The 47,354-nt window shown below is 39.4% G+C and carries 59 protein-coding genes, 1 rRNA gene, 1 pseudogene and 2 other annotated features; all 61 genes and pseudogenes read left to right on the forward strand.

From position 1 onward, the window contains the following. A 5S ribosomal RNA gene (gene rrf / locus ACQKNR_RS27030) occupies positions 1–92 on the forward strand; the annotation flags it as partial. A 209-nt stretch (positions 93–301) separates the two neighbouring features. Then, the gene (gene ctsR, locus ACQKNR_RS27035; RefSeq protein WP_001244566.1) at positions 302–763 is read left to right on the forward strand and encodes a transcriptional regulator CtsR; all 462 of its coding nucleotides are present in this window, start codon (positions 302–304) and stop codon (positions 761–763) included. 168 nt (positions 764–931) lie between these two features. Then, positions 932–1,480: a UvrB/UvrC motif-containing protein gene (locus ACQKNR_RS27040; RefSeq protein WP_427322206.1), complete on the forward strand. Its 549-nt coding sequence runs from the start codon at positions 932–934 to the stop codon at positions 1,478–1,480. A 4-nt stretch (positions 1,481–1,484) separates the two neighbouring features. Then, positions 1,485–2,549 carry a protein arginine kinase gene (locus ACQKNR_RS27045; RefSeq protein ID WP_427322208.1) on the forward strand — a complete coding sequence of 355 codons (1,065 nt, stop codon included), beginning with the start codon at positions 1,485–1,487 and terminating at the stop codon, positions 2,547–2,549. Positions 2,550–2,571: 22 nt separating this feature from the next. Beyond that, positions 2,572–5,007, forward strand: coding sequence for an ATP-dependent protease ATP-binding subunit ClpC (gene clpC, locus ACQKNR_RS27050; RefSeq protein WP_427322210.1), 2,436 nt, complete (start codon positions 2,572–2,574; stop codon positions 5,005–5,007). Positions 5,008–5,102: 95 nt separating this feature from the next. Then, entirely contained in the window at positions 5,103–6,479 is a 1,377-nt protein-coding gene (gene radA / locus ACQKNR_RS27055) for a DNA repair protein RadA (RefSeq protein WP_193414572.1), read from the forward strand. Positions 6,480–6,482: 3 nt separating this feature from the next. Continuing rightward, positions 6,483–7,556, forward strand: coding sequence for a DNA integrity scanning diadenylate cyclase DisA (gene disA, locus ACQKNR_RS27060; RefSeq protein ID WP_427322213.1), 1,074 nt, complete (start codon positions 6,483–6,485; stop codon positions 7,554–7,556). A 160-nt stretch (positions 7,557–7,716) separates the two neighbouring features. Then, positions 7,717–8,829 (forward strand): PIN/TRAM domain-containing protein, encoded by a 1,113-nt coding sequence (locus ACQKNR_RS27065; RefSeq protein ID WP_427322215.1) that lies wholly within the window; start codon positions 7,717–7,719, stop codon positions 8,827–8,829. Between the two features lie 16 nt (positions 8,830–8,845). Next, positions 8,846–9,526: a 2-C-methyl-D-erythritol 4-phosphate cytidylyltransferase gene (ispD, locus tag ACQKNR_RS27070; RefSeq protein ID WP_427322216.1), complete on the forward strand. Its 681-nt coding sequence runs from the start codon at positions 8,846–8,848 to the stop codon at positions 9,524–9,526. 115 nt (positions 9,527–9,641) lie between these two features. Then, entirely contained in the window at positions 9,642–10,118 is a 477-nt protein-coding gene (gene ispF, locus ACQKNR_RS27075) for a 2-C-methyl-D-erythritol 2,4-cyclodiphosphate synthase (protein ID WP_427322218.1), read from the forward strand. Between the two features lie 89 nt (positions 10,119–10,207). After that, the gene (gene gltX / locus ACQKNR_RS27080) at positions 10,208–11,665 is read left to right on the forward strand and encodes a glutamate--tRNA ligase (protein WP_427322220.1); all 1,458 of its coding nucleotides are present in this window, start codon (positions 10,208–10,210) and stop codon (positions 11,663–11,665) included. A 47-nt stretch (positions 11,666–11,712) separates the two neighbouring features. Then, positions 11,713–11,959 (forward strand) — a binding site (T-box leader). Positions 11,960–12,107: 148 nt separating this feature from the next. Next, positions 12,108–12,773 carry a serine O-acetyltransferase gene (gene cysE, locus ACQKNR_RS27085; protein ID WP_427322222.1) on the forward strand — a complete coding sequence of 222 codons (666 nt, stop codon included), beginning with the start codon at positions 12,108–12,110 and terminating at the stop codon, positions 12,771–12,773. Continuing rightward, on the forward strand, positions 12,754–14,151 hold the full coding sequence (gene cysS, locus ACQKNR_RS27090; protein ID WP_427322224.1) for a cysteine--tRNA ligase: 1,398 nt from the start codon (positions 12,754–12,756) through the stop codon (positions 14,149–14,151). The genes cysE and cysS overlap by 20 nt, the downstream gene beginning before the upstream one ends. Positions 14,152–14,153: 2 nt before the next feature. Beyond that, positions 14,154–14,561 carry a Mini-ribonuclease 3 gene (locus ACQKNR_RS27095; RefSeq protein WP_000564261.1) on the forward strand — a complete coding sequence of 136 codons (408 nt, stop codon included), beginning with the start codon at positions 14,154–14,156 and terminating at the stop codon, positions 14,559–14,561. Further along, complete coding sequence (rlmB, locus tag ACQKNR_RS27100) at positions 14,558–15,301, forward strand: 23S rRNA (guanosine(2251)-2'-O)-methyltransferase RlmB (RefSeq protein ID WP_098545529.1); 744 nt, start codon at positions 14,558–14,560, stop codon at positions 15,299–15,301. The genes ACQKNR_RS27095 and rlmB overlap by 4 nt, the downstream gene beginning before the upstream one ends. A 3-nt stretch (positions 15,302–15,304) precedes the next feature. Then, entirely contained in the window at positions 15,305–15,817 is a 513-nt protein-coding gene (locus tag ACQKNR_RS27105; RefSeq protein WP_427322227.1) for an NYN domain-containing protein, read from the forward strand. A 67-nt stretch (positions 15,818–15,884) separates the two neighbouring features. Beyond that, entirely contained in the window at positions 15,885–16,544 is a 660-nt protein-coding gene (locus ACQKNR_RS27110; protein ID WP_427322229.1) for an RNA polymerase factor sigma-70, read from the forward strand. Between the two features lie 130 nt (positions 16,545–16,674). After that, a complete protein-coding gene (gene rpmG / locus ACQKNR_RS27115) occupies positions 16,675–16,821 on the forward strand; it encodes a 50S ribosomal protein L33 (RefSeq protein ID WP_014481927.1) in 147 nt (48 codons plus the stop codon). Between the two features lie 32 nt (positions 16,822–16,853). Next, a complete protein-coding gene (gene secE, locus ACQKNR_RS27120) occupies positions 16,854–17,033 on the forward strand; it encodes a preprotein translocase subunit SecE (RefSeq protein ID WP_001241321.1) in 180 nt (59 codons plus the stop codon). Between the two features lie 131 nt (positions 17,034–17,164). Further along, positions 17,165–17,698: a transcription termination/antitermination protein NusG gene (nusG, locus tag ACQKNR_RS27125; protein WP_000415794.1), complete on the forward strand. Its 534-nt coding sequence runs from the start codon at positions 17,165–17,167 to the stop codon at positions 17,696–17,698. A 167-nt stretch (positions 17,699–17,865) separates the two neighbouring features. Then, positions 17,866–18,291, forward strand: coding sequence for a 50S ribosomal protein L11 (gene rplK, locus ACQKNR_RS27130; RefSeq protein ID WP_001085872.1), 426 nt, complete (start codon positions 17,866–17,868; stop codon positions 18,289–18,291). A 177-nt stretch (positions 18,292–18,468) separates the two neighbouring features. Next, the gene (gene rplA, locus ACQKNR_RS27135; RefSeq protein ID WP_193414580.1) at positions 18,469–19,161 is read left to right on the forward strand and encodes a 50S ribosomal protein L1; all 693 of its coding nucleotides are present in this window, start codon (positions 18,469–18,471) and stop codon (positions 19,159–19,161) included. 49 nt (positions 19,162–19,210) lie between these two features. Further along, positions 19,211–19,354 (forward strand) — a sequence feature (ribosomal protein L10 leader region). Positions 19,355–19,393: 39 nt separating this feature from the next. Then, complete coding sequence (gene rplJ / locus ACQKNR_RS27140) at positions 19,394–19,894, forward strand: 50S ribosomal protein L10 (protein WP_029439120.1); 501 nt, start codon at positions 19,394–19,396, stop codon at positions 19,892–19,894. A gap of 67 nt (positions 19,895–19,961) precedes the next feature. Next, positions 19,962–20,321 (forward strand): 50S ribosomal protein L7/L12, encoded by a 360-nt coding sequence (gene rplL, locus ACQKNR_RS27145; RefSeq protein WP_000159736.1) that lies wholly within the window; start codon positions 19,962–19,964, stop codon positions 20,319–20,321. A 76-nt stretch (positions 20,322–20,397) separates the two neighbouring features. Beyond that, entirely contained in the window at positions 20,398–20,997 is a 600-nt protein-coding gene (locus ACQKNR_RS27150) for a class I SAM-dependent methyltransferase (protein ID WP_113608439.1), read from the forward strand. A gap of 291 nt (positions 20,998–21,288) precedes the next feature. After that, positions 21,289–24,822 carry a DNA-directed RNA polymerase subunit beta gene (gene rpoB, locus ACQKNR_RS27155; RefSeq protein ID WP_000147555.1) on the forward strand — a complete coding sequence of 1,178 codons (3,534 nt, stop codon included), beginning with the start codon at positions 21,289–21,291 and terminating at the stop codon, positions 24,820–24,822. Between the two features lie 37 nt (positions 24,823–24,859). After that, entirely contained in the window at positions 24,860–28,471 is a 3,612-nt protein-coding gene (rpoC, locus tag ACQKNR_RS27160) for a DNA-directed RNA polymerase subunit beta' (protein WP_427322232.1), read from the forward strand. Between the two features lie 113 nt (positions 28,472–28,584). Continuing rightward, positions 28,585–28,833: a ribosomal L7Ae/L30e/S12e/Gadd45 family protein gene (locus tag ACQKNR_RS27165; protein WP_097949121.1), complete on the forward strand. Its 249-nt coding sequence runs from the start codon at positions 28,585–28,587 to the stop codon at positions 28,831–28,833. Between the two features lie 114 nt (positions 28,834–28,947). Then, positions 28,948–29,370, forward strand: a complete 423-nt coding sequence (rpsL, locus tag ACQKNR_RS27170) for a 30S ribosomal protein S12 (RefSeq protein WP_001142341.1) — start codon at positions 28,948–28,950, stop codon at positions 29,368–29,370. A gap of 29 nt (positions 29,371–29,399) precedes the next feature. Then, positions 29,400–29,870 carry a 30S ribosomal protein S7 gene (gene rpsG, locus ACQKNR_RS27175; RefSeq protein ID WP_001137491.1) on the forward strand — a complete coding sequence of 157 codons (471 nt, stop codon included), beginning with the start codon at positions 29,400–29,402 and terminating at the stop codon, positions 29,868–29,870. Positions 29,871–30,078: 208 nt separating this feature from the next. After that, on the forward strand, positions 30,079–32,157 hold the full coding sequence (fusA, locus tag ACQKNR_RS27180) for an elongation factor G (protein ID WP_427322235.1): 2,079 nt from the start codon (positions 30,079–30,081) through the stop codon (positions 32,155–32,157). Positions 32,158–32,274: 117 nt separating this feature from the next. After that, positions 32,275–33,462, forward strand: coding sequence for an elongation factor Tu (tuf, locus tag ACQKNR_RS27185; protein ID WP_001029614.1), 1,188 nt, complete (start codon positions 32,275–32,277; stop codon positions 33,460–33,462). Between the two features lie 399 nt (positions 33,463–33,861). After that, positions 33,862–34,170 (forward strand): 30S ribosomal protein S10, encoded by a 309-nt coding sequence (rpsJ, locus tag ACQKNR_RS27190; RefSeq protein ID WP_001040596.1) that lies wholly within the window; start codon positions 33,862–33,864, stop codon positions 34,168–34,170. A 34-nt stretch (positions 34,171–34,204) separates the two neighbouring features. Further along, a complete protein-coding gene (rplC, locus tag ACQKNR_RS27195; protein WP_000160207.1) occupies positions 34,205–34,837 on the forward strand; it encodes a 50S ribosomal protein L3 in 633 nt (210 codons plus the stop codon). Between the two features lie 25 nt (positions 34,838–34,862). Continuing rightward, a complete protein-coding gene (gene rplD / locus ACQKNR_RS27200; RefSeq protein WP_001127261.1) occupies positions 34,863–35,486 on the forward strand; it encodes a 50S ribosomal protein L4 in 624 nt (207 codons plus the stop codon). Continuing rightward, positions 35,486–35,776: a 50S ribosomal protein L23 gene (rplW, locus tag ACQKNR_RS27205; RefSeq protein ID WP_001205558.1), complete on the forward strand. Its 291-nt coding sequence runs from the start codon at positions 35,486–35,488 to the stop codon at positions 35,774–35,776. The genes rplD and rplW overlap by 1 nt, the downstream gene beginning before the upstream one ends. A 28-nt stretch (positions 35,777–35,804) precedes the next feature. Further along, positions 35,805–36,635, forward strand: coding sequence for a 50S ribosomal protein L2 (rplB, locus tag ACQKNR_RS27210; RefSeq protein WP_042981372.1), 831 nt, complete (start codon positions 35,805–35,807; stop codon positions 36,633–36,635). 60 nt (positions 36,636–36,695) lie between these two features. After that, positions 36,696–36,974 (forward strand): 30S ribosomal protein S19, encoded by a 279-nt coding sequence (gene rpsS, locus ACQKNR_RS27215; RefSeq protein ID WP_000124452.1) that lies wholly within the window; start codon positions 36,696–36,698, stop codon positions 36,972–36,974. 17 nt (positions 36,975–36,991) lie between these two features. Then, the gene (gene rplV / locus ACQKNR_RS27220; protein ID WP_001148024.1) at positions 36,992–37,333 is read left to right on the forward strand and encodes a 50S ribosomal protein L22; all 342 of its coding nucleotides are present in this window, start codon (positions 36,992–36,994) and stop codon (positions 37,331–37,333) included. Positions 37,334–37,336: 3 nt separating this feature from the next. Next, on the forward strand, positions 37,337–37,996 hold the full coding sequence (gene rpsC, locus ACQKNR_RS27225) for a 30S ribosomal protein S3 (RefSeq protein WP_000529958.1): 660 nt from the start codon (positions 37,337–37,339) through the stop codon (positions 37,994–37,996). Position 37,997: 1 nt separating this feature from the next. Beyond that, positions 37,998–38,432: a 50S ribosomal protein L16 gene (gene rplP / locus ACQKNR_RS27230; RefSeq protein ID WP_000928969.1), complete on the forward strand. Its 435-nt coding sequence runs from the start codon at positions 37,998–38,000 to the stop codon at positions 38,430–38,432. Then, a complete protein-coding gene (gene rpmC, locus ACQKNR_RS27235; protein ID WP_000855718.1) occupies positions 38,422–38,622 on the forward strand; it encodes a 50S ribosomal protein L29 in 201 nt (66 codons plus the stop codon). Before rplP ends, rpmC begins: the two co-directional genes overlap by 11 nt. Positions 38,623–38,642: 20 nt before the next feature. Further along, positions 38,643–38,906: a 30S ribosomal protein S17 gene (rpsQ, locus tag ACQKNR_RS27240; protein WP_000004106.1), complete on the forward strand. Its 264-nt coding sequence runs from the start codon at positions 38,643–38,645 to the stop codon at positions 38,904–38,906. A gap of 43 nt (positions 38,907–38,949) precedes the next feature. Beyond that, a complete protein-coding gene (gene rplN / locus ACQKNR_RS27245) occupies positions 38,950–39,318 on the forward strand; it encodes a 50S ribosomal protein L14 (protein ID WP_000615912.1) in 369 nt (122 codons plus the stop codon). Between the two features lie 38 nt (positions 39,319–39,356). Further along, positions 39,357–39,668 (forward strand): 50S ribosomal protein L24, encoded by a 312-nt coding sequence (gene rplX, locus ACQKNR_RS27250; RefSeq protein WP_000558200.1) that lies wholly within the window; start codon positions 39,357–39,359, stop codon positions 39,666–39,668. 26 nt (positions 39,669–39,694) lie between these two features. Then, a complete protein-coding gene (rplE, locus tag ACQKNR_RS27255; protein WP_001080829.1) occupies positions 39,695–40,234 on the forward strand; it encodes a 50S ribosomal protein L5 in 540 nt (179 codons plus the stop codon). A 33-nt stretch (positions 40,235–40,267) separates the two neighbouring features. After that, complete coding sequence (gene rpsN / locus ACQKNR_RS27260) at positions 40,268–40,453, forward strand: 30S ribosomal protein S14 (protein ID WP_001085700.1); 186 nt, start codon at positions 40,268–40,270, stop codon at positions 40,451–40,453. A 29-nt stretch (positions 40,454–40,482) separates the two neighbouring features. After that, positions 40,483–40,881 (forward strand): 30S ribosomal protein S8, encoded by a 399-nt coding sequence (rpsH, locus tag ACQKNR_RS27265; RefSeq protein ID WP_000245511.1) that lies wholly within the window; start codon positions 40,483–40,485, stop codon positions 40,879–40,881. A 32-nt stretch (positions 40,882–40,913) separates the two neighbouring features. Then, positions 40,914–41,453 carry a 50S ribosomal protein L6 gene (gene rplF / locus ACQKNR_RS27270; protein WP_000086556.1) on the forward strand — a complete coding sequence of 180 codons (540 nt, stop codon included), beginning with the start codon at positions 40,914–40,916 and terminating at the stop codon, positions 41,451–41,453. Positions 41,454–41,486: 33 nt separating this feature from the next. Beyond that, positions 41,487–41,849, forward strand: coding sequence for a 50S ribosomal protein L18 (gene rplR, locus ACQKNR_RS27275; RefSeq protein ID WP_033677166.1), 363 nt, complete (start codon positions 41,487–41,489; stop codon positions 41,847–41,849). 21 nt (positions 41,850–41,870) lie between these two features. Continuing rightward, entirely contained in the window at positions 41,871–42,371 is a 501-nt protein-coding gene (rpsE, locus tag ACQKNR_RS27280; protein ID WP_000554646.1) for a 30S ribosomal protein S5, read from the forward strand. Between the two features lie 13 nt (positions 42,372–42,384). Next, on the forward strand, positions 42,385–42,567 hold the full coding sequence (gene rpmD, locus ACQKNR_RS27285) for a 50S ribosomal protein L30 (RefSeq protein WP_001085231.1): 183 nt from the start codon (positions 42,385–42,387) through the stop codon (positions 42,565–42,567). Between the two features lie 33 nt (positions 42,568–42,600). Continuing rightward, positions 42,601–43,041, forward strand: a complete 441-nt coding sequence (rplO, locus tag ACQKNR_RS27290; protein ID WP_000766081.1) for a 50S ribosomal protein L15 — start codon at positions 42,601–42,603, stop codon at positions 43,039–43,041. After that, complete coding sequence (gene secY, locus ACQKNR_RS27295) at positions 43,041–44,342, forward strand: preprotein translocase subunit SecY (protein WP_000490117.1); 1,302 nt, start codon at positions 43,041–43,043, stop codon at positions 44,340–44,342. The genes rplO and secY overlap by 1 nt, the downstream gene beginning before the upstream one ends. A gap of 56 nt (positions 44,343–44,398) precedes the next feature. After that, positions 44,399–45,049 carry an adenylate kinase gene (locus tag ACQKNR_RS27300; RefSeq protein WP_001048996.1) on the forward strand — a complete coding sequence of 217 codons (651 nt, stop codon included), beginning with the start codon at positions 44,399–44,401 and terminating at the stop codon, positions 45,047–45,049. Continuing rightward, on the forward strand, positions 45,049–45,795 hold the full coding sequence (gene map, locus ACQKNR_RS27305) for a type I methionyl aminopeptidase (RefSeq protein ID WP_000582539.1): 747 nt from the start codon (positions 45,049–45,051) through the stop codon (positions 45,793–45,795). Before ACQKNR_RS27300 ends, map begins: the two co-directional genes overlap by 1 nt. 68 nt (positions 45,796–45,863) lie before the next feature. Then, positions 45,864–46,082, forward strand: a complete 219-nt coding sequence (gene infA, locus ACQKNR_RS27310) for a translation initiation factor IF-1 (RefSeq protein ID WP_001029884.1) — start codon at positions 45,864–45,866, stop codon at positions 46,080–46,082. A 35-nt stretch (positions 46,083–46,117) separates the two neighbouring features. Beyond that, entirely contained in the window at positions 46,118–46,231 is a 114-nt protein-coding gene (gene rpmJ, locus ACQKNR_RS27315) for a 50S ribosomal protein L36 (RefSeq protein ID WP_000868344.1), read from the forward strand. A gap of 21 nt (positions 46,232–46,252) precedes the next feature. Then, positions 46,253–46,618 (forward strand): 30S ribosomal protein S13, encoded by a 366-nt coding sequence (gene rpsM, locus ACQKNR_RS27320; RefSeq protein ID WP_000090789.1) that lies wholly within the window; start codon positions 46,253–46,255, stop codon positions 46,616–46,618. 24 nt (positions 46,619–46,642) lie between these two features. Then, positions 46,643–47,032, forward strand: a complete 390-nt coding sequence (rpsK, locus tag ACQKNR_RS27325; RefSeq protein ID WP_000101799.1) for a 30S ribosomal protein S11 — start codon at positions 46,643–46,645, stop codon at positions 47,030–47,032. Positions 47,033–47,213: 181 nt separating this feature from the next. Then, positions 47,214–47,354: pseudogene (locus ACQKNR_RS27330) on the forward strand (hypothetical protein); the annotation flags it as partial.

Raw genomic sequence — 47,354 nt, forward strand, 5'->3', positions numbered from 1 at the left:
ACACCCGTTCCCATACCGAACACGGAAGTTAAGCTCTCTAGCGCCGATGGTAGTTGGGACCTTGTCCCTGTGAGAGTAGGACGTCGCCAAGCAACTAAAACACGAGTCGAATGACTCGTGTTTTTTCGTGTTTTCTTTTATAATCCATAGTAATTAAAAAAATGTGTTTAAAGAATTATTATTTTGATTAAATACAGGGAAATGTGGCTAGGATAGTGAATAAGCAAAAGAGTTGCAAATTTTATTAATACGTATATAATTAAAGTCAAAGATAGTCAAAGTCAATAAAGGTGGCGGATAAATGAGAAATATATCTGATATCATTGAGCAATATCTAAAGCAAGTTATTGACTTAAGTAATAATAATGTGATTGAAATCAAGAGAAATGAGATTGCGGATCGGTTCGAGTGCGTACCATCTCAAATCAATTATGTAATCAATACCCGTTTTACGTTAGAAAGAGGATTTGTAGTAGAAAGTAAACGTGGTGGAGGAGGTTACATTCGCATTATAAAAGTCAAACTGCATGACGATATAGACATTATTGATCAAATGCTTCATATGATTGATCATAGCGTTGCGCAAGGGAATGCGGAAAGTATGATTATACGTTTATTAGAAGAGGGAATCATAACAAACCGTGAAGCGAAACTAATGTTAAGCGTACTAGATCGGTCTGTATTATCAATGGATGTTCCTTCCCGAGATGAACTTAGGGCTCGAATATTATGCGCAATGTTAAGAACACTGAAATATAAATAAATACAGCTTTTGTAAAAGAATGATAACTAAGATAATGCAGTTAAATATTGTAGAAGTTTTGAAAAAACATGTACTTTTATCTAAACTGATTAAGGAAAGTGAACAATCTAGTAATGTATGAAAAGTATCATGAGATAGATCGTTCCTGTTGTAAAGGTGGGGATAGTGATGACTTGTCAAAACTGTAATATAAGACCAGCAACTTTACATTATACAAAAGTAATCAACGAAAAGAAGGCGGAAGTTCATCTTTGTGAGCAATGTGCAGAACAAAGTGGCTATACGTCTTTCTTTCAATCATCGCAGTCTAACTTTTCATTCCATGATTTATTTGCTGGTTTATTACACGGTGAATCAACAATGTTTGAAGAAGGAAAAAATGAAATTTCGAATACAAATATATTAAGGTGTCCAGATTGTAAGATGACATACGAGCAATTTACAAAAGTGGGGCGCTTTGGGTGTACTTCTTGTTATGATACATTTAAGGAACATTTAAAGCCATTATTAAAACGTCTTCATGGAGGGCATACAGGTCATTGTGGAAAAATTCCGGAACGCATAGAAGGAAATATTCACTTAAAGAAAGAATTAGATGAACTAAAACTCATTCTGAAACAATATGTACAGAAAGAGGAATTTGAGAAAGCTGCCAAAGTAAGAGATAAGATTCGAGGTCTTGAAAATCAGCTTAGTGAGCATAGAGAGGGGGAATAGTTCTATGTCACTGGACAAAATTATGAATGAAGCGATTAGTCCATGGATGAAGGGGGATGGCCCTGATTCTGATATTGTTTTAAGCAGTCGAATTCGTTTGGCGCGTAATCTTAAACAATATCAATTTTCTACTATGCAAAATGAAGAAGAAGCCAAACAGATTCATGAATTATTTAAAAAGAAATTTATAAATAAAGCGGTAGATCCTTTTGGGAAGTTTGAACTATTAAAAATGAATGAACTAACTCCCCTTCAAAGAAGAGTTTTAGTTGAAAAGCATTTAATTAGTCCAAATCTAGCAGGAACAGAAAATGGAGCATGTCTACTTTCGGAAAGTGAACATATTAGTGTTATGCTTAATGAAGAGGATCATATTAGGATTCAGTGCCTATTTTCAGGATTGCAGTTATCGGAGGCGCTTCAAAGTGCCAATCAAATAGATAATTGGATTGAAGAAGAGGTTGAATATGCTTTTGATGAATCACTTGGATATATTACGAGTTGTCCTACTAACGTTGGCACAGGATTAAGGGCTTCAGTAATGATTCATTTACCGGGGCTGGTTTTAACGAAAAGAATTAACCGTATTATACAAGTAATTCAAAAATTAGGGTTAGTAGTAAGAGGAATATACGGTGAAGGTAGCGAAGCGTTAGGTAATATATTTCAAGTGTCAAATCAAATGACGCTAGGGAAATCTGAAGAAGATATTATTTCAGATTTAAAGAGTGTCATTCAACAAATCATACAGCAAGAAAAAATGGCTAGAGAATTAATTGTACAAAATTCAAGTATTGTGCTTGAAGATAAAGTTTATCGTTCTTACGGCATACTAGCAAACAGTCGTTTAATTCAATCTGCGGAAGCGGCAACTTGCTTATCAGATATACGACTTGGTATTGATCTAGGATATATAAAAGGTATATCGAGAAATATTTTGACTGAGCTAATGGTCCTTACGCAACCAGGTATTTTACAACAATATGCAGGAGGACCTTTAGGACCAGAAGAAAGAGATTATCGAAGAGCAACCTTAATCCGTGAGCGATTACGTATTGAAAAAAACTAAGCGCAAGTAGGAGGCGATTTCTATGATGTTTGGAAGATTTACAGAAAGAGCACAGAAAGTATTAGCTTTATCTCAAGAGGAAGCAATTCGTATTGGGCATAATAATATTGGAACAGAACACATTTTACTTGGGCTTGTACGCGAAGGTGAAGGAATTGCAGCAAAAGCGTTAATTGCTCTTGGATTAAGTCCAGAGAAAGTGCAAAAAGAAGTAGAAGCGTTAATTGGACGTGGAACAGAGGCTTCTCAAACTGTACATTATACACCTCGTGCTAAAAAGGTTATTGAATTATCTATGGATGAAGCGCGTAAGCTAGGCCATTCTTACGTTGGAACAGAACACATTTTACTTGGCTTAATCCGTGAAGGCGAAGGTGTAGCGGCACGTGTTTTAAATAATTTAGGTGTGAGTCTAAATAAAGCAAGACAACAAGTGTTACAACTTCTTGGAAGTAATGAAGCTAGTTCAGGTCACCAAGGCGGTTCGTCAACAAACGCAAATACACCGACACTTGACAGTTTAGCACGCGACTTAACAGTTGTTGCACGTGAAAATCGTTTAGATCCTGTTATTGGACGTAGCAAAGAAATCCAACGTGTAATTGAAGTGTTAAGCCGTAGAACAAAAAATAATCCGGTATTAATTGGAGAGCCTGGTGTAGGTAAAACGGCAATTGCAGAAGGATTAGCACAGCAAATCGTAAATAATGAAGTTCCTGAAACTTTAAGAGATAAGCGTGTTATGACACTAGATATGGGTACAGTGGTAGCTGGAACGAAATATCGTGGTGAATTTGAAGATCGTTTAAAGAAAGTGATGGATGAAATCCGTCAAGCTGGAAACATTATTTTATTTATTGATGAACTTCATACATTAATTGGTGCAGGTGGAGCAGAAGGTGCAATCGATGCGTCGAATATTTTAAAACCATCTTTAGCACGCGGAGAGCTACAATGTATTGGGGCGACAACTTTAGATGAGTATCGTAAATATATTGAAAAAGACGCAGCTTTAGAGAGACGTTTCCAACCAATTCATGTTGATGAGCCAAGTTTAGAAGAATCAACTCAAATTTTGAAAGGTTTACGTGATCGTTATGAGGCGCATCACCGTGTATCTATCACAGATGATGCAATTGATGCGGCTGTAAAACTTTCAGATCGTTATATTACCGATCGTTTCTTACCAGATAAAGCAATTGATTTAATTGATGAAGCTGCTTCAAAAGTTCGCTTACGTTCTTATACAACACCACCAAACTTAAAAGAACTTGAAGTAAAGCTTGAGGAGATTCGAAAAGAAAAAGATGCGGCTGTACAAAGTCAAGAATTTGAAAAGGCTGCGTCCTTACGTGATATGGAACAACGCTTACGTGAGAAATTAGAAGATACAAAACGTCAATGGAAAGAGCAACAAGGAAAAGAAAACTCAGAAGTTACAGTAGAAGATATTGCAAATGTCGTTTCTACATGGACACGTATCCCAGTTTCTAAACTTGCACAAACAGAGACTGATAAATTATTAAACTTAGAGTCCATTCTTCATGATCGTGTCATTGGTCAAGATGAGGCGGTAGTAGCTGTAGCGAAAGCTGTTCGTCGTGCAAGAGCTGGATTGAAAGATCCGAAACGCCCAATTGGTTCATTTATTTTCTTAGGACCAACAGGTGTAGGTAAAACAGAATTAGCAAGAGCTTTAGCGGAATCTATGTTCGGTGATGAGGATGCAATGATTCGCATTGATATGTCTGAGTATATGGAGAAGCACTCAACTTCTCGTTTAGTTGGTTCTCCTCCTGGATATGTTGGATATGAAGAAGGCGGACAATTAACAGAGAAGGTTCGTCGTAAGCCTTATTCAGTTGTCCTATTAGATGAAGTAGAGAAGGCTCATCCTGATGTGTTTAATATTTTACTACAAGTATTAGAAGATGGGCGTTTAACAGATTCTAAGGGACGTACAGTTGATTTCCGTAATACAATTGTTATTATGACATCTAATGTTGGTGCAGAGGCATTGAAACGTAATAAACATCTTGGATTTAACGTACAAGATGAAAGCCGTGATTATTCGGATATGAAAGGCAAGGTAATGGATGAACTGAAAAAAGCATTTCGTCCGGAATTCTTAAACCGTATTGATGAAATTATCGTATTCCATATGCTTGAGAAAAAACATATTCAAGAAATTGTAACTCTTATGGTGAATCAGTTAGTGAATCGCTTAAAGGAACAAGAAATTGAATTGCAATTAACAGAAGGAGCAATTGCAGCTATTGCTGATAAAGGATTTGATCGTGAATATGGCGCTCGTCCACTTCGTAGAGCAATTCAAAAGCATGTAGAAGATAGACTATCGGAAGAACTTTTAAAAGGTGCTATTGAGAAAGGACAAAAAGTTATCTTTGATGTAGAAGGAGAATCATTTGTCATTCATAGTGCTGAAAAGGTAAAATAAGTATAGACAAACTAAGAGGGCTATGAGATAGCCCTCTTTCTTGTACGAGAAGGATAAATGTTTATAGATGAAAGTGAAGTGAAATATAAAAAGATATGGCTAAAAAGAAAACAAAATTCACATGTCAAGAATGTGGTTATCAGTCACCAAAATATATGGGGAAATGTCCAGGGTGTGGTCAATGGAATACGCTTGTTGAAGAGATGGAGCCAGTTGTATCATCAAGACGCCTTAATTATGCAAATGCAATTCAAACAGAAGTAACAAAACCAAGACGTCTTACAGAAGTAGAAACAAAGTCTGAGGCGCGTATTGAAACAAAATTTCAGGAGTTTAACCGTGTCCTTGGTGGTGGGATTGTAGATGGATCTTTAGTACTTATTGGCGGGGACCCTGGGATTGGAAAATCAACTTTATTATTACAGATTTCATCGCAATTAGCAGATGCTTCATATGATGTCCTGTATATATCAGGTGAGGAGTCAGCGAAGCAGATTAAACTTCGTGCAGATCGTTTACATGTAAATGGTAGTAATCTATTTGTTGTATCAGAGACAGATTTACAGCGTATTGCAACGCATATTGAAGAGATGAATCCAGCTTTTGTTGTTATTGACTCTATTCAAACGATACATTTACCTGAGGTGACGTCAGCACCTGGAAGTGTGGCGCAAGTACGTGAATGTACAGCAGAATTAATGAAACTTGCAAAAACAAAAGGAATCCCTATTTTTATCGTCGGACACGTGACAAAAGAGGGAGCAATTGCAGGACCTCGTATGTTAGAACATATGGTCGATGCAGTTCTCTACTTTGAAGGAGATCGACACCATACATATCGTATTTTGCGAGCTGTTAAGAATCGTTTTGGTTCCACGAATGAAATGGGTATCTTTGAAATGAAAGAGCTCGGTCTCGCGGAAGTATTAAATCCTTCTGAAATTTTTCTTGAGGAAAGACCAGTTGGAGTCGCAGGCTCAACAGTAGTTGCTTCAATGGAAGGAACAAGACCAGTTTTAGTAGAAATACAAGCATTAATCTCCCCTACTAGTTTTGGAAATCCTCGAAGAATGGCGACGGGAATTGACCATAACCGTGTTTCGCTTATTATGGCAGTATTAGAAAAAAGAACGGGTTTACTATTGCAAAATCAAGACGCATATTTAAAAGTAGCTGGTGGTTTGAAATTAGACGAACCGGCAATTGATTTAGCTGTTGCCTTAAGTATAGCTTCAAGCTTTAGAGATAAATCTACGGCACCAACTGATGCAGTAATAGGAGAAGTAGGATTAACCGGAGAAATAAGAAGAGTATCAAGAATTGAACAACGTGTACAAGAAGCGGCTAAATTAGGATTTCAACGTGCTATTATTCCTAGAAAAAATTTAGGAGGATGGACAATTCCAGATGGGATTGAGGTTGTAGGTGTTTCTAATTTAGGAGAAGCGCTTCGTTTGACATTAGGAGGCTAGGCTATGGAAGAAAATAAGCAACGTGTCAAAAGTATGATTAATATTTTACAGCTCGTGGCCCCAGGAACACCACTGCGCGACGGGATAGATAATGTACTTCGCGCACAAACAGGGGGACTAATTGTTCTTGGGTATAATGAGCAGATTAAAAGTATTGTTGATGGTGGTTTTCACATTAACTGTGCATTCTCTCCTGCCAGTTTATATGAATTAGCAAAAATGGATGGGGCACTTATTTTAAATGAGACTGGAAGTAAAATTTTAATTGCGAACGCACAGTTAGTTCCAGAGGCATCTATTGATTCTATTGAAACAGGTATGCGTCACCGAACAGCAGAGCGTGTAGCAAAGCAGACGGGCAGCCTTGTTGTGGCCATTTCACAAAGACGTAACGTAATTACGCTATATCAAGGGAACTTACGTTATACACTAAAGGATATAGGTGTCATTTTAACAAAGGCAAACCAAGCGATTCAAACGTTAGAAAAGTATAAGGCTGTATGGAATGATGGCATTACGAATTTGGGCATTCTAGAATTTGAAGAGGTCGTTACAATGTCCGAGGTAGTTCACGTATTACATAGTGTTGAAATGGTGCTGCGTATTAAAAATGAAATATTGAGCTATATTCATGAGTTAGGAACAGAAGGTAGGTTAATCCGTTTACAACTTACAGAACTACTAGCTGATTTAGAGGCAGAGGCAGCGTTATTAATTAAAGATTATCACCAAGAGAAAACACAAGACCATCATCAAATCTTGAAAAAGTTGCAAGATCTTGCAAATACACAACTTTTAGAGGATAGCGATTTAGTTAAATTACTTGGCTATCCAGGACAAACGAGTTTAGAAGAAAGTGTGACACCTAGAGGATATCGAATCACAAGCAAAATTTCTCGTGTTCCGCCACTTATCATTGAAAATTTAATCAATCGATTTAAAACGTTGCAAGGTGTTTGTCGCGCAACTATTAATGAATTGGACGATGTGGAAGGAATTGGAGAAGTCAGGGCGAAGAAAATACGAGAAGGTTTAAAAAGAATTCAAGAGCATCTTTATATGAGTAGACACAATTAAGAATATTACATTGATTCCATAATATAACGACACTAGAACACTTTTGGTATATGATATGATATATTGGTAAATAAAACTATTTACAAAAAAACACGTCCGCTTTTGCATTCGGCGTTTTGATTAGCGAAACAATGGTTAATAATGAGTAGGAGGTGGTTGGATGTTAAAACGGATCGTACAGCTCTTCTTTTTAGTGATCGGGGGAGCGTTGGGGATTTACTTAATCCCAAAAGTTATTAATGTATTGAACATCGGTGCCGTTCCTTGGTTGGAAGGATCTTATGTTCGTGCGATTATTGGTGCAATTATTTTATTTTTAACAACATTTTGGCTTGTAGATTATATTGTTCAGCTTATTAAGCATATCGAAGAGGCACTTGTAAAAGCGCCTGTGGCAGATGTTTTATTCGGTACATTAGGATTGATCTCTGGTCTTATTGTTGCATATTTAATTTTAATACCAATTCGTGAATTTACAATTCCAGTTATTAGTACAGTGTTGCAAGTGTTCTTTACTCTTTTACTTGGATATTTAGGATTCCAAGTAGGATTTAAGAAGAGGAATGAATTGCTAGGATTATTTACATTACCACAACGTGGGAATAAGAAGAAAAATAATACTAGTGAGAACGAAGAGGCAGAAACAGAGGCAGAAGAATCTTTAGCACATTGGAAAATTCTCGATACGAGTGTAATTATCGATGGACGTATTGCGGATATTTGCCAAACAAAGTTTTTAGAAGGAACAATTGTGATCCCACAATTCGTATTAGAAGAACTTCAGCACATTGCCGATTCTTCTGATGCTTTAAAGCGTAATCGTGGCCGCAGAGGATTAGATATTTTAAATCGTATTCAAAAGGAAATGCCGATTCCGGTAGAAATTTATGAAGGCGACTTCGACGATATCCAAGAAGTGGACAGCAAACTTGTAAAGTTAGCAAAAATCACAGGTGGAACTGTAGTAACGAACGATTTCAACTTAAATAAAGTTTCTGAATTACAAGGGGTTACGGTGCTAAATATTAATGATTTAGCGAATGCAATTAAACCAGTTGTACTCCCTGGTGAAGAATTAAGTGTTTATGTTGTGAAAGATGGTAAAGAGCAAAATCAAGGTGTTGCATACTTAGATGATGGTACGATGATTGTCGTAGAAGATGGTAGAGAGTATGTAGGTTCACAACTCGATGTGCTTGTTACTAGTGTACTACAAACATCGGCTGGTCGAATGATTTTCGCAAAACGTAAACTATTAGAAAAAGCATTATAAGTAGAGGATTATTAATATGTATACATTAATTATTCCGGCAGCGGGTCAAGGAAAGCGAATGGGTGCTGGCAAAAATAAGTTGTTCTTACTTATAAATGAAGTACCGATTATTGTGCATACATTACGTGCTTTTGAAAAAGATAAAGCGTGCAAAAGTATTATTATGGCAATTAATGAAGAAGAACGCCCGTATTTTGAGGAGTTAATGCAAAAGTATCCGATTGAAAAGAAAGTGCAATTTATTCAGGGTGGAGCTGAAAGGCAAGATAGCGTATATAACGCACTTCAGCATGCGAGTGATGTTGAATATGTTCTTGTACATGACGGTGCGCGCCCGTTCGTAACGAATAAAGTGATTCAAGATGTATTAACTGTGGCAGAAAAATATGGTGCTTCTATTTGTGCAGTGCCAGTGAAGGATACCGTTAAGAAAGTAGAGCAGGGTGTTGTTGTCGAAACGGTAGAACGATCTCAGCTTAAGGCTGTACAAACACCGCAAGGATTCTCTGTTTCCCTTTTGTTAGAAGCTCATAGAAGTGCAAAACAGGGCTGTTTTCTTGGTACAGATGATGCAAGTCTCGTAGAACGCATTGGGAAGCAAGTAGGTGTAGTAGAGGGGAGTTACTATAATATTAAAGTGACAACTCCAGAGGATTTATTAATTGCTGAAAGTTTCCTTCATGTTCAGGAGCAATAGCCGTAATGGTATATAACAAAGAAAAGCTCGGCAACGGCCGGGCTTTTCTTTATAAGGATAGCGATATAATATAGAGTCATAAAGCTCAGTAGTTTAGCTCAAGGAGGAAGTAAAAATGTTTCGAATTGGACAAGGTTTTGATGTACATGAATTTGCGGAAGGTAGACCGTTAATTATCGGCGGAATTACAATTCCTCATGAGAAAGGATTGATTGGTCACTCGGATGCGGATGTATTGCTACATACAATTGCTGATGCATGTTTAGGGGCAATTGGAGCAGGAGATATTGGAAAGCATTTTCCTGATACAGATCCAGCCTTTAAAGATGCGGATTCAGCGGTGTTATTACAAAAGGTTTGGGAATTTGTGAGTGAACGAGGTTACGAGCTAGGCAACCTAGATTGTACAATTATTGCTCAAAAGCCAAAAATGGCACCACATATTGAAAGTATGCGTAAACGCATTAGTGAACTGTTAGAAACGTCTATCGATAACATTAATGTAAAGGCAACAACGACAGAAAAATTAGGATTTACAGGTAGAGAAGAAGGAATTGCTTCTCAGGCGGTTGTTTTATTACAGAAAAAATAGTGGTTTTTAATTCGTAAGATGGATAATCACATTTTTTTGGTGTACAATTATAGAATGTGTTGACATTAAGAATGGAAGGTGTACCAATTATGGAAAAGCAAGTGAGAGTGCGCTATGCGCCAAGTCCAACAGGACACTTACATATCGGAAATGCGCGTACGGCATTATTTAATTATTTATTTGCTCGTCATCAAGATGGCAAGTTTATTATTCGTATTGAAGATACTGATGTAAAACGTAATGTTGCTGGTGGAGAAGAAAGCCAATTAAAATACTTGAAATGGCTCGGTATGGACTGGGATGAAGGTGTTGATGTTGGTGGTGAATTTGGACCATATCGTCAAACAGAACGTTTAGATATTTATAAAAAATTATATGTAGATTTACTAGAGCGTGGTTTAGCTTACAAATGTTATATGACAGAAGAAGAGCTAGAAGCAGAGCGTGAAGGTCAAATCGCTCGTGGTGAAACACCTCGTTACGCAGGTAATCACCGTAATTTAACTGAAGAGCAAATGAAAGAATTTGAAGCTGAGGGACGTATCCCAAGTATTCGCTTCCGTGTACCGGCTGATCGAGATTACACATTTAAAGACATCGTAAAAGACGAAGTTGCATTCCATTCAAATGATTTCGGTGATTTCGTTATCGTGAAAAAAGATGGAATTCCAACTTATAACTTTGCGGTAGCTGTGGATGATCACTTAATGGAAATTACACACGTACTTCGTGGTGATGATCATATTTCAAACACGCCAAAACAAATGATGATCTATGAAGCTTTCGGTTGGGATATCCCGCAATTCGGTCATATGACCCTAATTGTTAACGAAAGTCGTAAAAAGTTAAGTAAACGTGATGAATCTATTATTCAATTTATTGAGCAATATAAAGAGCTTGGATATCTTCCAGAAGCAATCTTTAACTTTATTGCGCTACTAGGTTGGTCACCGGTAGGAGAAGAAGAAATCTTCTCTCAAGATGAGTTTATCAAAATGTTCGATGCAGCTCGTTTATCAAAATCACCTGCATTATTTGATTCTCAAAAACTAAAATGGATGAACAACCAGTATATGAAAAAGCAAGATTTAGATACGGTTGTAGAGCTAAGTTTACCGCATCTAGTGAAAGCTAAACGTGTGGGCGAAACTTTAAATGAACAAGAACAAGCTTGGATTCGTGATGTAATTGCTTTATATCATGAACAAATGAGTTTTGGAGCTGAAATTGTAGAGCTTTCTGAAATGTTCTTTAAAGACCATGTTGATTATGAAGAAGAAGGACAAGAAGTATTAAAAGGTGAACAAGTACCTGAAGTACTTCGTGCATTTGCTGGTCAAGTAGAAGCTCTAGAAGCGATGGATCCAGCAGCTGTTAAGGCAGCTATTAAAGCGGTTCAAAAGGAAACAGGACATAAAGGTAAAAACTTATTTATGCCAATCCGTGTTGCAACTACTGGACAAACACATGGTCCAGAGCTTCCGAATGCTATTGCACTTCTTGGAAAAGAAAAAGTTTTAAATCGTCTTCAAAAAGTAATTGGTTAACATTTTCTAGGTTTAGAAATATAATAGGTATACCTAAAACCTAATAAGGAAAAGCGACGAGAAGGAGAAGTAGAAAATCAGGCTTTTTACAGAGAGAACCACCTGTAGGCTGGAAGTGGTTTATAAGTGGATTTTTGAAATGCCCCTTCGAGTCTTCTGCTGAACAGCGAAATGTTTCGCGAGACGTCTTAGGGCGCAAAGTAAGCAGAAGCGGTGTACACCGTTATCATGGATGAGTTTGAGGTGTTTTTAAGCCTAAACAGAGTGGAACCGCGCTTATAAGGCGTCTCTGTCAATATGACAGAGGCGTCTTTTTTTATACCTTGTAAATAGGTATGAATATAAATTTTATCTCCTTGTATAAAGAATTAGGAGGTAAGTGGTGAGTTAGGGGAGTTAGTTCGCTCGAAAAAAAGCAGCCCATAAAGGGGAGGGGACATCGATGTTTAAGAGGCTTCGGGAAGATATTGAAGTCGTTTTTGAACAGGATCCAGCGGCACGAAGTTATTTCGAAGTCATTTTAACTTACTCTGGATTACATGCAGTTTGGGCCCATCGAATTGCACATGCTTTTTACAAAAAGAATTTTTTCTTTATTGCACGCTTTGTTTCACAAGTGAGTCGCTTTTTTACGGGCATTGAAATTCATCCGGGAGCAACTATTGGTCGGCGCTTCTTCATCGATCATGGAATGGGAGTTGTAATTGGAGAAACGTGTGAAATTGGTGATAATGTAACAATTTATCAAGGGGTTACATTAGGTGGTACAGGAAAAGAAAAAGGAAAGAGGCATCCTACAATTCAGGATAATGTATTAATTGCAACAGGTGCTAAAGTCCTTGGTTCTATTACTGTGGGGGAGAATTCTAAAATCGGTGCAGGGTCTGTCGTATTAAAAGAAGTTCCTGCACATTCTACAGTTGTAGGTATACCAGGCCGAGTCGTTATTCAAAATGGAGTAAAGATTGGTCAGGAATTAAATCATTCTGATCTTCCGGATCCGATTTTTGATAAATTAAAGGTTATGGAAGTGGAGCTTGATAGATTGAAGAAACAGCTGGAAGTAAAGGTAGAAAGGAAGGATAAAAATGACTATTCACATTTATAATACGTTAACACGTCAAAAGGAAGAGTTTATTCCATTAGAAGAAAATAAGGTAAAGATGTATGTGTGCGGACCTACAGTTTATAACTACATTCATATTGGGAACGCGAGACCACCTATGGTATTCGATACAGTACGTCGTTATTTAGAATACAAAGGATACGACGTGCAGTATGTATCTAACTTTACTGACGTAGATGATAAATTAATTAAAGCAGCAAATGAATTAGGTGAAGATGTACCGACAATTGCGGACCGTTTCGTTGAAGCGTACTTTGAAGATGTAACAGCGCTAGGTTGCAAACACGCAACAGTTCATCCGCGTGTAACAGAAAATATGGATATCATTATTGAATTCATTCAAGAACTTGTGAATAAAGGATATGCATATGAATCAGAGGGCGATGTGTACTTTAAAACGAAGGAATTTGAAGGCTACGGTAAATTATCACATCAACCAATCGCGGACCTACGTCACGGTGCACGTATTGAAGTAGGAGAAAAGAAACAAGACCCTCTTGATTTCGCTTTATGGAAAGCTGCGAAAGAAGGAGAAATCTTCTGGGAAAGCCCTTGGGGAAAAGGACGTCCAGGGTGGCATATTGAATGCTCTGCGATGGCGCGTAAGTACTTAGGGGATACAATTGATATTCATGCCGGTGGTCAAGACTTGGCGTTCCCGCATCACGAAAATGAAATTGCGCAGTCAGAGGCACTGACAGGAAAAGCATTTGCACGTTACTGGATGCATAATGGGTATATTAACATTAACAATGAGAAGATGTCTAAATCACTTGGGAACTTTATTTTAGTTCACGATATCATTAAGCAATATGATCCGCAGTTAATTAGATTCTTTATGTTATCTGTACACTATCGTCATCCAATTAACTTTAGTGAAGAGTTATTACAAAGTACGAATAATGGATTGGAAAGAATTAAAACAGCTTATGGGAATTTAAAACATCGTATGGAAAGCAGTACGGATTTAACGGACCATAATGAGAAATGGTTAGCTGAAATAGAGAAATTCCAGATTGCGTTCGAAGAGGCAATGAATGATGATTTCAACACTGCGAATGCAATTACCGAATTATACAATGTAGCAAACCATGCAAATCAATATTTACTGGAAGAACATACGTCTAAAGTTATAATTGAAGCATACGTAAAACAACTGGAAACATTATTTGATATTTTAGGACTAGAATTAGCACAAGAAGAATTGCTTGATGAAGAAATTGAAGCACTTATCCAAAAACGTATTGAAGCTCGTAAAAATCGTGATTTCGCATTATCCGATCAAATCCGCGATGATTTAAGAGACCGTAACATTATTTTAGAAGATACCGCTCAAGGTACAAGATGGAAAAGAGGATAAGAATGATTGATGCAAAGCAATTAAACAGCTTAGCGTTAGCATATATGGGTGATGCGGTATATGAACAATATATCCGCTATCACCTCCTTCAAAAAGGGAAAGTTCGTCCGAATCAATTACACCGATTAGGGACAAGCTTTGTTTCGGCAAAGGCACAAGCGAAAGTTGTTTATCATTTATTAGAGACGGCATTTTTAACAGAGGAAGAAGAGGCAGTACTTAGAAGAGGACGTAATGCAAATTCAGGTACTGTTCCGAAAAATACGGATGTACAAACATATCGACATAGTACAGCCTTTGAAGCGCTAATCGGTTATCATCACTTATTAAATAATCGTGAAAGATTAGACGAAATTGTATATAAAGCAATTGCAGTTTTAGAAGAAAAGGAAGGGGGCACATCATCATGAGTAGTGAATATATTATCGGACGTAACCCTGTAATTGAAGCGTTACGATCAGGGAGAGATATTAATAAAATTTGGATCGCAGAAGGTGCTGCCAAAGGACAAGTGCAAATTGTACTAGCATTAGCAAAAGAAAATAAGATTATTTTGCAACATGCACCAAAGAAGAAACTAGATCAATTAGTTGAAGGGAATCACCAAGGTGTAATTGCTCAAGTGGCCGCGTATCAATATGCGGAGCTAGAAGATCTATTTAAGGTAGCAGAAAAGCGTAATGAAGATCCGTTCTTCTTAATTTTAGATGAGATTGAAGATCCGCATAACCTAGGTTCTATTATGCGTACTGCTGATGCAACAGGAGCTCATGGAATTATTATTCCGAAAAGAAGAGCTGTAGGACTTACAGCATCAGTTGCAAAAGCGTCAACAGGAGCAATTGAATACATCCCTGTTGCGCGTGTAACAAATTTATCTCGTACAATTGATGAGTTAAAAGAACGTGGACTATGGATTGCTGGTACAGATGCAAAAGGAAAAACGGATTATCGCAACCTAGATGGTAATATGCCAATTGGACTAGTAATTGGTAGTGAAGGGAAAGGTATGAGTCGAATTATTGGTGAAAAGTGTGATTTCTTAATTACTTTACCGATGATTGGTAAAGTTACATCCTTAAATGCTTCAGTAGCCGCAAGTTTGTTAATGTATGAGGTATATCGTAAACGTCACGAAATTGGTAAATAAAAAATGAACGATATTTTAATCGTTGACGGTTATAACATTATTGGAGCTTGGGGAGACTTGAAAAAACTGCGGGATGTAGATTTGCAATCATCAAGGGATGCACTTATTGATAAGATGGCAGATTATCAAGGGTATACAGGAATAAGAGTAATGATTGTTTTTGATGCCTATACAGTTCATGGTATTGAAAAAAAGATGAAACAATCGCGTGTGGAAGTAATATTCACAAGAAAGAATCAAACGGCAGATGAAAAGATAGAGCAACTTGCGATTGAGCTTAGAAATATCAATACGCAAATATACGTTGCGACTTCGGATTATACGGAACAATGGGTTATATTTGCGCAAGGTGCGCTGCGAAAATCTGCGCGTGAATTAGAGTTAGAAGTACAAGCGATGGTGCAACAAGTAAGAAGGCGTACAATAGATACGAAAGAAAAGCAACCAGCTATGCGAAAGATATTTAGTGAAGATATTACAGAAAAATTAGAAAAATTAAGACGAGGAGAGCGTTGAAGCATTGACGCTCTTTGTCTTTTTACTGTATAATATTTCTAAATAAATAGCGGTCGGAGGGATCAAGGTGGAAGCAGGCTTCGTAAGTGTAGGCGACGTTACATTTCGGGATTTAGAGGATGAGGCAATCGTTGAGTTAGTTCGAAAAGGTAATATTGACGCTCTGGAATATTTAATTCACAAATATAAAAACTTTGTTCGCGCGAAATCAAGATCTTATTTTTTAGTGGGTGCCGATCGGGAAGATATTGTTCAAGAGGGTATGATCGGATTGTTTAAAGCGATTCGTGATTATAAAGAGGACAAGCTGTCTTCATTCAAAGCATTTGCTGAACTGTGTATCACCCGACAAATTATTACCGCTATTAAAACAGCAACAAGGCAAAAACATATTCCTTTGAATTCGTATGTGTCTTTAGATAAGCCCATTTACGATGAGGAATCTGATCGAACATTATTGGATGTTATTTCCGAAGCGAAGGTAACTGATCCTGAAGAGATGATCATTAGCCAAGAAGAATATACAGACATAGAATCTAAAATATCTGAATTATTAAGCGATTTAGAAAGGAAAGTGCTTTCTTTATACTTAGATGGTCGTTCTTATCAAGAGATTTCGGAACAGTTAAACAGACATGTGAAATCTATTGATAACGCTTTACAACGGGTAAAGAGGAAATTAGAACGATATATGGAAATGAGAGAAAGTACAACTTTGAATTCATAACAAGTGCTGCAGGTGTGAAATAAATCACCTGTTTTCTTTTTGTAGAGAGTACGAAAGGCATGTCATTGACATTGTCTTTTATTGTATGATACATTTTTAGGGACATAATGTTACAAGGTTGGTGTAACTAATGAGGAAAAAAGTTGTACTCTCATGTGAAGAGTGTAAAAATCGAAACTACTCTACTATGAAAGATACGAGCTCAATAGAGCGACTTGAAATAAAAAAGTTTTGTAAAACATGCAATCAGCATACAGTTCACAAGGAAACAAAATAAATAATTGAAATAATACACTGGAGGTCCCGCAGATGCGTTTAACGAACTTTTTCGGCGATGTAGGTCGCGAAATGAAAAAAGTAAGTTGGCCTAAAAAAGATGAATTACTCCGCTCAACAGCGACTGTTATTGCTACAGTTGTGTTCTTTGCGATTTTCTTCGCGGTAGTTGATATGGGCATTTCTTCTTTAATTCGGTTAATTCTTGGTTAATTCTTGAATAAGAAGCACTTATCCATGATATAATGTTATTTATAAGAACTGTGTAAAAGCCCGATGAACGGGTTTTTTCATTTGCACAAAAAAATGTACGTCAGGGAGGGAAGGACGCTCGTCCTAAATGAATGGAAAAAAGTTGGTATGTTGTCCATACTTATTCTGGATATGAAAATAAAGTAAAAGCAAACCTAGAGAAACGTGTAGAATCAATGGGGATGCAAGATAAAATTTTCCGTGTTGTTGTCCCGGAAGAAGTAGAAGTAGAAATGAAAAACGGAAAAGAAAAATTAATGAAAAGAAAAGTGTTCCCAGGTTATGTATTAGTAGAACTAATCATGACTGATGACTCTTGGTATGTTGTACGTAACACACCGGGTGTAACTGGGTTCGTTGGTTCTTCTGGTTCTGGATCTAAACCATCACCTCTATTAGAAGAGGAAGTTGTTACCATTATGAAACATATGGGAATGGACAACGAAGTGGTTGATTTCGACTTTGAACTTCATGAGACAGTACGTGTAAATGAGGGGCCATTCGCAGATTATACAGGTGCTATTGAAGAAATTGATGTGGAGAAGAAAAAGGTTAGCGTGCTTGTGGACATGTTTGGTCGCGAGACTCCAGTTGAACTTGACTTCCATCAAATTGAAAAATTATAAAATGAAACTTGAAATGAATTGTAAAAAGTGATAATATCTTTTAAGTCAGTACGTCTTCGTTATCGGAGACGTTTTTTGAAAGATTTTATCCTTACAGATAAAATATGACGTGGGAGGGCAAATCACTGTCCAATTGACCACATCACGGACTTAAGGAGGTGTGTCTCGTGGCTAAAAAGGTAATTAAAATGGTAAAGCTTCAAATTCCTGCAGGTAAAGCTAACCCAGCTCCACCAGTTGGTCCAGCATTAGGACAAGCAGGTGTTAACATCATGGGCTTCTGTAAAGAGTTCAACGCTCGTACAGCAGATCAAGCTGGTCTTATCATCCCTGTTGAAATTACGGTATTTGAGGACCGTTCATTCACTTTCATTACTAAAACTCCTCCTGCTGCTGTTCTTCTTAAGAAAGTAGCTGGTATCGAGTCTGGTTCTGGTGAACCAAACCGTAATAAAGTGGCAACTGTTAAGCGTGATAAAGTACGCGAAATCGCTGAAACTAAAATGCCTGACCTAAACGCTGCTAGCGTAGAAGCTGCAATGCGTATGGTTGAAGGTACTGCACGCAGTATGGGCATCGTTATCGAAGACTAATTCGATTTGTTTTTTAAAAAAGGTTGCGGGTCTGGAATTCCAATTCGCAACCTTTATTATCGTAAATGATTATCGTTTTTAAATAAATGGATGGCGCCCATCCTCAGGTTATACCTGAAAATAAGCGTAAACGTGGGAGGTTATTCCGCTAAAACCACATTCGAGGAGGAAATAAAAATGGCTAAAAGAGGTAAAAAGTACGTAGAAGCTGCAAAGCTTGTTGACCGTGCAGCTGCTTACTCTGCAACAGAAGCAGTAGAATTAGTAAAGAAAACAAACACAGCTAAATTTGATGCAACTGTAGAAGCTGCATTCCGTTTAGGTGTTGACCCTAAGAAAGCTGACCAACAAATCCGTGGTGCAGTTGTTCTTCCACACGGTACTGGTAAAGTACAACGTGTATTAGTATTCGCTAAAGGTGAAAAAGCTAAAGAAGCTGAAGCTGCTGGAGCTGACTTCGTAGGCGATACTGATTACATCGGTAAAATCCAACAAGGTTGGTTCGATTTCGATGTAGTAGTAGCAACTCCTGACATGATGGGTGAAGTTGGTAAACTTGGTCGCGTATTAGGACCTAAAGGTTTAATGCCAAACCCTAAAACTGGAACAGTTACTTTTGATGTAACTAAAGCTGTTAACGAAATCAAAGCTGGTAAAGTTGAATACCGCGTTGATAAAGCTGGTAACATCCACGTTCCAATCGGTAAAGTATCTTTCGAAGATGCTAAATTAGTAGAAAACTTCAAAACAATTGCTGACACTTTATTAAAAGTTAAGCCAGCTGCTGCAAAAGGTACTTACATGAAGAATGTAACAGTTGCTTCTACAATGGGACCTGGCGTACGTGTAGACGTTTCTACATTAGCGTAAAATTTGGAAGTTGACTTCATAAAGAAGATTTAATATAATCATTTATGTTGTGAATTTAAATAGTGTACCGTAGACAGTAGGTGTCAATAGACTTAATTTCCTACCTAGGTGTTAATATACGAAACGGAATTTTTTTCTGTGACTATATGCCTCCATGTCTACAAGTTGGGCATGGAGGTTTTTAGTGCACTTTCGGTACATCTTCTATATAATCTACAGGAGGTGTAATAACATGAGCAAAGTAATCGAAACTAAACAACAAGTTGTAACTGAAATCGCGGACAAACTTCGCGCTAGTAAATCTACAATCGTTGTTGACTACCGTGGTTTAACAGTTTCTGAAGCAACAGAATTACGTAAAAATTTACGTGAAGCTGGCGTTGAGTTCAAAGTTTACAAAAACTCTCTAACTCGTCGTGCTGCAGAGTCTGCTGAAATGGCTGAGTTAAATGAATTCTTAACAGGACCAAACGCAATCGCGTTCAGTAACGAGGATGTAGTTGCTCCTGCGAAAGTATTAAACGACTTCGCTAAAGATCATGAAGCTTTAGAAATTAAAGCGGGCGTAATCGAAGGTAAACTTGTAACACTTGATGAGGTTAAAGCAATCGCTACTCTTCCATCACGTGAAGGCTTACTTTCTATGCTTCTTAGCGTTCTTCAAGCTCCAATCCGTAACCTTGCACTTGCTACTAAAGCAGTTGCAGACCAAAAGGAAGAGCAAGGCGCTTAATTTTTTAAAAGATAATTACGTATTATCGATAAAACAATACAAACCTATTTAAGGGAGGATATTTACAATGACTAAAGAACAAATCATTGAAGCAGTTAAATCTATGACTGTATTAGAACTTAACGACTTAGTAAAAGCTATCGAGGAAGAATTCGGCGTAACTGCTGCTGCTCCTGTAGCTGTCGCTGGTGGCGCTGGAGAAGCTGCTGCTGAGAAAACTGAATTTGATGTGGAACTAACTAGCGCTGGTGCACAAAAAATCAAAGTTATCAAAGTTGTTCGTGAAATCACTGGTCTTGGCTTAAAAGAAGCTAAAGAATTAGTTGACAACACTCCAAAAGTAATCAAAGAAGCTGCTGCTAAAGAAGAAGCTGAAGAAATCAAAGCTAAACTTGAAGAAGTTGGCGCTGCTGTAGAAGTTAAGTAATTAACTTTTGATGCTTTAAAAAAAGCTCGCTCTCATGCGAGCTTTTTTTTTAACTGTAAAGAAAAGAGGTGGCCATATGGCAGACCATTATTTTTCTAACGACCCTTCTAGTAAAAGTGATCGTAAGCGATGGGAATTTACGCTTCGTGGATCTCGATTCACTTTCTTATCTGACCATGGGGTGTTCTCGAAAAACGAAGTGGACTTTGGTTCCCGTCTTTTAATTGAAGCGTTTCAAATGCCGGATATTAAAGGTGATATATTAGACGTAGGTTGTGGATACGGCCCTATTGGTTTGTCGCTAGCGAAAGAGTTTCAAGGTCGTGAAGTTCACATGGTGGATGTGAACGAAAGGGCGCTTGGGCTTGCGAAAGAAAACGCCGCTAATAACAAAATCGAGAATATACGTATTTTTCAAAGTAGCGTCTATGAAAATGTAGATGGCAAGTATGCTGCTATTCTATCTAATCCTCCAATTCGTGCGGGTAAAGATATCGTGCATGAGATTTTAGAAAAGGCTGTGGAGTATTTAGTTCCAGGTGGAGAACTGTGGATTGTTATTCAAAAGAAGCAAGGTGCACCATCTGCGCTGAAAAAACTAGAAGAAGTATTTTCTGAAGTTGAAGTTGTAGAAAAGAAAAAAGGATATTATATCATAAAATCAAAAAAACGTTGACGGTTATTTTTGGCTATGTTAACATTATACAATGCCAATATATGATTTTCTGCGTTGAGAAAGATGTATATTTTTGTTTCTCTTGGAAAAGATAGTAAAATCAGCAGATTATGAAACAGAATGATGGTTTTCTTATAGAAGCCATTTTTCTTTTTTGAGCAGGTAGAAAGACTCAACGTATTTATCTTTAAGAGAAAAAGACTACGCTAATAGCAGTAGTTGTATTTATTTGTGATTTTGCACAAATTTTTTTGTGCATTTATAATACTCATGATTTGAGGGGTGAAGCAGTTGACAGGTCAACTAGTTCAATACGGACGCCACCGCCAACGAAGAAGTTATGCCCGTATTAGTGAAGTATTAGAGTTACCAAATCTTATCGAAATTCAAACCTCTTCTTATCAGTGGTTTCTTGATGAGGGTTTGCGAGAAATGTTCCAAGACATTTCTCCGATTGAAGACTTTACGGGAAATCTATCGCTTGAATTTATCGACTACAGCTTAGGTGAACCTAAATACTCTGTAGACGAATGCAAAGAGCGTGATGTGACGTATGCAGCACCACTTCGTGTAAAAGTGCGTCTAATCAACAAGGAAACTGGTGAAGTAAAAGAACAAGATGTGTTCATGGGAGATTTCCCACTCATGACAGAGACTGGAACATTCGTAATTAACGGTGCAGAACGTGTTATCGTTTCCCAGTTAGTTCGCTCTCCAAGCGTATACTATAGTGGCAAAGTGGATAAAAACGGAAAACGTGGTTTTACTGCTACTGTAATTCCAAACCGCGGAGCTTGGTTAGAGTATGAGACAGATGCTAAGGATGTTGTATATGTGCGTATTGACCGTACGCGTAAACTTCCTGTAACTGTTTTGTTACGCGCATTAGGGTTTGGCTCTGATCAAGAAATCACCGAGCTTTTAGGTGATAACGAATACTTAAGCAACACATTAGAAAAAGACAACACAGATAGCACAGAAAAAGCATTGCTTGAAATTTATGAGCGTCTACGTCCTGGTGAACCACCAACAGTAGAAAATGCAAAGAGCTTACTTGTGTCTCGTTTCTTTGATCCAAAGCGCTACGATTTAGCAAATGTAGGTCGCTATAAGATCAACAAAAAGTTACACATTAAAAACAGATTGTTTAACCAACGTTTAGCTGAAACATTAGTGGATCCAGAAACTGGTGAAATTTTAGCGGCAGAAGGAACAATCTTAGATCGTCGTACACTTGATCGCATTTTACCTTACTTAGAGAAAAACATTGGATTCAAAACAGCGAAGCCAATGGGTGGAGTGGTAGAAGGCGATGTTGAGCTGCAATCTATTAAGATTTATGCTCCTGAGTCAGAAGGCGAGCGCGTAATTAATGTAATTGGTAATGCGAATATTACTCGTGATGTAAAACACATCACACCAGGTGATATCCTTGCTTCTATCAGTTATTTCTTCAACCTACTATATAAAGTAGGGGATACAGATGATATTGACCACTTAGGAAACCGTCGTCTGCGTTCTGTTGGAGAACTATTACAAAATCAATTCCGTATCGGTCTTTCTCGTATGGAACGTGTTGTTCGTGAGAGAATGTCGATTCAGGATACAAATGCAATTACACCACAGGCATTAATCAATATTCGTCCTGTTATTGCATCTATTAAAGAGTTCTTCGGAAGTTCTCAGTTATCTCAGTTCATGGACCAAACAAACCCATTAGCAGAGTTAACTCACAAACGAAGACTATCTGCCTTAGGACCGGGTGGTTTAACGCGTGAGCGCGCAGGCTTTGAAGTGCGTGACGTTCACTACTCTCACTATGGTCGTATGTGTCCGATCGAAACACCAGAGGGACCAAACATCGGTTTGATTAACTCATTATCTTCGTTTGCGAAAGTAAATGAGTTTGGTTTCATTGAAACACCATACCGTCGTGTTGACCCAGAAACTGGTCTTGTAACAGGGCATGTTGATTATTTAACAGCAGATGAAGAAGATAATTATGTTGTAGCCCAAGCGAATATGAAACTATCTGAAGAAGGAGAATTCCTTGATGAAGATATCGTAGCTCGTTTCCGTGGTGAAAACATTGTCACAAATAAAGAACGCATCGACTACATGGATGTATCTCCAAAACAAGTAGTGTCGGCAGCGACAGCTTGTATTCCGTTCTTAGAAAACGATGACTCTAACCGCGCACTTATGGGAGCGAACATGCAACGTCAGGCGGTTCCGTTAATGAATCCGGAATCTCCGATTGTAGGTACAGGTATGGAGTACGTATCAGCAAAAGACTCAGGTGCTGCAGTAATCTGTAAACACCCTGGTGTTGTTGAGCGCGTAGAAGCACGTGAAGTTTGGGTACGTCGCTATGTAGAAGTTGACGGTCAAACAGTAAAAGGCGACTTAGATCGCTATAAAATGCAGAAATTCATTCGTTCTAACCAAGGAACTTGTTACAACCAACGTCCAATCGTAAGTGTTGGAAATGAAGTTGTAAAAGGTGAAATCCTTGCGGATGGTCCTTCTATGGAATTAGGTGAACTAGCACTTGGACGTAACGTGCTTGTTGGCTTCATGACTTGGGACGGTTATAACTACGAGGATGCGATCATCATGAGTGAGCGCCTTGTAAAAGATGATGTGTACACTTCTATTCATATTGAAGAATATGAATCAGAAGCTCGTGATACGAAACTTGGACCAGAAGAAATTACACGTGACATTCCAAACGTTGGGGAAGATGCATTACGCAACCTTGACGAGCGCGGTATCATTCGCGTTGGTGCTGAAGTAAAAGATGGAGATTTACTTGTTGGTAAAGTAACACCTAAAGGTGTAACGGAATTAACAGCTGAAGAACGTCTATTACACGCTATCTTTGGAGAGAAGGCACGTGAAGTACGTGATACATCACTACGTGTACCACACGGTGGTGGCGGTATTATCTTAGACGTAAAAGTATTCAACCGCGAAGATGGCGATGAATTGCCGCCAGGCGTGAATCAACTTGTACGTGCATATATCGTTCAAAAACGTAAAATCTCTGAAGGTGACAAGATGGCCGGACGTCACGGTAACAAAGGTGTTATCTCTCGTATTTTACCAGAAGAAGATATGCCTTACTTACCAGACGGTACGCCAATCGATATCATGTTAAACCCATTAGGGGTACCATCTCGTATGAATATCGGTCAGGTATTAGAGCTTCACCTTGGTATGGCAGCAAGATACCTTGGTATTCACATTGCAACACCAGTATTCGATGGTGCTCGTGAGGAAGATGTTTGGGGCACAATTGAAGAAGCTGGTATGGCAAATGACGCGAAAACAATCCTGTATGACGGACGTACTGGTGAACCATTCGATAACCGCGTATCTGTTGGTGTCATGTATATGATCAAACTTGCGCACATGGTTGACGATAAACTTCATGCTCGTTCTACTGGACCATACTCACTTGTAACGCAGCAGCCTCTTGGAGGTAAAGCTCAGTTCGGTGGACAGCGTTTCGGTGAGATGGAGGTTTGGGCACTTGAAGCTTACGGTGCTGCTTATACTCTTCAAGAAATCTTAACAGTGAAGTCTGATGATGTTGTTGGACGTGTTAAGACGTATGAAGCAATTGTTAAAGGCGAAAATGTTCCAGAACCAGGCGTTCCTGAATCATTCAAAGTATTGATTAAAGAACTGCAAAGTTTAGGTATGGACGTTAAAATGATGTCTAGCGACGATACAGAAATTGAAATGCGTGATACGGAAGATGACGATGATCATCAATCAGCAGATAAATTGAATGTTGAAGTTGAGACAACTAAGGAATAATTGGGATAACCTGTAGACTAAAAGGGAGGTAGGCCCCTTGATAGATGTAAATAACTTTGAATATATGAAGATTGGACTTGCTTCACCTGACAAGATTCGTTCTTGGTCATACGGTGAAGTTAAGAAACCAGAAACAATTAACTATCGTACGTTAAAGCCTGAAAAAGATGGCTTGTTCTGTGAACGTATTTTCGGACCACAAAAGGACTGGGAATGTCATTGCGGAAAATACAAACGTGTACGTTATAAAGGTGTAGTTTGTGATCGATGTGGCGTTGAAGTAACGCGTGCAAAAGTTCGTCGTGAACGTATGGGTCATATCGAATTAGCTGCTCCTGTATCTCATATTTGGTATTTCAAAGGTATCCCGAGCCGCATGGGACTTGTCTTAGACATGTCCCCTCGCGCGCTTGAAGAAGTAATTTATTTCGCTTCTTATGTTGTAACAGAAAGTGGAGATACACCACTTGATAAGAAGCAATTACTTTCTGAAAAAGAATACCGTGCATATCGTGATCGATATGGTAGCACATTCCAAGCTGCTATGGGTGCAGAAGCGATTAAAAAGCTACTACAAGATATCGATTTAGATAAAGAAGTAGACTTCTTAAAAGAAGAATTAAAAACAGCACAAGGACAACGCCGTACTCGTGCTATTAAACGTCTAGAAGTATTAGAAGCATTCCGTAACTCTGGAAATGAACCATCTTGGATGATCTTAGATGTTCTACCAGTTATCCCACCAGAACTACGCCCGATGGTACAGTTAGATGGTGGACGTTTTGCTACTTCTGACTTAAACGACTTATATCGTCGTGTAATTAACCGTAACAACCGTTTAAAACGTCTATTGGACTTAGGTGCTCCTAGCATCATCGTTCAAAACGAAAAACGTATGTTACAAGAAGCTGTAGACGCATTAATCGATAATGGTCGTCGTGGCCGTCCAGTTACTGGACCAGGTAACCGTCCATTGAAATCACTATCTCACATGCTTAAAGGTAAACAAGGACGTTTCCGTCAAAACTTATTAGGTAAACGTGTTGACTACTCTGGTCGTTCTGTAATCGTTGTAGGACCGAACTTAAAGATGTACCAATGTGGATTACCGAAAGAAATGGCGCTTGAACTGTTCAAACCTTTCGTTATGAAAGAGTTAGTTGAAAAAGGATTAGCACACAACATTAAGAGTGCGAAACGTAAAATCGAGCGTGTACAACCTGAAGTTTGGGACGTTTTAGAATCTGTGATTAAAGAACATCCAGTACTTCTAAACCGCGCACCAACGCTTCACCGTCTTGGTATCCAGGCGTTTGAACCTACATTAGTGGAAGGTCGCGCAATCCGTCTTCATCCACTTGTATGTACTGCATACAATGCTGACTTTGACGGTGACCAAATGGCGGTTCACGTTCCGTTATCATCAGAGGCACAAGCTGAAGCACGTCTTCTTATGTTAGCGGCACAAAACATCTTGAATCCAAAAGACGGAAAACCAGTTGTTACTCCATCTCAGGATATGGTATTAGGTAACTATTACTTAACACTTGAGCGTGAAGGTGCAATCGGTGAAGGTATGGTCTTCAAAGATGCAAACGAAGCATTACTTGCATATCAAAATGGATATGTACATCTTCATACACGTGTTGCAGTTGCTGCAAGTGCAGTAAACAATGCAACATTTACTGAAGAGCAAAAAAGCATGCTTCTATTAACAACAGTTGGTAAATTAATATTTAACGAAATCTTACCAGAGTCGTTCCCTTATATTAATGAACCAACAAACTCAAACCTTGAAAAAGAAACACCAGCGAAATATTTCGTTGAAAAAGGTGCGAACATTAAAGAAATTATTGCTAGTCGCGAAGAAGTGGCGCCATTCAGCAAGAAAATCCTTGGTAACATCATTGCGGAAGTGTTCAAACGTTTCAAAATTACAGAAACATCTCGCATGCTTGACCGTATGAAAAACTTAGGATTTAAATACTCTACAAAAGCTGGTATTACAGTTGGGGTAGCTGACATCCTTGTATTAGGCGAAAAAGATGAAATTCTCCACGAAGCGCAAGCAAAAGTAGATAATGTAATTAAACAATTCCGTCGCGGTTTAATCACGGAAGAAGAACGTTACGATCGCGTTATTTCTATTTGGAGTAATGCAAAAGATGTTATCCAAGGAAAACTGATGAAATCCTTGAATAAACGCAACCCAATCTTCATGATGAGTGATTCCGGTGCCCGTGGTAACGCATCGAACTTTACTCAGCTTGCTGGTATGCGTGGTCTGATGGCCAATCCATCTGGTCGTATCATCGAACTTCCAATCAAATCAAGTTTCCGTGAAGGTTTAACAGTACTTGAGTACTTCATCTCTACGCATGGTGCGCGTAAAGGTCTTGCCGATACAGCACTTAAAACTGCCGATTCTGGTTACTTAACACGTCGTCTTGTTGACGTTGCACAAGATGTAATCGTTCGTGAAGATGATTGTGGAACAGATCGTGGTTTACTAATTGGTGCGATTAAAGAGGGTAATGAAGTTATTGAGTCATTATATGATCGTCTTGTTGGGCGTTTTGCAAGAAAAACTGTAAAACATCCTGAAACAGGTGAAGTATTAGTTGCTGAAAATCAATTAATTACTGAAGATATCGCTCATATCGTTGAAAATTCGGGTGTTGAAACTGTAAACATTCGTTCAGCGTTTACGTGTAACACTCGCCATGGTGTATGTAAGAAGTGTTATGGTCGTAACTTAGCAACTGGTACAGACGTAGAAGTAGGAGAAGCGGTAGGTATTATCGCAGCTCAATCTATCGGTGAGCCAGGTACACAGTTAACGATGCGTACATTCCATACAGGTGGGGTTGCCGGAGATGATATCACACAAGGTTTACCTCGTATCCAAGAGATCTTCGAAGCTCGTAATCCGAAAGGTCAGGCAGTTATCAGTGAAATCGACGGTGTTATCGCAGCGATCAACGATGTTAAAGATCGCCAAGAAGTAGTTGTACAGGGTGAAGTAGAAGCTCGTACGTATGCTATTCCTTACGGTGCTCGTCTGAAAGTAACTCTAGGACAGTCAATTAGCCACGGTAAAGAGTTAACAGAAGGTTCTATTGATCCGAAAGAATTACTAAAAGTAACGGACATTACAGCAGTTCAAGAATACTTATTACGTGAAGTTCAAAAAGTATACCGTATGCAAGGGGTAGAAATTGGTGACAAACACGTAGAAGTAATGGTACGTCAAATGCTACGTAAAGTTCGTGTAAGTGATGCCGGTGAAACAGATGTACTACCAGGAACGTTACTAGATATCCATCAGTTTACTGATGCGAATGCGAAGGTGTTACTGCAAGGTAAACAACCAGCAACAGCTAGACCTGTTCTACTTGGTATTACAAAAGCTTCACTTGAAACAGATTCATTCTTATCTGCCGCATCGTTCCAAGAAACAACTCGTGTCTTAACTGATGCAGCAATTAAGGGTAAACGCGATGAACTTCTAGGATTGAAAGAAAATGTTATTATCGGTAAACTTGTTCCTGCTGGAACAGGTATGAATCGTTATCGCAAAGTGGATCTTGTAAAAACAACACAAGATGACATGAATGTAGAAAACGATGAAGTTTATGTGGAACAGTAAAATTTTCCGTCGTAAATTTTGTATAAAAACAGCTAATCCTAGTTGACATTGTATGAGTCAAAATGTTACTATAAGCAAGGTTGCTCCTGAACGATGCTTTGGAGGATATTTATATGTCTTATCAAAAAGTGTCAAATGCTGAAAATGTAGTCGTTGGTCATAAACGCACATTGGAGGCAATCAAAAATGGTATAGTTAAAGAAGTTGTCATTGCGGAAGATGCTGATATGCGGTTAACCCATATTATCATTCGTACTGCCCTGCAACATAACATACCCATAACCAAAGTTGAATCAGTTCGTAAGCTTGGAAAAGTTTCGGGGATTCAAGTGGGAGCTTCAGCAATAGGAATAATAAGTTAAAACTGTTTTTGTGAGGAGAGAGCATTTGCTCTCCCTTGCAAAAACTTTGTTTTCAACTAATAATGAACCACCTGGATATGTGGTCATACAAACATGCGAAGGGAGGATAATCAAATGCCTACTATTAACCAATTAGTGAGAAATGGTCGTACTGATAAAGTATGGAAATCTAAATCACCTGCGTTAAACAAAGGGTTCAACTCTTTAAAGAAAAAATCAACTGATATCTCTGCACCTCAAAAACGTGGTGTATGTACTCGTGTTGGTACAATGACTCCAAAGAAACCTAACTCAGCGTTACGTAAATACGCTCGTGTACGTTTAACAAACGGTATCGAGGTTACAGCTTACATCCCAGGTATCGGTCATAACCTACAAGAGCATAGCGTAGTATTAATTCGCGGTGGTCGTGTAAAGGATTTACCGGGGGTACGTTACCACATCGTTCGTGGTGCGCTTGACACAGCTGGTGTTGACAAACGTATGCAAGGACGTTCTAAATATGGTACTAAGCGACCAAAACCTGCTAAAAAATAATAATTTTAAAATGAAAGGAGGAACTCAATATGCCTCGTAAAGGACCTGTTGCGAAACGTGACGTGTTACCAGATCCAATGTACAATTCGAAGCTAGTAACACGCCTTATCAACAAAATGATGGTTGACGGTAAAAAAGGTAAATCTCAAACAATTCTTTATAATGCGTTCGATATCGTAAACGAACGTACTGGTAAAGAGCCAATGGAAGTATTCGAGCAAGCTCTTAAGAACATTATGCCTGTTCTTGAAGTACGCGCTCGTCGTGTTGGTGGTGCTAACTACCAAGTTCCAGTTGAGGTTCGTCCAGAACGCCGTACAACTTTAGGTCTTCGTTGGTTAGTAAACTACGCTCGTCTTCGTGGTGAAAAAACTATGGAAGAGCGTCTTGCTAACGAAATCTTAGATGCAGCTAACAACGCTGGTGCATCTGTTAAGAAACGTGAAGACACTCATAAAATGGCAGAAGCTAACAAAGCATTTGCTCATTACCGTTGGTAGGATTCAACGTAAAATAAATGTAAGCATAAACCGCTTTATTTGTCGCTTATGGAAGTGTGGAGAGGGAGAATGCCTCTCCCTTTCGTTGGGCGCTCGTTTTACATAATGAGGGTACTGGACATACTGACATGTGTAACAATATAAAGTGGCTTTTTTGCTACTTAAAATAAAAAAATCCAATCCATATATGGAAGGAGCAAGACACCAAATGGGAAGAGAGTTCTCTTTAGAAAACACTCGTAATATTGGTATCATGGCTCACATCGATGCTGGTAAAACAACAGCTACTGAGCGTATTCTGTACTACACAGGACGTATTCATAAAATCGGTGAAACTCACGAAGGTGCATCTCAGATGGACTGGATGGAGCAAGAGCAAGAGCGTGGTATCACAATTACTTCTGCTGCAACTACAGCACAATGGAAAGGTCACCGTGTAAACATCATTGACACTCCAGGTCACGTAGACTTCACAGTAGAAGTAGAACGTTCTTTACGCGTACTTGATGGCGCGGTAGCAGTACTTGATGCACAATCTGGTGTTGAACCACAAACAGAAACTGTTTGGCGTCAGGCTACTACTTATGGCGTACCTCGTATCGTATTCGTTAACAAAATGGATAAGATTGGTGCGGACTTCTTATACTCTGTAGGAACAATCCATGATCGTTTACAAGCAAACGCACATCCAATTCAGTTACCAATCGGTGCTGAAGATGAGTTCAATGGTATCATTGACCTTGTTGAAGAATGTGCTTACATGTACGGTAACGATTTAGGAACAGACATTCAACGTGTTGAAATTCCTGAAGAGCACAAAGAATTAGCTGAAGAATACCGTGGAAAACTTATTGAAGCGGTAGCTGAGCTTGATGAAGAAATGATGATGAAGTACCTAGAAGGTGAAGAAATCACTGTAGAAGAGCTTAAAGCTGGTATCCGTAAGGCTACAACTTCTGTAGAATTCTTCCCAGTAATCTGTGGTTCTGCATTCAAAAACAAAGGTGTTCAAATTCTGTTAGACGCAGTTATCGACTACCTACCATCTCCATTAGACGTACCTGCTATTAAAGGTATCGTTCCTGATACAGATGAAGAAGTAGAACGTAAGTCTAGCGATGAAGAACCATTCGCAGCTCTAGCATTCAAAATCATGACTGACCCTTATGTTGGTAAGTTAACGTTCTTCCGTGTGTACTCTGGTGTGTTAAACTCTGGATCATACGTGAAAAACTCAACTAAAGGTAAGCGTGAGCGTGTAGGTCGTATCCTACAAATGCACGCTAACAGCCGTGAAGAGATCTCAACAGTTTACGCTGGTGACATCGCTGCTGCTGTAGGTTTAAAAGATACTACTACTGGTGATACTCTTTGTGACGAGAAGAGCCTTGTTATCCTTGAGTCTATGGAATTCCCAGAACCAGTTATCTCTGTAGCTATCGAACCAAAATCTAAAGCTGACCAAGATAAAATGGGTACAGCATTATCTAAGCTTTCTGAAGAAGATCCAACATTCCGTGCTCACACTGACCAAGAAACTGGCCAAACAATCATCGCTGGTATGGGTGAACTTCACCTTGATATCATCGTTGACCGTATGCGCCGTGAATTCAAAGTTGAAGCAAACGTTGGTGCTCCTCAGGTAGCATACCGTGAGACTTTCCGCGCTGCTGCGAAAGTTGAAGGTAAGTTCGCTCGTCAATCTGGTGGTCGTGGACAATTCGGTCACGTTTGGATTGAGTTTGAACCTAACGAAGAAGGTAAAGGATTCGAATTCGAAAACAAGATCGTCGGTGGTGTAGTTCCACGTGAATACATCCCAGCTGTTGGAGCAGGTCTTGAAGATGCACTTAAAAATGGTGTACTAGCTGGTTATCCACTAGTTGACATTAAAGCTGCATTAGTTGACGGATCTTACCATGATGTTGACTCCTCTGAGATGGCGTTCAAAATCGCTGCATCTATGGCGCTTAAAGCTGCGGTTTCTAAATGTAGCCCAGTAATTCTTGAGCCAATGATGAAAGTTGAAGTTGTAATTCCTGAAGAGTACATGGGTGACATTATGGGTGACGTAACATCTCGTCGTGGACGTGTAGAAGGTATGGAAGCTCGCGGTAACGCACAAGTTGTTCGCGCTATGGTTCCACTTTCTGAAATGTTCGGTTATGCAACGTCATTACGTTCTAACACTCAAGGACGCGGAACATTCTCTATGGTGTTTGACCACTATGAAGAAGTACCAAAGTCTGTTTCTGAAGAAATTATCAAAAAAAATAAAGGTGAATAATTGATTTTTATCGATTGTTCAAGTATAACTACTTATGTAAGCTTAGAAAGTGGGGCGTAAGTTTCACTTTCTAGTCTAAATATAAAATAACCTATATAAACTAAGGAGGAATTTAGAATGGCTAAAGCTAAATTCGAACGTTCTAAACCCCATGTTAACATCGGTACAATCGGCCACGTTGACCATGGTAAAACTACATTAACTGCTGCGATCACTACAGTTCTTGCAAAAGCTGGTGGTGCTGAAGCACGCGGATACGATCAAATCGATGCTGCTCCAGAAGAAAGAGAGCGCGGTATCACAATCTCAACTGCACACGTTGAGTACGAAACTGAAACTCGTCACTATGCACACGTTGACTGCCCAGGTCACGCTGACTATGTTAAAAACATGATCACTGGTGCTGCTCAAATGGACGGCGGTATCTTAGTAGTATCTGCTGCTGATGGCCCAATGCCTCAAACACGTGAGCACATCCTTCTTTCTCGTCAAGTAGGTGTTCCTTACATCGTTGTATTCTTAAACAAATGCGACATGGTAGACGACGAAGAATTATTAGAATTAGTAGAAATGGAAGTTCGCGACCTATTATCTGAATACGGATTCCCAGGCGACGACATTCCTGTAATCAAAGGTTCTGCTCTTAAAGCTCTTCAAGGAGAAGCTGATTGGGAAGCAAAAATCATTGAATTAATGGCTGAAGTTGATGCTTACATCCCAACTCCAGAACGTGAAACTGACAAACCATTCTTAATGCCTGTAGAGGATGTATTCTCTATCACAGGTCGTGGTACAGTTGCTACTGGTCGTGTTGAGCGCGGTATCGTTAAAGTTGGTGACGTAGTAGAAATCATCGGTCTTGCTGAAGAAAATGCTTCTACAACTGTAACTGGTGTAGAGATGTTCCGTAAACTTCTTGACCAAGCTCAAGCTGGAGACAACATCGGTGCTTTACTTCGTGGGGTTGCTCGTGAAGACATCCAACGTGGACAAGTACTTGCAAAAAGCGGCTCTGTAAAAGCTCACGCTAAATTCAAAGCTGAAGTTTTCGTATTATCTAAAGAAGAAGGTGGACGTCACACTCCATTCTTCGCTAACTACCGTCCTCAGTTCTACTTCCGTACAACTGACGTAACTGGTATCATCCAATTACCAGAAGGTACTGAAATGGTAATGCCTGGTGATAACATCGAAATGACTATCGAACTTATCGCTCCAATCGCTATCGAAGAGGGAACTAAATTCTCTATTCGTGAAGGTGGACGTACAGTAGGTTACGGCGTAGTTGCTACTATCGTTGAGTAATCTTAACTGATATAAAAAAACCTAAGGGATTTTCCCTTAGGTTTTTTGTTTGTTTTTATATAATGAATAAGATTATATTTTTATATTTTGACGAGTTTCTTCTATAGTAATATGAAAACAACAAAATAGAATCCAGAAACTGTAAAATGAATTCTGTTAGATGAAAACTTGAAATTCTTTAAAGTGCCATGTATAATAGCAAAAGTAGAGAAAAGCAGATGCAATCAAAAAGATGCTTGCATCTAGACGAATAACATTGTATAATAGACAATGTTGGTCTTTGACTGCGATGAAGTGGAAGGTTGCTGACACACCCGGCCGCTTTGCCATGGCATGGTGTGGGGAAATTTCCATGGAGAAGGTCTATTTTAGAAATAGGCGAACGAAGGAGGGAAAATAATGGCAAAAGAAAAAATTCGTATCCGTTTAAAAGCTTACGATCACCGTATTCTTGATCAGTCAGCTGAGAAAATTGTAGAAACAGCTAAGCGTTCTGGGGCAACAGTTTCTGGTCCGATCCCATTACCAACTGAAAAAACTGTTTACACAATTCTTCGTGCTGTTCATAAGTACAAAGATTCTCGTGAGCAATTCGAAATGCGCACGCACAAACGTCTAATCGACATCGTGAGTCCTACTCCGCAAACAGTAGATTCATTAATGCGTTTAGACTTACCATCTGGTGTAGATATCGAAATCAAACTATAATTTATATAACTTAAAAATGTAGGAGGTGTAACTCATGACCAAAGGAATCTTAGGAAGAAAGATCGGTATGACTCAAGTATTTGCTGAGAACGGTGAGTTAATCCCAGTAACAGTTATCGCTGCTAATCCAAACGTTGTTCTTCAAAAGAAAACAACTGAAACTGATGGCTACAATGCAATCCAGTTAGGATTTGAAGATAAACGTGAAAAGTTAACTAACAAACCTGAACAAGGCCACACTGCTAAAGCATCTACAACTCCTAAGCGCTTCATTCGCGAAATCCGCGATGCAGACGTGGACGGATTAGAGGTTGGTCAAGAGGTAAAAGTTGATGTTTTCGCTACAGGTGAAATCGTTGACGTAACAGGAATTTCTAAAGGTAAAGGTTTCCAAGGTGTAATTAAACGCCACGGACAATCTCGCGGACCTATGTCTCATGGTTCTCGCTATCACCGTCGTCCAGGTTCAATGGGCCCAGTTGCTCCGAACCGTGTATTCAAAGGCAAAAAACTTGCTGGACGTATGGGTGGAGACCAAGTTACTATCCAAAACTTAGAAATCGTTCAAGTTGACACTGAGCGCAACTTATTACTAGTAAAAGGTAACGTTCCAGGTGCTAAGAAATCTCTTGTAGTTGTTCAAGGCGCTGTGAAGGTTAGCAAATAATTCACAATAGGAAGGAGGAATTCCAATGCCAAAAGTTACTGTATATAACCAAACTGGTTCACAGGTTGGTGAAATCGAATTAGCTGAAGCTATTTTCGGTATCGAACCAAATGAAGCTGTACTTTTCGAAGCTGTAATGATGCAACGTGCATCTTTACGTCAAGGTACACACAAAGTAAAAACTCGCTCTGAAGTTCGCGGTGGTGGTCGTAAACCATGGCGCCAAAAAGGAACTGGACGTGCTCGTCAAGGTTCTATCCGCTCTCCTCAATGGCGTGGTGGTGGTACGGTATTCGGACCTACACCAAGAAGCTATGCGTACAAACTTCCTAAGAAAGTTCGTCGTTTAGCAATCAAATCTGCATTAGCTACTAAAGTAGTTGAGAACAACATTGTAGTTCTTGAAGACCTAGTGTTAAATGCACCAAAAACAAAAGACATGGTAGCAGTACTTAAAGGATTAACTGTTGAGAAGAAAGCTCTTATCGTAACTGCTGATGCAAACGAATCTGTAGAGTTATCTGCTCGCAATATCCCTGGAGTAACAGTAATCACTGCTGATGGCGTAAACGTTTTAGACGTGCTTCATCATGATAAGCTAATCATGACAAAAGCGGCAGTGGAAAAAGTAGAGGAGGTGCTTGCATAATGAGAGATCCTCGTGATATCATTAAGCGCCCAGTTATCACTGAACGTTCTATGGAAATGATGGCTGAAAAAAAATACACGTTCGATGTGGACGTTAAATCTAATAAAACAGAAGTTAAAGATGCTCTTGAAGCGATCTTTGGTGTTAAAGTAGAAAAAGTGAACATCATGAACTACAAGCCGAAAGCAAAACGCGTTGGTCGTCACGCTGGTTTTACTAGCCGTCGTCGTAAAGCAATCGTTAAGCTAACTGCTGACAGCAAAGAAATCGAAATCTTCCAAGGCGTTTAATTCTTACTAAAGAAGGAGGGAAATTGAGATGGGAATTAAAAAGTATAATCCAACTACTAACGGTCGTCGTAACATGACTACGAATGATTTCGCTGAAATCACGACTGACAGACCCGAAAAGTCTTTACTTGCTCCTTTAAGCAAGAAGGCTGGTCGTAATAACCAAGGTAAAATTACTGTACGTCATCAAGGTGGCGGACATAAGCGTCAATACCGTATCATCGACTTTAAACGTAACAAAGATGGAATTCCAGGACGCGTTGCTACGATCGAATACGATCCAAACCGCTCTGCGAATATCGCATTAATTAACTACGTTGACGGTGAAAAACGTTACATCCTTGCTCCTAAAACTTTAGAAGTAGGTATGGAAGTTATGTCTGGCCCTGAAGCTGACATCAAAATCGGTAACGCATTACCATTAATCAACATTCCAGTAGGTACTGTTGTTCATAACATCGAGCTTAAGCCTGGTCGTGGCGGACAATTAGTTCGTTCTGCTGGTACATCTGCTCAAGTACTTGGTAAAGAAGGTAAATACGTACTTGTACGTTTAACTTCTGGTGAAGTACGTCTTGTATTATCTGCTTGTCGCGCTACAATCGGTCAAGTTGGTAATGAACAACACGAACTTATCAAAATCGGTAAAGCAGGTCGCTCTCGCTGGTTAGGTAAGCGCCCAACAGTTCGTGGTTCTGTAATGAACCCGGTTGATCACCCACACGGTGGTGGTGAAGGACGCTCTCCAATCGGACGTAAGTCTCCAATGTCTCCATGGGGTAAACCAACTCTTGGATTCAAGACTCGTAAGAAAAACAAAGCGTCTGATAAATTTATCGTTCGTCGTCGTAAAAAATAATGGGATTGTAGTACGGTTCATTTCTAGAACCGTACGCCAATCACGAAGGGAGGCACCAAAATGGCTCGTAGCTTAAAAAAAGGACCATTTGTCGATGATCACTTAATGAACAAAATGGAAAAATTAGTTGCATCTGAGCAAAAACAAGTTGTTAAAACTTGGTCTCGCCGTTCAACAATCTTCCCTCAGTTCATCGGGCACACAATCGCTGTATATGATGGTCGTAAACACGTACCTGTGTACATCACTGAGGATATGGTTGGCCATAAGTTAGGTGAATTTGCACCAACTCGTACGTATAAAGGTCACCTTGCTGACGATAAGAAAACTAGAAGATAATGAGAGGAGGCACTTCAATGCAAGCTAAAGCAGTAGCGAGAACAGTTCGTATTGCTCCTCGTAAAGTTCGTTTAGTAGTAGACTTAATCCGAGGTAAGCAAGTGGGTGAAGCGATTGCTATCCTTAACCACACACCAAAAACTGCTTCTCCAGTTGTAGAAAAAGTTTTAAAATCTGCAATCGCAAATGCAGAGCACAATTATGAAATGGACATTAACAACCTAGTTGTAGAAAAAGTTTTCGTTGACGAAGGTCCAACGTTGAAACGTTTCCGTCCACGTGCAATGGGTCGTGCAAGCCAAATTAACAAACGCACAAGCCACATCACAGTTGTGGTATCAGAAAAGAAGGAGGGATAATCGATGGGTCAAAAGGTTAATCCAATTGGTCTTCGTGTCGGTGTTATCCGTGACTGGGAATCTCGTTGGTTCGCTGAGAAAGATTACGCTACATTATTACATGAAGACATCAAAATCCGTGAGTACATTACTGTACGCTTAAAAGATTCTGCTGTTGCTAAAGTAGAAATCGAACGTGCAGCAAATCGTGTAAATGTTACAATTCACACTGCAAAACCTGGTATGGTAATTGGTAAAGGTGGTACTGAAGTTGAAGCACTTCGTAAAGCTCTTAACCAATTAACAGGCAAGCGTGTACACATCAACATTTTGGAAGTTAAGAGAGCTGATCTTAACGCTAAATTAGTAGGCGAAAACATTGCTCGTCAATTAGAAAACCGTGTATCATTCCGTCGTGCACAAAAGCAAGTTATTCAACGTGCTATGCGTGCAGGTGCTAAAGGTATTAAAACACAGGTTTCTGGTCGTCTTGGCGGAGCTGATATCGCTCGTGCAGAATCTTACAGTGAAGGAACTGTTCCACTTCATACACTTCGCGCTGATATTGACTATGCAGCAGTTGAAGCTGATACAACATACGGTAAATTAGGCGTAAAAGTATGGATCTACCGTGGAGAAGTCCTTCCTACAAAAAAGAAAGCTTCTGAGGAAGGAGGAAAATAATATGTTAATGCCAAAACGCGTAAAATATCGTAGAGAGCATCGTGGTAAAATGCGTGGTCGTGCAAAAGGTGGAACTGAAATTGCTTTCGGTGAATTCGGTTTACAAGCACAAGCTGCTTCATGGATTACAAACCGTCAAATCGAAGCTGCTCGTCGTGCAATGACTCGTTACATGAAACGTGGCGGTAAAGTATGGATTAAAATTTTCCCTTCTAAGCCTTACACTGCAAAACCTCTAGAAGTACGTATGGGTTCCGGTAAAGGGGCACCAGAAGGCTGGGTAGCAGTAGTAAAACCTGGGAAAATTATGTTCGAAATCGCGGGTGTATCTGAAGAGGTAGCACGCGAAGCATTACGTCTTGCAGCTCACAAGTTACCTGTGAAATGTAAATTCGTAAAACGTGAAGAAAATGGTGGTGAATCTAATGAAAACTAATGATATTCGTGAATTAACCACTGCCGAAATCGAAACAAAAGTTAAAGCTTTAAAGGAAGAGTTGTTTAATCTTCGCTTCCAACTTGCTACAGGACAATTAGAGAATCCAACTCGCATTCGTGAAGTGCGCAAAGCGATTGCTCGTATGAAAACTGTAGTTCGTGAAAGAGAGATCGGAATTAATCGATAAATTGAGGGGAGGTTTGCATAGTGAGCGAACGTAACCAACGCAAAGTTTATACTGGTCGTGTAGTGTCTGACAAAATGGACAAAACGATTACAGTTTTAGTTGAAACTTACAAAACTCATTCCTTGTACGGAAAACGTGTTAAGTATTCTAAGAAGTACAAAGCCCATGATGAGCAAAACCAAGCGAAACTTGGCGATATCGTAAAAATCATGGAAACTCGCCCGCTTTCTGCTACTAAGCGTTTCCGTTTAGTTGAAATCGTTGAAGAAGCGGTTATTATCTAAATAGACGAATCGGAATTTTTAGTCCGAAGGGAGGTTTCATAACATGATCCAACAAGAATCTCGTTTGAAAGTTGCTGACAACTCTGGTGCACGTGAACTTTTAACAATTAAAGTATTAGGCGGCTCTGGTCGTAAATATGCTAACATTGGTGATATTATCGTTGCTACGGTAAAACAAGCAACACCAGGTGGCGTTGTTAAAAAAGGTGACGTTGTTAAAGCAGTAGTAGTACGTACGAAGAGCGGAGCTCGTCGTCCGGACGGTTCTTATATCAAATTTGATGAAAACGCAGCGGTTATCATTAAAGACGATAAGAGCCCACGTGGTACTCGTATCTTCGGACCAGTAGCTCGTGAATTACGTGATAGCAACTTCATGAAGATCGTTTCTTTAGCTCCAGAAGTTCTATAATTTAAGGTATTGCCTTGCTAAGGAGGTGCAGAATTAAGATGCATGTAAAAAAAGGTGATAAAGTACAGGTAATCACTGGTAAAGACAAAGGAAAACAAGGCGTTATCCTTGTGGCTTTCCCAAAGCAAAACCGTGTTATCGTTGAGGGTGTTAACATCGTTAAGAAGCACTCTAAGCCATCTCAATTAAATCCACAAGGTGGAATTATTACTAAAGAAGCACCTATTCACGTTTCTAACGTTATGATTTTAGATCCGAAAACAGGTGAACCTACTCGTGTAGGCTTCAAAGTAGAAGATGGTAAAAAAGTTCGTATTGCAAAAAAATCTGGTGAATTATTAGATAAATAATTTTCTTAAGAAAGGAGGTCACTTCATTGAATCGCCTTAAAGAGAAGTTCCAAAAGGAAATTACTCCTGCTCTAGTGAGCAAGTTTAACTATAAATCTGTGATGGAAGTACCGAAAATCGAAAAGATCGTAATCAACACTGGTGTTGGTGACGCGGTATCTAACTCAAAAGCTTTAGACAATGCAGTAGAAGAATTAACACAAATCGCAGGTCAAAAACCTGTTGTAACTCGTGCTAAAAAATCAATCGCTGGTTTCCGTCTTCGTGAAGGTATGCCAATCGGTGCGAAAGTAACTTTACGCGGCGAGCAAATGTATGAGTTCTTCGACAAATTAGTATCAGTTTCTTTACCACGTGTACGTGATTTCCGTGGTGTTTCTAAGAAATCATTCGATGGTCGTGGAAACTATACATTAGGTGTTAAAGAGCAACTTATTTTCCCTGAGATTGATTATGATAAAGTAAGCAAAGTCCGCGGTATGGACATCGTAATCGTTACTACAGCGAAAACTGATGAAGAAGCTCGTGAACTTTTAACACAATTCGGTATGCCATTCCAAAAATAATGGAAGCCAACGCTAAGTAGAGGAGGCGAAAACGTGGCTAAAAAATCTATGATAGCGAAACAAAAGCGTACTCCTAAGTTTAAAGTACAAGAGTATACACGTTGCGAGCGCTGCGGTCGTCCGCATTCTGTATACCGCAAATTTAAACTTTGCCGTATTTGTTTCCGTGAACTTGCATATAAAGGTCAAATTCCTGGTGTTAAAAAAGCTAGTTGGTAAAACCCACAAATGGGAAGGAGGTAAAACACATGGTGATGACAGATCCAATTGCAGACATGCTTACTCGCATCCGTAATGCGAACATGGTACGTCATGAGAAATTAGAGGTTCCTGCTTCTAAAATCAAAAAAGAGATCGCTGAACTTTTAAAACGTGAAGGTTTCATTCGTGATGTAGAATACATCGAGGATAACAAACAAGGTATCCTTCGTATTTTCCTGAAATATGGTGCAAACAATGAACGTGTAATCACTGGATTAAAACGTATCAGTAAACCTGGCTTACGCGTTTACGCTAAAGCTGACGAAGTACCACGTGTACTTAACGGATTAGGTATCGCTCTTGTTTCTACATCTAAGGGAGTAATGACAGACAAAGATGCTCGTCAATTACAAACTGGTGGAGAAGTAGTAGCATACGTTTGGTAATATATATTTAAAACGAACGGAGGTGTGACCACATGTCTCGTATTGGTAAAAAGATTCTTGAAATCCCTGCAGGTGTTACTATTACAGTTGCAGAAGACAATACTGTAACAGTAAAAGGCCCTAAAGGTGAATTAACTCGTACTTTCAATGCTGATATGCTTATCAAAATTGAAGAGAATACATTAACAGTTGAGCGTCCATCTGAACAGAAGGAACACCGTGCATTACACGGTACAACTCGTGCTTTAATCGGAAACATGGTTGAAGGTGTAACTGCAGGTTTCGCACGCGGACTTGAATTAGTCGGTGTTGGTTACCGTGCCCAAAAACAAGGTGATAAACTTGTATTAAGCGTAGGTTATTCTCATCCAGTAGAAATGACTCCGGAAGCAGGTCTTGAAGTTGAAGTACCTGCACCAACTAAAATCGTAATCAAAGGTATCGACAAGCAACGTGTTGGCGAATTCGCTGCTAACATCCGCGCTGTCCGTGCTCCAGAGCCATATAAAGGCAAAGGTATTCGTTACGAAGGCGAAGTTGTTCGTCGTAAAGAAGGTAAAACTGCTAAGTAAACCCGTTAGGTGAGAGAAAGGAGTGACAAGAAAATGATCACTAAAGCTGATAAAAATGCGACTCGTAAGAAAAGACATGCACGTGTACGTGCTAAACTTACTGGTACTGCAGAACGTCCACGTTTAAACGTGTTCCGTTCTAACCAACATATTTACGCTCAAGTTATTGATGATGTAAATGGTGTAACGTTAGTAAGTGCATCTACTCTTGATAAAGACCTTGCTCTTAACGGTACTAGCAATGTTGAGGCTGCTACGAAAGTTGGAGAATCAGTTGCTAAGCGTGCTGTAGAGAAAGGCGTTAAAGAAGTAGTATTTGATCGCGGTGGTTACTTATACCATGGCCGTGTTAAAGCTCTAGCTGAAGCTGCTCGTGAGGCTGGATTACAATTTTAATGGTCAAAGGAGGGAAAATTGATGCATCGCATTGACCCAAGTAAATTAGAACTTGAAGAACGTGTAGTTACGATAAATCGTGTCGCGAAAGTTGTTAAGGGTGGTCGTCGTTTCCGCTTTGCTGCACTAGTTGTAGTTGGCGATAAAAACGGTCATGTTGGATTCGGTACTGGTAAAGCACAAGAGGTACCAGACGCAATTCGCAAAGCTATCGAAGACGCTAAGAAAAACTTAATCGCTGTACCATTAGTTGGTACAACAATTCCACACACAATCAACGGTCATTTTGGAGCTGGTGAAGTATTCTTAAAGCCTGCTGCTGAGGGTACTGGTGTTATTGCTGGTGGACCTGTTCGTGCGGTTCTTGAATTAGCTGGTGTACAAGATATTCTTTCGAAATCTCTTGGTTCTAACACACCAATCAACATGATTCGCGCTACTGTGAACGGATTAAGCGAACTTAAGCGCGCTGAAGATGTTGCAAAATTACGCGGTAAATCTGTAGAAGAGCTACTAGGTTAAGGAGGGAAAACAAATGGCGAAAAAGTTAGAAATTACCCTCACTCGTAGTGTAATTGGTCGTCCACAAGATCAACGTGCGACGGTAGAAGCTTTAGGTCTTAAAAAGTTGAATTCAACTGTAGTTAAGGAAGAAACTCCTGCTATTCTTGGTATGATCAACAAAGTTTCTCACCTTATAACTGTAAAAGAAGCTTAAGGATAACTCATTAATATAAGGAGGTGCCTGGGAATGAAACTTCATGAATTAAAACCTGCAGAAGGTTCTCGTAAAGTACGTAACCGTGTCGGTCGTGGTATCGGTTCTGGTAACGGTAAAACTGCTGGTAAAGGTCATAAAGGACAAAACGCACGTTCTGGTGGCGGTGTTCGTCTTGGCTTCGAAGGTGGTCAAACTCCATTATTCCGTCGTTTACCAAAACGCGGCTTCACAAACATTAACCGTAAAGAGTTTGCTATTGTAAACTTATCAACGTTAAATCGTTTTGAAGATGGTACAGAAGTAACACCTGAATTATTGCTGGAAACTGGCGTTATCAGCAAATTAAACGACGGTGTTAAAGTTCTTGCAAGCGGAGCAGTAGAGAAAAAACTAACTGTTAAAGCGCACAAGTTCTCTTCAAGTGCTAAAGAAGCAATTGAAGCAGCTGGCGGATCAGTTGAGGTGATCTAATGTTTCGTACAATCTCCAACTTTATGCGCGTTGCTGAGATAAGACGTAAAATATTATTCACTTTAGCGATGTTAATCGTATTCAGGATTGGCACGTTTATCCCCGTGCCATTTACAAATGGAGACGTACTGAAGGCACAAGATCAATTAAATGCTTTAGGTATTCTAAATACATTTGGCGGTGGAGCCTTGAAAAACTTCTCCATCTTTGCGATGGGAATCATGCCGTATATTACAGCATCCATCATCGTGCAATTATTGCAGATGGATGTTGTTCCTAAATTTTCGGAATGGTCGAAGCAAGGCGAAATGGGCCGTCGTAAATTAACGCAATTCACGCGTTACTTTACAATTGTTCTTGCGTTTATTCAGGGGTTTGGTATGTCAATCGGTTTTAACGGTATGGTAGGTGGACAATTAATTTTGAATCCAGGTTGGAGCACTTATTTATACATTGCTACGGTACTGACTGCTGGTACTGCATTTTTAATGTGGTTAGGTGAACAGATTACAGCTAAAGGTGTAGGTAATGGTATTTCCATCCTTATCTTTGGTGGTATTGCCGCAGCGATCCCAAGTGTTATATCTCAAGTGTATCAGCAACAGTTTCAAAATATCGGAGATCAATTGTTCATGAGTATCGTTAAAGTTGCATTGATTTTACTAGCTGTGCTAGCAGTTATTGTGGGTGTTATTTTCATTCAACAGGCTGTTAGAAAGATCCCAATTCAATATGCGAAGCGTGTAACAGGAGGAAATGGTGGTTATGCTGGAGCACAAAACACACATTTACCGCTTAAGGTAAATAGTGCTGGTGTTATTCCAGTAATTTTTGCTGTTTCATTCTTAATTACGCCTCCGACTATTGCACAGTTCTTCCCGAAACATGATGTATCGCAGTGGATTATTGCAAACTTTAACTATTCTCACCCAGTGGGAATGATCATATATGTTGCGCTCATTGTAGCCTTCACATATTTCTATGCATTTGTTCAGGTTAATCCAGAACAAATGTCAGAGAATCTAAACAAGCAAGGTGGATATGTTCCAGGTATTCGTCCGGGTAAGAATACGGAACAATATCTAACAAAAATCTTGTATCGTTTGACCTTTGTAGGATCAATTTTCCTAGCAGCGATTGCAATCTTACCAGTTATCTTTACGAAATTGGGAAATCTTCCTCCATCTGCACAGATCGGTGGAACGAGTATGTTAATCGTTGTCGGCGTTGCTTTAGAAACAATGAAGCAGCTAGAAAGCCAACTGGTAAAACGCCATTACAAAGGGTTTATCAAGCAGTGAGTAAGTGGGAAGAATGGTCTTCCCTACATGCTCATGTACTCTGAGGGGGAACAAGGATGAACTTAATTTTAATGGGGCTTCCTGGTGCTGGTAAAGGTACACAAGCCGAACAGATTGTTGCCAAGTATAACATCCCTCACATTTCGACAGGAGATATGTTCCGTGCAGCTATGAAGGCTGAAACTGAAATGGGTCTACAAGCAAAATCTTTTATTGATAAAGGTGCACTTGTTCCAGATGAAGTTACAATCGGAATCGTTCGTGAACGTTTAAGTCAAGAAGACTGCGTAAGAGGTTTCTTACTAGATGGTTTCCCACGAACTGTTGCACAAGCATCAGCTCTTGAAGAAATTATGAAAGATCTTGGCAAAAAAATCGACTATGTTTTAAACATTAATGTGGATTCAGGGTTGTTATTAAAACGCCTTACAGGCCGTCGCATTTGTAAAGAGTGCGGTGCGACTTACCACTTAGAGTTCAATCCACCAGCAAAAGCTGATGTGTGCGATAAATGTGGTGGCGAATTATATCAACGCTCTGATGACAATGAAGAAACTGTGGCAAATCGTTTAGATGTAAATATTAAGCAAACAAAACCTTTGCTTGATTTCTACGAGGAGCTTGGTTACTTACAAAGCATTAATGGTGAGCAAGATATCAATAAAGTATTTGCTGATATCGATGTTCTCATCGGAGGCTTAGCGTAATGATCATCTGCAAAACTCCTCGCGAGATAGAAATCATGCGAGAAGCTGGCAGGATCGTTGCTTTAACTCATCAAGAGTTGAAACAGCACATTACTCCAGGAATTACAACGAAAGAGCTCGATCAAATAGCGGAAAAGACGATTCAAAAATATGGTGCTACGCCATCTTTTAAAGGATACAACGGATTTCCGGGGAGCATATGTGCTTCTGTAAATGAAGAGCTTGTACACGGAATTCCAGGGAAGCGCAAGCTCAAAGAGGGCGATATCATCAGTATCGATATTGGTGCGAAATACAATGGGTACCATGGAGATTCTGCATGGACGTATCCAGTTGGAAACATTTCTGAATCTGTTCAAAAGCTACTTGATGTCACAGAAAAATCGTTGTATCTTGGTCTAGAACAAGTAAAACCAGGCGAGAGATTATCAAATATCTCACATGCGGTTCAAACCCATGCTGAAGAGAATGGATTCTCGATCGTTAGGGAGTATGTTGGTCACGGAATCGGGCAAGACTTACATGAGGACCCTCAAATCCCGCACTATGGTCCACCAAATAGAGGCCCTAGATTAAAGCCGGGAATGGTCATCTGTGTTGAGCCGATGGTGAATCAAGGAAGACGATATGTAAAAACACTATCTGATGACTGGACAGTGGTAACGGTAGATGGTAAATGGTGTGCCCATTTTGAGCACACGATTGCTCTTACAGAAGCAGGATACGAAATCCTTACCACTTTATAAGTAGCTGGCTCTCCGGGATTTCAGAGCAGTGTAAAATGTTACTGATTTGAAGAAGGGAGAACTATTGAATGGCTAAAGATGATGTAATTGAAGTCGAAGGTACCGTTCTTGAAACGTTGCCAAATGCTATGTTCAAAGTAGAATTAGAGAATGGGCATGTCGTATTGGCTCACGTTTCTGGTAAAATCCGTATGAACTTCATTCGTATTTTACCAGGAGACAAAGTTACGGTAGAATTATCTCCGTACGATTTAAATCGTGGTCGTATTACGTACCGTTTTAAATAATATAGCACTCCGTAATCTTTAAGGAGGTTCGAGACATGAAAGTAAGACCGTCAGTTAAACCAATCTGCGAAAAATGTAAAGTTATTCGTAGACGTGGAAAAGTAATGGTTATTTGTGAAAACCCTAAACATAAACAAAAACAAGGTTAATCAGAAGGAGGTGCATTCGGAATGGCACGTATCGCAGGTGTAGATATTCCTCGTGACAAACGCGTTGTTATTTCTTTAACTTACGTATTCGGCATTGGTCGCACAACTGCTGAAAAAATTCTTGCTGAAGCTGGTGTTTCTGAAGAAACACGAGTTCGTGATTTAACGGAAGACGAATTAGGACGTATCCGTGATATCATCGATCGTATTAAAGTTGAGGGAGACCTTCGTCGTGAAGTATCTCTTAACATCAAACGTCTAATGGAGATCGGTTCTTACCGTGGTCTTCGTCACCGTCGTGGTTTACCAGTTCGTGGTCAAAACTCTAAAAACAATGCTCGTACACGTAAAGGTCCACGTCGTACAGTAGCAAATAAAAAGAAATAATAAGTAAAGGAGGTTGAACTAACAATGGCACGTAAAACAAACACTCGTAAAAAACGTGTGAAAAAGAATATTGAAGCTGGTGTAGCTCATATTCGTTCTACTTTCAACAACACAATCGTAACACTTACAGATACTCACGGTAACGCACTTTCTTGGTCTAGTGCTGGTGCACTTGGTTTCCGTGGATCTCGTAAATCTACTCCATTCGCTGCGCAAATGGCTGCTGAAACTGCTGCTAAAGCTGCAATGGAGCACGGTTTAAAAACTTTAGAGGTTACTGTTAAAGGTCCTGGTGCTGGTCGTGAAGCTGCAATTCGTGCTCTTCAAGCTGCAGGTCTAGAAGTAACAGCAATTAGAGATGTTACTCCAGTTCCTCATAATGGATGTCGTCCACCAAAACGTCGTCGTGTGTAATTTTTCTGTATAGAATTTTCCCTTTTGTCTATAATGGATATGATGCATTATCGAGAAATTTCGTACAGAAACATCGCTTGTTGTGCACAATCGGGAACTGCCTAAGGGGGACTTTCGGTTAGACAGGGGGTTATACCTTTGTTTAACCGGGGTTTCGACGTTTTGAAGGAGGGTTTAGTTAATGATTGAAATCGAAAAGCCGAAAATCGAAACGGTTGAACTTAACGAAGATGCTAAATATGGTAAATTCGTAATTGAACCGCTTGAGCGTGGCAAAAAAACTTCGTACCATTTCATTTACAATAAAAAAAGACAGTTTAAA

It is taken from the genome of Bacillus sp. NPDC094077, from assembly GCF_050279465.1.
In the GTDB taxonomy this organism is placed as follows: domain Bacteria; phylum Bacillota; class Bacilli; order Bacillales; family Bacillaceae_G; genus Bacillus_A.

What these genes read in the sequence shown, in the direction of transcription:
- rlmB (WP_098545529.1), top strand. Translation starts at nt 14,558, where the DNA reads ATGAGTAGTGAATATATTATCGGACGTAACCCTGTAATTGAAGCGTTA.
- secY (WP_000490117.1), top strand. Translation starts at nt 43,041, where the DNA reads ATGTTTCGTACAATCTCCAACTTTATGCGCGTTGCTGAGATAAGACGT.
- rplO (WP_000766081.1), top strand. Translation starts at nt 42,601, where the DNA reads ATGAAACTTCATGAATTAAAACCTGCAGAAGGTTCTCGTAAAGTACGT.
- ACQKNR_RS27065 (WP_427322215.1), top strand. Translation starts at nt 7,717, where the DNA reads ATGTTAAAACGGATCGTACAGCTCTTCTTTTTAGTGATCGGGGGAGCG.
- rpmG (WP_014481927.1), top strand. Translation starts at nt 16,675, where the DNA reads ATGAGGAAAAAAGTTGTACTCTCATGTGAAGAGTGTAAAAATCGAAAC.
- rpsS (WP_000124452.1), top strand. Translation starts at nt 36,696, where the DNA reads ATGGCTCGTAGCTTAAAAAAAGGACCATTTGTCGATGATCACTTAATG.
- secE (WP_001241321.1), top strand. Translation starts at nt 16,854, where the DNA reads ATGCGTTTAACGAACTTTTTCGGCGATGTAGGTCGCGAAATGAAAAAA.
- rpsL (WP_001142341.1), top strand. Translation starts at nt 28,948, where the DNA reads ATGCCTACTATTAACCAATTAGTGAGAAATGGTCGTACTGATAAAGTA.
- rpsM (WP_000090789.1), top strand. Translation starts at nt 46,253, where the DNA reads ATGGCACGTATCGCAGGTGTAGATATTCCTCGTGACAAACGCGTTGTT.
- ACQKNR_RS27040 (WP_427322206.1), top strand. Translation starts at nt 932, where the DNA reads ATGACTTGTCAAAACTGTAATATAAGACCAGCAACTTTACATTATACA.
- rpsH (WP_000245511.1), top strand. Translation starts at nt 40,483, where the DNA reads ATGGTGATGACAGATCCAATTGCAGACATGCTTACTCGCATCCGTAAT.
- rplN (WP_000615912.1), top strand. Translation starts at nt 38,950, where the DNA reads ATGATCCAACAAGAATCTCGTTTGAAAGTTGCTGACAACTCTGGTGCA.
- rplR (WP_033677166.1), top strand. Translation starts at nt 41,487, where the DNA reads ATGATCACTAAAGCTGATAAAAATGCGACTCGTAAGAAAAGACATGCA.
- rpmJ (WP_000868344.1), top strand. Translation starts at nt 46,118, where the DNA reads ATGAAAGTAAGACCGTCAGTTAAACCAATCTGCGAAAAATGTAAAGTT.
- rplA (WP_193414580.1), top strand. Translation starts at nt 18,469, where the DNA reads ATGGCTAAAAGAGGTAAAAAGTACGTAGAAGCTGCAAAGCTTGTTGAC.
- rplC (WP_000160207.1), top strand. Translation starts at nt 34,205, where the DNA reads ATGACCAAAGGAATCTTAGGAAGAAAGATCGGTATGACTCAAGTATTT.
- rplP (WP_000928969.1), top strand. Translation starts at nt 37,998, where the DNA reads ATGTTAATGCCAAAACGCGTAAAATATCGTAGAGAGCATCGTGGTAAA.
- rplJ (WP_029439120.1), top strand. Translation starts at nt 19,394, where the DNA reads ATGAGCAAAGTAATCGAAACTAAACAACAAGTTGTAACTGAAATCGCG.
- rpsC (WP_000529958.1), top strand. Translation starts at nt 37,337, where the DNA reads ATGGGTCAAAAGGTTAATCCAATTGGTCTTCGTGTCGGTGTTATCCGT.
- ispF (WP_427322218.1), top strand. Translation starts at nt 9,642, where the DNA reads ATGTTTCGAATTGGACAAGGTTTTGATGTACATGAATTTGCGGAAGGT.
- rplW (WP_001205558.1), top strand. Translation starts at nt 35,486, where the DNA reads ATGAGAGATCCTCGTGATATCATTAAGCGCCCAGTTATCACTGAACGT.
- rpsE (WP_000554646.1), top strand. Translation starts at nt 41,871, where the DNA reads ATGCATCGCATTGACCCAAGTAAATTAGAACTTGAAGAACGTGTAGTT.
- map (WP_000582539.1), top strand. Translation starts at nt 45,049, where the DNA reads ATGATCATCTGCAAAACTCCTCGCGAGATAGAAATCATGCGAGAAGCT.
- ctsR (WP_001244566.1), top strand. Translation starts at nt 302, where the DNA reads ATGAGAAATATATCTGATATCATTGAGCAATATCTAAAGCAAGTTATT.
- tuf (WP_001029614.1), top strand. Translation starts at nt 32,275, where the DNA reads ATGGCTAAAGCTAAATTCGAACGTTCTAAACCCCATGTTAACATCGGT.
- rplF (WP_000086556.1), top strand. Translation starts at nt 40,914, where the DNA reads ATGTCTCGTATTGGTAAAAAGATTCTTGAAATCCCTGCAGGTGTTACT.
- rpsK (WP_000101799.1), top strand. Translation starts at nt 46,643, where the DNA reads ATGGCACGTAAAACAAACACTCGTAAAAAACGTGTGAAAAAGAATATT.
- ACQKNR_RS27095 (WP_000564261.1), top strand. Translation starts at nt 14,154, where the DNA reads ATGATTGATGCAAAGCAATTAAACAGCTTAGCGTTAGCATATATGGGT.
- rpsG (WP_001137491.1), top strand. Translation starts at nt 29,400, where the DNA reads ATGCCTCGTAAAGGACCTGTTGCGAAACGTGACGTGTTACCAGATCCA.
- rplV (WP_001148024.1), top strand. Translation starts at nt 36,992, where the DNA reads ATGCAAGCTAAAGCAGTAGCGAGAACAGTTCGTATTGCTCCTCGTAAA.
- cysE (WP_427322222.1), top strand. Translation starts at nt 12,108, where the DNA reads ATGTTTAAGAGGCTTCGGGAAGATATTGAAGTCGTTTTTGAACAGGAT.
- ispD (WP_427322216.1), top strand. Translation starts at nt 8,846, where the DNA reads ATGTATACATTAATTATTCCGGCAGCGGGTCAAGGAAAGCGAATGGGT.
- rplL (WP_000159736.1), top strand. Translation starts at nt 19,962, where the DNA reads ATGACTAAAGAACAAATCATTGAAGCAGTTAAATCTATGACTGTATTA.
- ACQKNR_RS27165 (WP_097949121.1), top strand. Translation starts at nt 28,585, where the DNA reads ATGTCTTATCAAAAAGTGTCAAATGCTGAAAATGTAGTCGTTGGTCAT.
- radA (WP_193414572.1), top strand. Translation starts at nt 5,103, where the DNA reads ATGGCTAAAAAGAAAACAAAATTCACATGTCAAGAATGTGGTTATCAG.
- rplX (WP_000558200.1), top strand. Translation starts at nt 39,357, where the DNA reads ATGCATGTAAAAAAAGGTGATAAAGTACAGGTAATCACTGGTAAAGAC.
- ACQKNR_RS27150 (WP_113608439.1), top strand. Translation starts at nt 20,398, where the DNA reads ATGGCAGACCATTATTTTTCTAACGACCCTTCTAGTAAAAGTGATCGT.
- rpsJ (WP_001040596.1), top strand. Translation starts at nt 33,862, where the DNA reads ATGGCAAAAGAAAAAATTCGTATCCGTTTAAAAGCTTACGATCACCGT.
- rplD (WP_001127261.1), top strand. Translation starts at nt 34,863, where the DNA reads ATGCCAAAAGTTACTGTATATAACCAAACTGGTTCACAGGTTGGTGAA.
- ACQKNR_RS27045 (WP_427322208.1), top strand. Translation starts at nt 1,485, where the DNA reads ATGTCACTGGACAAAATTATGAATGAAGCGATTAGTCCATGGATGAAG.
- nusG (WP_000415794.1), top strand. Translation starts at nt 17,165, where the DNA reads ATGGAAAAAAGTTGGTATGTTGTCCATACTTATTCTGGATATGAAAAT.
- rplB (WP_042981372.1), top strand. Translation starts at nt 35,805, where the DNA reads ATGGGAATTAAAAAGTATAATCCAACTACTAACGGTCGTCGTAACATG.
- infA (WP_001029884.1), top strand. Translation starts at nt 45,864, where the DNA reads ATGGCTAAAGATGATGTAATTGAAGTCGAAGGTACCGTTCTTGAAACG.
- fusA (WP_427322235.1), top strand. Translation starts at nt 30,079, where the DNA reads ATGGGAAGAGAGTTCTCTTTAGAAAACACTCGTAATATTGGTATCATG.
- rpmD (WP_001085231.1), top strand. Translation starts at nt 42,385, where the DNA reads ATGGCGAAAAAGTTAGAAATTACCCTCACTCGTAGTGTAATTGGTCGT.
- rpmC (WP_000855718.1), top strand. Translation starts at nt 38,422, where the DNA reads ATGAAAACTAATGATATTCGTGAATTAACCACTGCCGAAATCGAAACA.
- ACQKNR_RS27105 (WP_427322227.1), top strand. Translation starts at nt 15,305, where the DNA reads ATGAACGATATTTTAATCGTTGACGGTTATAACATTATTGGAGCTTGG.
- clpC (WP_427322210.1), top strand. Translation starts at nt 2,572, where the DNA reads ATGATGTTTGGAAGATTTACAGAAAGAGCACAGAAAGTATTAGCTTTA.
- cysS (WP_427322224.1), top strand. Translation starts at nt 12,754, where the DNA reads ATGACTATTCACATTTATAATACGTTAACACGTCAAAAGGAAGAGTTT.
- ACQKNR_RS27300 (WP_001048996.1), top strand. Translation starts at nt 44,399, where the DNA reads ATGAACTTAATTTTAATGGGGCTTCCTGGTGCTGGTAAAGGTACACAA.
- disA (WP_427322213.1), top strand. Translation starts at nt 6,483, where the DNA reads ATGGAAGAAAATAAGCAACGTGTCAAAAGTATGATTAATATTTTACAG.
- gltX (WP_427322220.1), top strand. Translation starts at nt 10,208, where the DNA reads ATGGAAAAGCAAGTGAGAGTGCGCTATGCGCCAAGTCCAACAGGACAC.